Source organism: Isoptericola halotolerans, from assembly GCF_003003075.1.
Taxonomy (GTDB): domain Bacteria; phylum Actinomycetota; class Actinomycetes; order Actinomycetales; family Cellulomonadaceae; genus Isoptericola; species Isoptericola halotolerans_A.
In genome coordinates this window covers 1-54,970 of record NZ_PVTX01000016.1, presented here as the reverse complement: position 1 = coordinate 54,970, position 54,970 = coordinate 1, and the positions used below count along the sequence as shown (strand labels likewise).

The 54,970-nt window shown below is 74.3% G+C and carries 53 protein-coding genes and 1 riboswitch; of the genes, 21 read left to right on the top strand and 32 right to left on the bottom strand.

What is annotated here, in order from left to right:
• The 3 genes from BCL65_RS17430 to BCL65_RS17420 form a co-directional block, all read right to left on the bottom strand.
• A partial coding sequence (locus BCL65_RS17430; RefSeq protein WP_258176975.1) for a helix-turn-helix domain-containing protein occupies window positions 1–267 on the bottom strand: 267 nt, incomplete at its 3' end.
• A gap of 177 nt (window positions 268–444) precedes the next feature.
• Window positions 445–1,548, bottom strand: a complete 1,104-nt coding sequence (locus tag BCL65_RS17425; RefSeq protein ID WP_207767765.1) for a pectinesterase family protein — start codon at window positions 1,546–1,548, stop codon at window positions 445–447.
• 126 nt (window positions 1,549–1,674) lie between these two features.
• The gene (locus BCL65_RS17420; protein ID WP_106269789.1) at window positions 1,675–2,076 is read right to left on the bottom strand and encodes a four-helix bundle copper-binding protein; all 402 of its coding nucleotides are present in this window, start codon (window positions 2,074–2,076) and stop codon (window positions 1,675–1,677) included.
• Window positions 2,077–2,179: 103 nt separating this feature from the next.
• Between BCL65_RS17420 and BCL65_RS17415 the strand changes: the two genes are divergently transcribed.
• Window positions 2,180–3,559, top strand: coding sequence for a copper resistance CopC/CopD family protein (locus tag BCL65_RS17415; RefSeq protein WP_106269788.1), 1,380 nt, complete (start codon window positions 2,180–2,182; stop codon window positions 3,557–3,559).
• Between the two features lie 9 nt (window positions 3,560–3,568).
• On the opposite strand, the gene surE is transcribed toward BCL65_RS17415, so the two are convergent.
• The gene (surE, locus tag BCL65_RS17410; RefSeq protein ID WP_106269787.1) at window positions 3,569–4,339 is read right to left on the bottom strand and encodes a 5'/3'-nucleotidase SurE; all 771 of its coding nucleotides are present in this window, start codon (window positions 4,337–4,339) and stop codon (window positions 3,569–3,571) included.
• The gene (locus BCL65_RS17405; RefSeq protein WP_106269786.1) at window positions 4,339–5,280 is read right to left on the bottom strand and encodes a PfkB family carbohydrate kinase; all 942 of its coding nucleotides are present in this window, start codon (window positions 5,278–5,280) and stop codon (window positions 4,339–4,341) included. The genes surE and BCL65_RS17405 overlap by 1 nt, the downstream gene beginning before the upstream one ends.
• Window positions 5,281–5,445: 165 nt before the next feature.
• On the opposite strand from BCL65_RS17405, the gene BCL65_RS17400 reads away from it, so the two are divergent.
• Both BCL65_RS17400 and BCL65_RS18065 read left to right on the top strand, forming a co-directional pair.
• Window positions 5,446–5,706, top strand: a complete 261-nt coding sequence (locus tag BCL65_RS17400) for an acyl carrier protein (RefSeq protein ID WP_106269785.1) — start codon at window positions 5,446–5,448, stop codon at window positions 5,704–5,706.
• Between the two features lie 55 nt (window positions 5,707–5,761).
• A complete protein-coding gene (locus BCL65_RS18065) occupies window positions 5,762–6,004 on the top strand; it encodes an alpha/beta fold hydrolase (protein WP_165800074.1) in 243 nt (80 codons plus the stop codon).
• 402 nt (window positions 6,005–6,406) lie between these two features.
• On the opposite strand, the gene BCL65_RS17390 is transcribed toward BCL65_RS18065, so the two are convergent.
• The gene (locus BCL65_RS17390; protein WP_106269783.1) at window positions 6,407–7,735 is read right to left on the bottom strand and encodes an APC family permease; all 1,329 of its coding nucleotides are present in this window, start codon (window positions 7,733–7,735) and stop codon (window positions 6,407–6,409) included.
• A gap of 96 nt (window positions 7,736–7,831) precedes the next feature.
• Entirely contained in the window at window positions 7,832–8,263 is a 432-nt protein-coding gene (locus BCL65_RS17385) for a hypothetical protein (RefSeq protein WP_106269782.1), read from the bottom strand.
• A 112-nt stretch (window positions 8,264–8,375) separates the two neighbouring features.
• Between BCL65_RS17385 and BCL65_RS17380 the strand changes: the two genes are divergently transcribed.
• Window positions 8,376–8,981, top strand: a complete 606-nt coding sequence (locus tag BCL65_RS17380) for a DUF998 domain-containing protein (protein ID WP_106269781.1) — start codon at window positions 8,376–8,378, stop codon at window positions 8,979–8,981.
• Window positions 8,982–9,011: 30 nt separating this feature from the next.
• Here BCL65_RS17380 and BCL65_RS17375 read toward each other — a convergent pair whose 3' ends face one another.
• A complete protein-coding gene (locus BCL65_RS17375) occupies window positions 9,012–9,962 on the bottom strand; it encodes an NAD(P)-dependent oxidoreductase (protein ID WP_106269780.1) in 951 nt (316 codons plus the stop codon).
• Between the two features lie 163 nt (window positions 9,963–10,125).
• On the opposite strand from BCL65_RS17375, the gene BCL65_RS17370 reads away from it, so the two are divergent.
• The 3 genes from BCL65_RS17370 (at window position 10,126) to BCL65_RS17360 (ending at window position 12,869) form a co-directional block, all read left to right on the top strand.
• Window positions 10,126–11,172, top strand: a complete 1,047-nt coding sequence (locus BCL65_RS17370) for a glucose 1-dehydrogenase (RefSeq protein ID WP_106269779.1) — start codon at window positions 10,126–10,128, stop codon at window positions 11,170–11,172.
• 84 nt (window positions 11,173–11,256) lie between these two features.
• Entirely contained in the window at window positions 11,257–11,859 is a 603-nt protein-coding gene (locus BCL65_RS17365; protein WP_106269778.1) for a flavodoxin family protein, read from the top strand.
• 128 nt (window positions 11,860–11,987) lie between these two features.
• Window positions 11,988–12,869: a manganese catalase family protein gene (locus BCL65_RS17360; RefSeq protein ID WP_106269791.1), complete on the top strand. Its 882-nt coding sequence runs from the start codon at window positions 11,988–11,990 to the stop codon at window positions 12,867–12,869.
• A gap of 89 nt (window positions 12,870–12,958) precedes the next feature.
• On the opposite strand, the gene BCL65_RS17355 is transcribed toward BCL65_RS17360, so the two are convergent.
• Complete coding sequence (locus BCL65_RS17355; RefSeq protein WP_106269777.1) at window positions 12,959–13,225, bottom strand: hypothetical protein; 267 nt, start codon at window positions 13,223–13,225, stop codon at window positions 12,959–12,961.
• 194 nt (window positions 13,226–13,419) lie between these two features.
• On the opposite strand from BCL65_RS17355, the gene BCL65_RS17350 reads away from it, so the two are divergent.
• A complete protein-coding gene (locus BCL65_RS17350) occupies window positions 13,420–13,701 on the top strand; it encodes a hypothetical protein (RefSeq protein WP_106269776.1) in 282 nt (93 codons plus the stop codon).
• A complete protein-coding gene (locus tag BCL65_RS18490) occupies window positions 13,698–16,079 on the top strand; it encodes a nucleotide sugar dehydrogenase (protein WP_106269775.1) in 2,382 nt (793 codons plus the stop codon). The genes BCL65_RS17350 and BCL65_RS18490 overlap by 4 nt, the downstream gene beginning before the upstream one ends.
• On the opposite strand, the gene BCL65_RS17340 is transcribed toward BCL65_RS18490, so the two are convergent.
• The 11 genes from BCL65_RS17340 to BCL65_RS17290 form a co-directional block, all read right to left on the bottom strand.
• Window positions 16,013–16,435 (bottom strand): YybH family protein, encoded by a 423-nt coding sequence (locus tag BCL65_RS17340; RefSeq protein WP_106269774.1) that lies wholly within the window; start codon window positions 16,433–16,435, stop codon window positions 16,013–16,015. The two genes, BCL65_RS18490 and BCL65_RS17340, sit on opposite strands and share 67 nt — an antisense overlap.
• Window positions 16,432–17,430, bottom strand: coding sequence for a glycosyltransferase family 9 protein (locus tag BCL65_RS17335; protein WP_106269773.1), 999 nt, complete (start codon window positions 17,428–17,430; stop codon window positions 16,432–16,434). Before BCL65_RS17335 ends, BCL65_RS17340 begins: the two co-directional genes overlap by 4 nt.
• Entirely contained in the window at window positions 17,421–18,146 is a 726-nt protein-coding gene (locus BCL65_RS17330; protein ID WP_106269772.1) for an SDR family oxidoreductase, read from the bottom strand. The genes BCL65_RS17335 and BCL65_RS17330 overlap by 10 nt, the downstream gene beginning before the upstream one ends.
• Window positions 18,143–20,287 (bottom strand): PfkB family carbohydrate kinase, encoded by a 2,145-nt coding sequence (locus BCL65_RS17325; protein WP_106269771.1) that lies wholly within the window; start codon window positions 20,285–20,287, stop codon window positions 18,143–18,145. The genes BCL65_RS17330 and BCL65_RS17325 overlap by 4 nt, the downstream gene beginning before the upstream one ends.
• On the bottom strand, window positions 20,284–21,564 hold the full coding sequence (locus BCL65_RS17320) for a glycosyltransferase (protein ID WP_106269770.1): 1,281 nt from the start codon (window positions 21,562–21,564) through the stop codon (window positions 20,284–20,286). The genes BCL65_RS17325 and BCL65_RS17320 overlap by 4 nt, the downstream gene beginning before the upstream one ends.
• The gene (locus BCL65_RS17315; RefSeq protein WP_106269769.1) at window positions 21,561–22,559 is read right to left on the bottom strand and encodes a glycosyltransferase; all 999 of its coding nucleotides are present in this window, start codon (window positions 22,557–22,559) and stop codon (window positions 21,561–21,563) included. The genes BCL65_RS17320 and BCL65_RS17315 overlap by 4 nt, the downstream gene beginning before the upstream one ends.
• Complete coding sequence (locus BCL65_RS17310; protein ID WP_106269768.1) at window positions 22,556–23,587, bottom strand: glycosyltransferase family 9 protein; 1,032 nt, start codon at window positions 23,585–23,587, stop codon at window positions 22,556–22,558. Before BCL65_RS17310 ends, BCL65_RS17315 begins: the two co-directional genes overlap by 4 nt.
• Window positions 23,584–25,224: an HAD-IIIA family hydrolase gene (locus BCL65_RS18485; protein WP_106269767.1), complete on the bottom strand. Its 1,641-nt coding sequence runs from the start codon at window positions 25,222–25,224 to the stop codon at window positions 23,584–23,586. The genes BCL65_RS17310 and BCL65_RS18485 overlap by 4 nt, the downstream gene beginning before the upstream one ends.
• Entirely contained in the window at window positions 25,221–26,891 is a 1,671-nt protein-coding gene (locus BCL65_RS17300; RefSeq protein ID WP_106269766.1) for a carbamoyltransferase family protein, read from the bottom strand. The genes BCL65_RS18485 and BCL65_RS17300 overlap by 4 nt, the downstream gene beginning before the upstream one ends.
• Window positions 26,892–27,037: 146 nt before the next feature.
• Window positions 27,038–27,580 (bottom strand): DUF2231 domain-containing protein, encoded by a 543-nt coding sequence (locus BCL65_RS17295; RefSeq protein WP_106269765.1) that lies wholly within the window; start codon window positions 27,578–27,580, stop codon window positions 27,038–27,040.
• Window positions 27,577–28,242, bottom strand: coding sequence for a PAS and ANTAR domain-containing protein (locus BCL65_RS17290; protein WP_165800073.1), 666 nt, complete (start codon window positions 28,240–28,242; stop codon window positions 27,577–27,579). The genes BCL65_RS17295 and BCL65_RS17290 overlap by 4 nt, the downstream gene beginning before the upstream one ends.
• Before the next feature lie 184 nt (window positions 28,243–28,426).
• On the opposite strand from BCL65_RS17290, the gene BCL65_RS17285 reads away from it, so the two are divergent.
• The gene (locus BCL65_RS17285) at window positions 28,427–29,197 is read left to right on the top strand and encodes a PAS and ANTAR domain-containing protein (protein ID WP_106269763.1); all 771 of its coding nucleotides are present in this window, start codon (window positions 28,427–28,429) and stop codon (window positions 29,195–29,197) included.
• A 44-nt stretch (window positions 29,198–29,241) separates the two neighbouring features.
• Window positions 29,242–30,105 (top strand): SDR family oxidoreductase, encoded by an 864-nt coding sequence (locus BCL65_RS17280; protein ID WP_106269762.1) that lies wholly within the window; start codon window positions 29,242–29,244, stop codon window positions 30,103–30,105.
• A 114-nt stretch (window positions 30,106–30,219) separates the two neighbouring features.
• On the opposite strand, the gene BCL65_RS17275 is transcribed toward BCL65_RS17280, so the two are convergent.
• From BCL65_RS17275 to BCL65_RS17255, 5 genes are all read right to left on the bottom strand, one after another.
• Window positions 30,220–31,413, bottom strand: coding sequence for an alcohol dehydrogenase catalytic domain-containing protein (locus tag BCL65_RS17275; protein ID WP_106269761.1), 1,194 nt, complete (start codon window positions 31,411–31,413; stop codon window positions 30,220–30,222).
• Window positions 31,414–31,521: 108 nt separating this feature from the next.
• A complete protein-coding gene (locus BCL65_RS18060) occupies window positions 31,522–32,229 on the bottom strand; it encodes a PAS and ANTAR domain-containing protein (RefSeq protein WP_181340748.1) in 708 nt (235 codons plus the stop codon).
• 98 nt (window positions 32,230–32,327) lie between these two features.
• The gene (locus BCL65_RS17265; RefSeq protein ID WP_106269760.1) at window positions 32,328–33,029 is read right to left on the bottom strand and encodes a GAF and ANTAR domain-containing protein; all 702 of its coding nucleotides are present in this window, start codon (window positions 33,027–33,029) and stop codon (window positions 32,328–32,330) included.
• Window positions 33,026–33,778 carry a GAF and ANTAR domain-containing protein gene (locus BCL65_RS17260; protein WP_125206582.1) on the bottom strand — a complete coding sequence of 251 codons (753 nt, stop codon included), beginning with the start codon at window positions 33,776–33,778 and terminating at the stop codon, window positions 33,026–33,028. The genes BCL65_RS17265 and BCL65_RS17260 overlap by 4 nt, the downstream gene beginning before the upstream one ends.
• A gap of 106 nt (window positions 33,779–33,884) precedes the next feature.
• Complete coding sequence (locus BCL65_RS17255; RefSeq protein WP_106269758.1) at window positions 33,885–34,562, bottom strand: ANTAR domain-containing protein; 678 nt, start codon at window positions 34,560–34,562, stop codon at window positions 33,885–33,887.
• 121 nt (window positions 34,563–34,683) lie between these two features.
• Here BCL65_RS17255 and BCL65_RS17250 point away from each other — a divergent pair, with 121 nt between their 5' ends.
• Entirely contained in the window at window positions 34,684–36,471 is a 1,788-nt protein-coding gene (locus BCL65_RS17250) for an ABC transporter ATP-binding protein (protein WP_106269757.1), read from the top strand.
• Window positions 36,472–36,486: 15 nt separating this feature from the next.
• Here BCL65_RS17250 and BCL65_RS17245 read toward each other — a convergent pair whose 3' ends face one another.
• Window positions 36,487–36,756 carry an acylphosphatase gene (locus BCL65_RS17245; RefSeq protein ID WP_106269756.1) on the bottom strand — a complete coding sequence of 90 codons (270 nt, stop codon included), beginning with the start codon at window positions 36,754–36,756 and terminating at the stop codon, window positions 36,487–36,489.
• A gap of 117 nt (window positions 36,757–36,873) precedes the next feature.
• Here BCL65_RS17245 and BCL65_RS17240 point away from each other — a divergent pair, with 117 nt between their 5' ends.
• The 5 genes from BCL65_RS17240 to BCL65_RS17220 all read left to right on the top strand — a co-directional run bounded on the left by BCL65_RS17240 (window position 36,874) and on the right by BCL65_RS17220 (window position 42,848).
• On the top strand, window positions 36,874–37,329 hold the full coding sequence (locus BCL65_RS17240) for a MarR family winged helix-turn-helix transcriptional regulator (protein WP_106269755.1): 456 nt from the start codon (window positions 36,874–36,876) through the stop codon (window positions 37,327–37,329).
• A gap of 34 nt (window positions 37,330–37,363) precedes the next feature.
• Entirely contained in the window at window positions 37,364–37,792 is a 429-nt protein-coding gene (locus tag BCL65_RS17235; protein WP_106269754.1) for an organic hydroperoxide resistance protein, read from the top strand.
• 67 nt (window positions 37,793–37,859) lie between these two features.
• The gene (locus BCL65_RS17230) at window positions 37,860–40,295 is read left to right on the top strand and encodes a beta-glucosidase (protein WP_243401159.1); all 2,436 of its coding nucleotides are present in this window, start codon (window positions 37,860–37,862) and stop codon (window positions 40,293–40,295) included.
• Between the two features lie 127 nt (window positions 40,296–40,422).
• Complete coding sequence (locus BCL65_RS17225) at window positions 40,423–41,832, top strand: hemolysin family protein (RefSeq protein ID WP_243401160.1); 1,410 nt, start codon at window positions 40,423–40,425, stop codon at window positions 41,830–41,832.
• A complete protein-coding gene (locus BCL65_RS17220) occupies window positions 41,829–42,848 on the top strand; it encodes a hemolysin family protein (RefSeq protein WP_106269751.1) in 1,020 nt (339 codons plus the stop codon). The genes BCL65_RS17225 and BCL65_RS17220 overlap by 4 nt, the downstream gene beginning before the upstream one ends.
• Here the strand turns inward: BCL65_RS17220 and BCL65_RS17215 are convergent.
• The 3 genes from BCL65_RS17215 to BCL65_RS17205 all read right to left on the bottom strand — a co-directional run bounded on the left by BCL65_RS17215 (window position 42,845) and on the right by BCL65_RS17205 (window position 46,266).
• A complete protein-coding gene (locus BCL65_RS17215; RefSeq protein ID WP_106269750.1) occupies window positions 42,845–43,654 on the bottom strand; it encodes a PucR family transcriptional regulator in 810 nt (269 codons plus the stop codon). The two genes, BCL65_RS17220 and BCL65_RS17215, sit on opposite strands and share 4 nt — an antisense overlap.
• Before the next feature lie 70 nt (window positions 43,655–43,724).
• A complete protein-coding gene (locus tag BCL65_RS17210; protein WP_106269749.1) occupies window positions 43,725–45,191 on the bottom strand; it encodes a helix-turn-helix domain-containing protein in 1,467 nt (488 codons plus the stop codon).
• 178 nt (window positions 45,192–45,369) lie between these two features.
• A complete protein-coding gene (locus BCL65_RS17205) occupies window positions 45,370–46,266 on the bottom strand; it encodes an alpha/beta hydrolase family protein (protein ID WP_106269748.1) in 897 nt (298 codons plus the stop codon).
• Between the two features lie 160 nt (window positions 46,267–46,426).
• A riboswitch (TPP riboswitch) is annotated at window positions 46,427–46,521 on the top strand.
• Between BCL65_RS17205 and thiD the strand changes: the two genes are divergently transcribed.
• Window positions 46,513–47,385 carry a bifunctional hydroxymethylpyrimidine kinase/phosphomethylpyrimidine kinase gene (gene thiD / locus BCL65_RS17200; RefSeq protein ID WP_106269747.1) on the top strand — a complete coding sequence of 291 codons (873 nt, stop codon included), beginning with the start codon at window positions 46,513–46,515 and terminating at the stop codon, window positions 47,383–47,385. It overlaps the preceding riboswitch by 9 nt.
• A 24-nt stretch (window positions 47,386–47,409) precedes the next feature.
• Here the strand turns inward: thiD and BCL65_RS17195 are convergent, their stop codons facing one another.
• Window positions 47,410–48,804, bottom strand: coding sequence for a hypothetical protein (locus tag BCL65_RS17195; RefSeq protein ID WP_125206580.1), 1,395 nt, complete (start codon window positions 48,802–48,804; stop codon window positions 47,410–47,412).
• Window positions 48,805–48,889: 85 nt separating this feature from the next.
• Window positions 48,890–49,504 carry a class I SAM-dependent methyltransferase gene (locus tag BCL65_RS17190; protein ID WP_165800070.1) on the bottom strand — a complete coding sequence of 205 codons (615 nt, stop codon included), beginning with the start codon at window positions 49,502–49,504 and terminating at the stop codon, window positions 48,890–48,892.
• A 45-nt stretch (window positions 49,505–49,549) separates the two neighbouring features.
• On the opposite strand from BCL65_RS17190, the gene BCL65_RS17185 reads away from it, so the two are divergent.
• From BCL65_RS17185 to BCL65_RS17175, 3 genes are all read left to right on the top strand, one after another.
• Entirely contained in the window at window positions 49,550–51,403 is a 1,854-nt protein-coding gene (locus tag BCL65_RS17185) for an ABC transporter ATP-binding protein (RefSeq protein ID WP_106269744.1), read from the top strand.
• A complete protein-coding gene (locus tag BCL65_RS17180; RefSeq protein WP_106269743.1) occupies window positions 51,400–53,238 on the top strand; it encodes an ABC transporter ATP-binding protein in 1,839 nt (612 codons plus the stop codon). The genes BCL65_RS17185 and BCL65_RS17180 overlap by 4 nt, the downstream gene beginning before the upstream one ends.
• 173 nt (window positions 53,239–53,411) lie before the next feature.
• Window positions 53,412–53,906: a QsdR family transcriptional regulator gene (locus tag BCL65_RS17175; RefSeq protein WP_125206579.1), complete on the top strand. Its 495-nt coding sequence runs from the start codon at window positions 53,412–53,414 to the stop codon at window positions 53,904–53,906.
• On the opposite strand, the gene BCL65_RS17170 is transcribed toward BCL65_RS17175, so the two are convergent.
• Window positions 53,903–54,877 carry an IS481 family transposase gene (locus BCL65_RS17170; RefSeq protein ID WP_106269288.1) on the bottom strand — a complete coding sequence of 325 codons (975 nt, stop codon included), beginning with the start codon at window positions 54,875–54,877 and terminating at the stop codon, window positions 53,903–53,905. The genes BCL65_RS17175 and BCL65_RS17170 overlap by 4 nt on opposite strands.
• Between the last annotated feature and the right edge of the window lie 93 nt (window positions 54,878–54,970).

Below are 54,970 nucleotides of genomic sequence, written 5' to 3'. Positions count from 1 at the left end.
CCAGGCGATGGTGTCGGCGCCGCAGTCGTGGCCTTGTTCGGCGAGGTCCTTGCGCAAGGCCAGGATCTGTTGCACGACGGGCTCGGGTGTCGCGGCCGGGTAGGTGTGTGGTCGCCGTGAGCGTGGCTCGAACGCTGCTTGACCCTCGGTGCGGTAGCGGGCCATGAGTCGTGAGACCCATCCCTGAGAGACGTCGTAGCGGCGGGCGACCTCGCTCTGCGAGGCGCCGGCCAGGACCGCTGTGATCACGAGTCTGCGTTTCGACACGATCGAGCATCGTCCCGACGGGTCATGCCGATGACCCGAGACACGCTATGCCGATGACGTGAGACACCCCATTCCGATGTCCTGAGACCAGACACTGTCAGCCCGACGTCGTGCAGACGTCAGAAGTGCAGGACGGAAGGCCGGTTCTCGGAGACGAGAACCGGCCTTCTGCGTGTGTCAGTCCGCCCGCGGATCCCAGCCGTCGTCGCCGGCGAGGTACGAAGCCGGCGTGTGGTCGGCTGCCTCGTCGGGGGTCAGCTGCGGCCGGAACTCGTTCAGCACCGCACCGGGGCCGCGGTTGGCGTGCTCGGCGTTGCTGCCGGCGAGCCAGTCGTAGCCTGACATCGTCGTCCACGGGTCGGCCTTGAGGAAGTTGCCGATCCACGTGTCGCGCACCACGATGCGGGGGTCGTTGTCGGGGTTGCTGCTCGGGTGCCAGGGGCGACCGAGGTAGTAGCTGTCCGGCCCGGCGTTGGAGATGATCCGCGAGTCGGTGACGAGGAACCCGCGGGAGAACTCGTGGGAGGTGCTGGGGGCGAAGACGTACCCGCTCGGGTCGGAGTCGCGGCGCAGGGCCTTGATGGTGGTGTCCTCGATGACGGCGGTCCCGCGGCCGAAGATGAAGTCCACGTCGCCCTCGATCCAGCTGTCGGTGATGTAGACGCGGGCCGGCGTCCGGTTGTCGGGGCTGTCGAGGTAGAGGGTGTCCTGGTTGCTCAGGAAGCGGACCTTGTCGTAGACGACGCGGTCGGCCCGTGACTTGACCGCCACGGACTGCCTGCTGCTGATCTCCGGGTGCGCGGCCTCGTCGAAGGCGTTCTCGAACGTCACGGCGTGGGCTTGGAAACCGGCACCGGAGATGGTGACGGTGCTGCTTCCCGTGGTGCCCCAGGTGCCCCCGTCGGGGTGCGGTGTGCCGGCGGCACGGTCGTCGGTGATGACCACGTCGGCCGGGTCGCCGGTCGCTCCCACGAACGACAGGTTGGTGTGCGAGGAGGGCACGACGACCCGTCCGTGGTACGTGCCGGGCTCGATGAGGATCTCCACGCGGTCCTCGGAGTGCGCCGGAGCCAGGTCGACGGCCCCCTGGACCGTGGTGACGTCGCCGGAGCCGTCAGCCGCGACGACGATCTGGGTTTCGTCGTCGCCCTGGATCCCTCCGTCACCCGCCGCCGCCGGGGCGGCCAGCAGGCCCGCTGCCAGCGCGAGCGCCATGGCGCTGCCGGCCGGGCCGCTGAGGCTGCGGCGAGTAGCGGATCGCGGAGCTGGGGTGGTGGGCATCTTCGCCTCCGGGAGCTGGTGTCGTCGTCGACATCGGGCTTGATCAGCGAGAAACCGGTTTCCCGCTCGCCTCATGGTGACATGGACGATGGCGCTGGGCAACTCCCGGAAGGACTGGTCGGCCGGTCAGTTCATCGCGGCCAGGAGGTCGGCGCAGGCACGCTCGCAGGCGCGGCACGCCTCGGCGCAGACCCGGCAGTGCTCGTGCATCGCGGCGTGGCTCTCGCACTGCTCGCCGCAGGAACGGCAGGCCTGGACGCAGGCCTCGAGCTGTGCGCGGGAGATGTTCGCGTCGTAGCCGGTGTGCCGCGACAGCACGCGCGCCGTCGTGTCGCAGATGTCGGCGCAGTCGAGGTTCGAGCGGATGCACTTGCGCAGGTCGGCGACCATCTCCTCGCTCAGGCAGGCGTCCGCGCACGCGGTGCAGGCCTGGGCGCACTCGACCAGTGCCTCCACGGCACCTGCCAGGAGCCGGCGGTCGAGATTGATCTCGGCCGGGTACGTCGCCATCATCTCGGTCGTCTTCATCGCGTTCTCCTTCGCGCCGGAGGGATCGTGCGGACTCCTCGACGCTAGGAGCCGTCGCCGGTGCCCGCATCCGGGTGCCCGGGCACCCGTAGGATCGGCTGTCATGCTCAAGAAGGTCGCTGTGGTGCTGTTCACCGTCGCGCTGGTGCTCGTCGGCGCTCCGTCGGCCTCCGCCCACACGGATCTGGACACCGCGGAGCCCGCGGACGGGACGACGACGTCCGGCCCCGTGGGCGAGGTGCTCCTGACCTTCACGCGGCCGGTGACACCGCTGGGCGACACCGTGGTGGTCGAGGGCCCTGACGGCACGGTGGACGTCGACGTGACGCAGGAGCGTGCGGGAGCGGTGGTGGTGGCGACCCCGGAGGGCGGGCTGGCGGACGGCGGATACGAGGTGGCCTGGTCGGTCGCGGCGCAGGACGGGCACCCGCTCGAGGGCACGTTCTCGTTCACCGTCCAGGGGACGCAGACCGCACCGTCCGAGGCGCCGGAGCCCACCGTCACGCAGGAAGCCTCGTCGCCGGCCGAGCCGAGCGGCGCGCCGCTCCCGCCTCCGGACCTGGAGAGGACGACGGACCCGGGCGCCGAGGACTTCGCGCAGGTGGTGGCGAGGCTCGGCAATGCCGCTGCCCTCTGGGGGCTGCTCGTCGGGGCCGGCGGACTGCTGTTCGCCGCACTGGTGATGCGAGGTCCGGACCGGCGCGACATCCCGGTGGTGCTGCGCGCGGTGCGCTGGACCGGGCTCCTCGTGCTCGTCGGGCTCGCCGTCCGTGTCACGGCGCGCGCGGTGGTGGTGGCCGGGGGCGACGTGGCGGCGGCGGGCTCGGCCGCCGCCCTCGGCGACGCCCTCGCCGGTCCCACGGCGTGGGTGTTCGGCCTGCAGGCGGTCGGGGCCGCCCTCGTCCTCGTCGGTGCGTGGCGGTCGCTCCCCGGCTCCTGGGCGGCGGTGGTGGGGGTCCTGGCGATGACCGCCGGCCAGGTCCTCGGCGGCCACAGCAACACCGGGTCGCCGTGGTGGCTCGTCGTCGGCGTCGACGTGGCGCACCTGGCGGCGGCGGCCACGTGGACAGGCGGAGTCGTGATGATCGGTGTCGTGCTGCGCCGTCGCCGCAAGGACGGCCGAGCGCTCGACGCGGGCCACCTCGGCAGCCGCTTCTCGTCGGTGGCCGCCCTGTCGGTGGTGGTCGTGGGGATCGCCGGCATCTTGCTCGCCGTCGAGATCCTCGACCGGCCGTCGCAGCTCTGGGAGAGCAGCTGGGGGTTGTTCCTGCTGGCGAAGGTCGCCGTCGTCGCCGTCGTCGCGGCGATCGGTGCACACCAGCACTTCCGGGTGGTCCCGTCGCTGCAGGCCCCGGGGCACGGCGCACGGCGTGCGCACGCGGCAGGCAGCCTGCTCCAGCGCGGGGCGGGGCACGAGACGGCCCTGCTCGTGGTCGTGGTGCTGATCACGGCATGGCTCGTGGCGGCCTCCGTGCACGCGTGACCGCGGTCCTCAGCCGTCCGCGTCCCCGAGGCCCGGCACCTGCACGGACTCGTCCGCGTACGGGGCGAGCAGCAGCGACGCCGTCGCCCACCCCTGGGCGAGCAGCCCGGCGTCCGACTCCGGCTCGGTCGATCGCTCCGTGCCCTCGTAGCGCACCACCAGCGCCGCGTCGTCGGCCTCGTGCTGCGCCACCCGGGCGTGGACCGCGCCGAACGAGGCGAGCGGCGCCTGCCGCAGGCCCCGCAGCTCGGCACGGGGCAGGTCCGGCACGTTGATGTTCAGCGTGCGACGGGACCGGGGCCCGGCGAGCAACCAGTCGAGGGCGTGCGTGGTCACGGCCTCCGCCGTCTCCCAGTGCCGGGGGTCGGCGGCGTCGAGCGACACGGCCAGCGACCGCATGCCGAGCGTCGCCCCGGACAGGGCCGCACCCACCGTGCCGGAGTGCAGGACGGCGTTGCCGACGTTGGGCCCCCGGTTGACGCCCGACAGCAGCACGTCGGGGACGGCGCCGAACGCGCCGTAGGCCGAGACGAAGGCGATGAGGGCCGGGTCGGCGGCGACGGCGAGCGAGCGCACGTCGTCCGGCACGCCCGGTGCGCGGTTGTCCTCGACCAGCAGTCGCCCGTCCTCCTCGGCGCCGTGCAGCGCGGCGGAGGCGCCGGACGACTCGACCCGGGGCGCGGCGACCAGCACGTCCAGCCCGGCGGCCGCCGCGCACCGCGCCAGGACCCCCAGGCCGGGGGAGCCGATCCCGTCGTCGTTGGTGACCAGTGCCAGCATCAGCGTCCCCCGATCTCCTCGACCGACACCCGGGCGGCGAAGGCCTCGATCTCGCCCCGACGTCCGGTGCCCAACCCGTGCCGTGCGACGTTGAGCGCCCCGGCGGCGGCACCGAGCCGCACCGCCTCCGTCAGCGGCAGGCCCCGGGCGAGCCCGACCGCGATCCCGGCCGTCATGGAGTCGCCCGCACCCCGGTGGTCGACGGTCGACACCTCGGGCGTGGTGAGCGTCCAGGCGTCCTCCGTGGTGACGAGGAGCGTCGGATCGCCGGCCCGGGAGACGACGACGGCCCCGGGGCCGTCGGCCACCCACGCCTCGCCCGCGCGACGCAGCGCGGCCACGGAGTCGTCGTCGGCGACGCCCGTGGCGACCATCTCCTGGTCGCTCATCTTCAGCACGGCGATCGCCTCCCGACCGACGGCGGTGGCCAGGTCGCCGCTCAGGTCGGCGACGACCGGCGTGCCCGACGACGCGACGTCGTGAGCCAGGCGGGCCAGATGGTCCGGCGGTATCCCGACGTCGTGCTGGTTGCCCGTCAGCACGCACACGTCCGACTCCAGCGCTCCGACGAGGGAGATGCTGTAGAAGTCGTCGATGCCGTGCCGGTCGAGGGGCTGCGGCGGCACGGTCACCAGCTCGGGCTCGCCGCCGCCGCGGCGGTCACGCAGCAGCGTGCCGCCACCGCCCTGCGCCGGGGTGCGCACCACGAGGCCGCGGGACCGTGCCAGGTGGGCGGTGATCTCCCCGGTCTCGCCGCCGAACGGTCCGCAGACGACCACCTCCGCGTCGAGCGAGCGGGCCATGGTCGCCACCCAGAGCCCCTGCCCGCCCGGGTGCAGGTGGATCTCGGGAGCCTCGCGGGAGCGGTCCGTCTCGATCTCGATCGTCAGCTGCGGCTCGGGCGCCACGACGCAGACGGTGGGGGCGGTGTCGGCAGCCATGTCAGGGACCCTAGGCAGGATCCGCCATGCACGCCCGGCGCGGTGCACGGTGCCGGGGTTGCGAGCCGACGCGACCCTGGCACGGTGACTGTGACGGTCCAGCAGCGGGCCACCGGCCGGGACGCCCGCGACCGCCGCGGTGTCCCCCGTGGGAGAGGACCCATCATGGCAACAGGAGAGACCGGCTTCGACGACGTCACCTACGACCTCGTCTCGGTGCAGTACCACGCGCTCAAGGCCGGCCACGACTACGGCCAGTACGTGCGTGACGCCCGCAACGCGGGCAAGGACGAGATCGCCGCCTTCTTCGAGCAGGTGATGTCCGAGGACTCCGCACGTGCCCAGCAGTGCCACCGGTTCATCGCCGAGCTCACCCAGCACCAGGGGACGTCGGCGACCGCGCCGCAGGGCGGCACCGACGGCTGAGCCGCCGGTCGACCGGCTCGCCGTCTTCGAAGCGGGCGACCCGACCGCCGATGCCGTGGTCCTGGTGCACGGCATCGGCGTGTCGGAGCGGTCCTTCCGGCCGCTCGCCGCCGAGCTGGCCACCGACCGGCAGGTGAGCGCTCCGGACCTGCCGGGGTTCGGCCGCAGTCCTCGCGCCCATGCAGTGCCGAGCGTGGAGGAGCTGGCGAGCCTGGTGCTGCGGGTGCTCGACCGCCGAGAGCTCACCTCCGCGGTGCCGGTCGGGAACTCGATGGGGCCCAGGTCGTCGTCGCGATAGCCCTGGCCGACCAGGGCCTCGAGGACGTGGTGGCGGTGGCGCACAGCAAGGGCGGGCTGATCGGCAAGAGCCTCATGGGCCGCGCCGACGTGGGCCCGCGCCTCCTGGGGATGGTGGCGGTCAACACGCCGTTCTCCGGGTCGCCCTACGCCAGATGGGTGCCGCTGCGCAGCGTCCGGGCCTTCCTTCCCGACGACGAGGTGATCGCCGCGCTGGACCCCCACGTCCCCACCGGGAGGGGGCTGCCCGGCGCGCACAACGTCCGGCTCGCCACGCCGGGGCACTTCCGGTCGCTGGCGGACCCGGAGCTGGTGCCGCTCCTGCTGCGCGAGCTCGACCGGTTCGCCGCACGACGGCGTCGCACGGCACAGCCGGACGCCTGGGGCCGTGCCGCGAGGTCGGTCACGCCGCCGACGCCGACGTCGAGCTGGACCGCGCCAGGCGCCGCATCACGAGGTGCAGGCCCACCCCGACCGCGAGCAGCACCCCTGCCAGAGCCCAGTGCCGCAGCTCCTGCTGCGTGAGCAGGAGCAGACAGGACAGGACGGCGAGGACGGGCATCACCGACGGAGCGCGGAAGTGGTCGTGCGCGACGGTGTCGCGACGCAGCACCAGGACCGCGACGTTGGTGGAGAGGAACACGAAGAGCAGGAGCAGGACGACGGTCGAGGCCAGGTCGATGAGCTCGTTGGTGGCGGCGAGCACGACGGCGAGGGCGGTGGTGACGAGGATCGCGACCCCCGGCGTGCGGCGGCGCGGCAGGACGCGGCCGAGCGGAGCGGGCAGCAGGCCCTGGCGGGCCATGCCGTAGGCCAGCCGGCTCGCCATGATCATGGTCAGGAGAGCTCCGTTGGCGATCGCGACGAGCGCGATCACGGCGAAGAGCTCCGGCGGCACCGCGCCGGCGACCCGGACGACCTCGAGCAGGGGCCCGGAGGACGCGGCGAGCTCGGCCGGTGCGACGACGGCCGGCGCGACGAACCCCAGCACGACGTAGACGGCGCCCGCCGTCGCCAGCGAGCCGAACAGGGCGCGCGGGTAGACCCGCGAGACGTCACGGATCTCCTCGGCCAGGTTCGCCGACGTCTCGAACCCCACGAACGAGTAGAAGGCCACCAGTGCGCTGCCCAGGACGGCGAGCCAGACGGACGAACCCTCCGGCGGGGTGAAGGCACCGCCGAGGTCCGCGTCCCCGCGCCCGATGACCCAGGCGCCCAGGACCGTGACGAGCACCAGGCCTGCGGCCTCGACGACCGTCATGACGACGTTGGCCCGCAGCGACTCCTTGATGCCCCACGCGTTGACGAGCGCCACCACGAGCAGGAACACGATCGCCGCGGGCACCTGCGGCACGGGGAGGAACGCGGTGAGGTACTCGCCGGTGAAGGCCAGGGACAGCCCGGCGGCGCTCACCACCCCGGCAGCGAGCATGCAGTAGCCGACGAGGAACGCGACCAGCGGGCTGCGGTACGCCTTCTCGGCGTAGACGGCCGAGCCGCCGGCTCGCGGGTACTTGGTGACGAGCTCGGCGTAGGAGAAGGCGGTCAGCAGGGCGAGACCCAGTGCGACCCCGAACGACAACCACACGAGACCGCCCGCGTCGCCGGCCATCTCGCCGATGAGGGCGTAGACGCCGGCGCCGAGGACGTCGCCGAGGATGAACAGGAAGAGCAGCGGACCGGTCACCGCGCGGCGGAGACCGGTCGGGCTGGAGGTTCCGGTGCCAGACATGTGGCGATTGTGCGGGGAAGGGCCGATGCCCGCATCGGCGACGCGGGCAGCCCGACGACTGCTGCCCGGCTCGCGCGGCCGGGCGGGAGCGGACGCCTACCCGCAGCTGTCGCAGACGCCCGTGGCCGGCAACGTCATGTAGCACGTCGGGCACACCGGAGCCGGCTTCTCCGGCTCCTGGGTCTTGGTGGACCTCGTGGCCCGTGCGGCGGTCCTGGCCGACCGGCGTGCCGTCGCCGGCGGCGCGCCGCCGCTGCCGTCGACCTCGAAGCCGTGCTTGCGCAGGAGCGCTCCGACCGCGACCTTGCCACCCTCCATCTCTTCCGGCAGGGCGGCCCGACCGGTCGCGTACCGGTGCGCGACGGCGAGGATCGCCATCGCGTCGTAGGTCGTGCCACCGAACTGCAGGGTGGTCCCCGGGGTCGGGCTGAACCCGTAGAGCTTGAGGAACGCCACGGGACCGCGGTCGTCGTGCTCGGCGATGGCCGAGAGGACGTGCGGACGCGTGACGGAGGAGAAGGTGGCCATACCTCGAGGGTAGGTCACCGACCGGCGCGGCCAGGACGGCCGTGCGTCGACCTGGTGACCGCCGCAGCGCTGCCGACGCGCCGGAGCGGCTTCGCAGTGGGATCGTTCAGTCGTGAACCGTCTCTCGGCGACCGTGGTCCTCGCACTGCTGGCGGCGAGCGCCGTGTGCGTCGCCCTGGCCCCCCTCGCCGTGCCCGAGACCTACGACGTGGTGCGCCACTCGGTGAGCGAGGCGGGCGGGCAGGAGGTGCCGGGGGCCTGGGTGGCACGCACCGGGTTCGTGCTGCTCGGGCTGGCGGTCCTGCTCGAGGCCGGGCTCGCCGGCGAGGCGTGGGGACCGTGGGGTCGCTCGGCGCACGGCGTGTACGGCACAGCGATCATCCTGGTCGGCACGTTCTCCCACCGAGCCTGGTACAGCGCGCCGTGGGACCGCGTGGAGGACACGATGCACAGCATCGCCGCGACGACGGTCGGGTTCGCCTTCGTGATCGGTGTGGTGGCCGTGAGCGTCCGGCGGGGGCGGCGTCCCGGGCCGATCCGGGTGCTCGACGCCGTCGCTGTCGTGGCCTCGGTCGTCCTGCCGCTGATCATGTGGACGGCACCGGACGTGCAGGGGGTGGCGCAGCGGTTGCTGTTCGCCGTCGGCTACACCTGGTTCGCCGTCGAGGCCGTCCGGCTGGCGAGCTCCGCCGCGCCCGGGAAGTACGTCGAGCTCTGACTCCGGTGGTACGGCGCGGGGACGACGGCGTCAGTATCCCGCGCGCACGTCGACGACGCCGGACAGCGGCTCTCCGGTGACGAAGGCCCGCAGGTTCGCGGTGACGCGTTCTCGCAGGAGCGGGTCCACCATCTCGGGGGTGTCCGCCGTGTGCGGGGTGATCAGGGCGTTCGGCAGGTCCCACAGCGGATGCCCGGCGGGGAGCGGCTCGGGGTCGGTCACGTCGAGGGCCGCTGCGCCGAGGTGTCCCGTGGAGAGCAGCTCCACCAGGGCGTCCGTGTCGACCAGCGCGCCCCGGGCGATGTTGACCAACGTGGCGCCGGGCTTCATCGCCGCCAGCTCGGGCGCGCCGAGCAGCGCGCGGGTGCGGTCCGTCAGCGCAGCGGCCAGCACGACGACGTCCGCCTGTCCGAGCTCCTCGGTCAGGTGCTCGGTGGTCACGACGCGATCCGCACCCGCCACCGGGTCTGCACGACGCCGCACGACGACTGTGCGCGTGCGGAAGGGTGCGAGCAGCTCGAGAAGCGCACGGGCGATGCCGCCCGCACCGACCAGGAGCACGTCCGCGTCGTAGAGCGAGAGCCCTGCCTCCGCGCCCCAGGAGCGTGCTCGTGCCCGCTCGGGCAGCCGGCGCAGGGCCGCGAGCGTGAGCGCGAGCGCGTGCTCGGCCACCGGTTCGGCGAAGGCGCCCTTGGCCGAGGTCCAGGTGATGCGGTCGTCGACCAGACCCGCCCGGAGGTAGGCGTCGACGCCGGCCGACGGCAGCTGGACCCAGCGGATGTGCGGCGCGGCGGAGAGGACCTCGCCGAGACCGGACGCCCCGAGGGGCCCGAACCAGAGCAGACCCTGCGTCTGCGGGCCGACGGGCACGAACCGTGCGCCGGCGTCGTGCACGGCAGCGGCCACCCATCCTGGAGCGTCCGGTGCTGCGCTGACGGCGGGTGCCGGCCGGGTAGGGACCTGGTCGTGAACGAGCTGCATGGACGGCCTTCCGGTGGTGTGCGGGCGGGAGAGCGCCGGGCACCGACAGGGTACGTGCCGCGCAGGTGGGCTCGGGCTGCTCGGTCTGGTCGGCCTGCGGCCATCCTGCCCACGCACCACGATGGAAGGACGGCCGCGCCCGCGGCCACGAGGAGGGAGCCCCGTGCAGGCACTGACCATCCGTCCCGGCCGGCCCGGGTCGCTCGCGGTGACCGACGTGCCGGAGCCGGGTCCTGAGCTCGGCGCGATCCTCGTCGAGGGCGTGGCGCTGGGCGTCTGCGGCACCGACCGGGAGATCGCGGCCGGCGAGCACGGCGAGGCCCCCGGCGGCCGTGACCGGTTGGTGCTGGGGCACGAGTCGCTCGGCCGTGTCCTCGAGGCACCCGAGGGGAGCGGCTGGACCGCGGGCGACCTGGTCGCCGGCGTCGTGCGCCGGCCGGATCCGGTGCCCTGCGGGGCGTGCGCCCGAGGTCGGTTCGACATGTGCCGCAACGGGCGGTTCACCGAACGCGGTATCCAGGGCGTCGACGGCTTCGGCAGCGAGCGCTGGCGCATCGAGCCGGACTACGCCGTGCCGGTCGATGCCTCTCTCGGCAGCCTCGGGTTCCTCGTCGAGCCCACCTCCGTCGTGGCCAAGGCGTGGGAGCAGGTGGAGCTCGTCGGGCAGCGGTCGTGGTTCGACCCGGACTCGGTGCTGGTCACCGGTGCCGGGCCGATCGGCCTCCTCGCAGCGCTGCTCGGTGTCCAGCGCGGGCTCGACGTGCACGTGCTGGACCAGGTCTCCGACGGGCCCAAGCCGGAGCTCGTCCGCGCTCTCGGCGCGACCTATCACGCTGAGCCGGTGGACGAGGTGATGGCGACCCTGCGCCCCGAGGTCGTGCTGGAGGCGACCGGCGCCAGCAGCGTCGTCGTGGACGTCCTGTCCGGCACGGCCCGCTACGGCGTCGTCTGCCTGCTCGGCGTCTCGCCGGCCGGACGCTCCGTCCGCATCGACGCCGGCGGTGTGAACCGGGAGTTCGTGCTCGAGAACGACGCGCTCATCGGTTCCGTGAACGCCAACCAGGAGCACTTCCGCGCGGCGGCGACGGCGCTCGCGGGCGCCGACCACGACTGGCTCGGCCGGCTGGTCACCCGCCGCGTGCCCTTCGACAGGGCGGCCGAGGCGCTCGAACCCCGGTCCGGTGACATCAAGACCGTGATCGAGCTCTGAGGAGACGGCGACGTGGGTCGCCCCGGAGCGTTACGGTGGTGAGAAGGTCGAGCCCAGGCCGTCGCACCCCGGCGAAGGTGACCCATGAGAGCCCTCTTTGTCAGCTGCACCCTGAAGAAGTCCCCGGAACGGTCCAACACCGAGACGCTCGGCGCCGTGGTCGCCGACGCCCTGGCGCAACAGGGCGTCGAGGTGGACCACGTGCGGCTCGCCGACCTGGACGTGCCCCCCGGCGTCGTGACCGACGTCGGCGACGGCGACGAGTGGCCCGGCGTCCACGAACGCCTGCTGGACGCCGAGATCCTCGTCGTGCTCACCCTCACCTGGCTGGGCCGACCCTCCTCGATCGCCCAGCGCATGCTGGAGCGGATGGACGCCATGATGACCGAGACGGCCGACGACGGGACGCCGGTCGCCTACAACCGGGTCACCGGCGTGGTCGTCACCGGCAACGAGGACGGCGCCCACCACGTCATCTCCGAGGTCAGCGGTGCGCTCGCCGACCTCGGCTACACGGTGCCCGGCCAGGCATGGACCTACTGGAACCAGGGACCCGGACCGGGCGACGACTACGTCTCCACCGAGCACGGCCACGACTGGGCGCAGAGCACCGCTCGCCTCATGGCGCACAACCTCCACGCGGTGGCGGCGGCGCTCGCTGCCCGACCGGTCCCACCTCCCGGCTAGCCCCTCGGCGTCGGGATGCGACGACACGACGGCGGGCCGAACCTGGCCGGGAAGCGTCGAGAAGTGGCGTGGCACGGGCCGTGCCGCAGCCGCGGGTCGCCACGGCCTCCACCCGAACGGAGATGCCGATGTTCTTCCACCGCCAAGAGCTGCAGCACCGGGCGAAGCCCGACAAGCCCGACGCCGTCTACGCCCGCAAGCTGCAGGAGGTGCTCGGCGGGCAGTACGGCGAGATCACCGTCGCCATGCAGTACGGGTTCCAGTCCTGGAACGCTCACCTGCCCGGCAAGTACCGCGACCTCCTCTACGGCATCGGGGCCGAGGAGATGGGCCACGTCGAGATGCTGGCGACGATGATCTCCCAGCTCCTCGGCGACGCCCCCGTCGGTGCGGTCGAGGGCGCCGTCCAGGACGACCCGACCGTGGCGGCGATCATCGGGGGCACGGACCCGCAGCAGGCCATCGTGGCGGGGGCCGGTGCACGCCCCGTGGACTCCAACGGCAACCCGTGGACCGCGGGCTACGTCACGGCCAGCGGCAACATGCTGGCCGACTTCACGGCGAACGCGAACGCCGAGATGCAGGGGCGGCTCCAGGTGGCTCGGCTCTACCACATGACCGACGACGCCGGGGTGCGCGACCTGCTCGCGTTCCTCCTCGCGCGCGACACCATGCACCAGAACCAGTGGATCGCCGCCGCCCAGGAGCTGCGCGACGAGGGCGTGGAGGACCTGCCCGTGCCGAGCACGTTCCCGCAGGGCAAGGAGCACACCGAGTCCTCCTACCAGTACATCAACTTCAGCGACGGTCAGCACGCGTCCGAGGGCAGGTGGGCCAGCGGCCCGACCCCGGACGGCAAGAGCGAGTTCGAGTACGTCGACACCCCTCCGCCCGGAGAACCCATGCCCGCGCCCACGACCCCGGACCCCCGCTTCCACGGCACCACCGGCAAGCCCGGAGCGTTCGAGAAGGCGGCCGGTGCGGTGAAGGACGCCCTGCACCGCGAGTAGCCCGTCGAGCACCCGGCGCACGAGGCCACCCGGCGCACGAGGCGCCCCCGCCCGGCAACCCGGACGGGGGCGGCTCGTGCGCTGCGTGCTCAGCCCTGCGAGCCCGGGGAGCGCGGCCCCGGGCCGGTGCCCGGGCCGGGCTCCTCCTGCGGGTGCGGCCCGGGCACCCGTTGTCCGGGCCCGGTGCCCGGTGTGCGCTCGGCGTCCCGGTCGTCCCGGTCGTCCCGCTCGTCCCGCTCGTCCTGGTCGTCGTCCTCGGGACGCGGCGGGTGGGCGGAAGGCCCGGTCCGTGGGTTGAGCTGCTCCAGGTCCGCGTCGGGATCCTCGAACGGCTCGTCGGCAGTGTGCTCGCTCATGCTCGCCTCCTGACCACGTGGCGTGACGCGGCCGCTCTCCTGGACCGACGCCGCCCCGTCCTCGAAGCCTGGCAGGTCGTCCTGCGCAGGCAACCCGTGCCGGCGGCATGCCGTGCGAGCCCGGGAGGACGGTGGCAGCGTGAGCGGTGCCGGGTCCAGCAGCGAGGCCGTGGGTGACTTCCCAGGAGGGGACCATGTCGGACTCACAGACCAGGACGACCACCGACCACGACGAGATCCGGAGCTGGGTCGAGGAGAACGGCGGGGCACCGGCGAGCGTGCGCGGCACGGAGCACGGTGACGAGGCCGGCGTGCTGCGGATCGACTTCCCCGGCGGCACGGGCGAGGACCAGCTGGAGCACGTCGACTGGGACACGTGGTTCGAGAAGTTCGAGGACGCCGGCCTGGCGTTCCTCTACCAGCCGCAGCGCGCCGACGGCGGTGGCAGCACGTTCGCGAAGCTCGTGCGGCGATGAGCGAGCGTCCCGCCCCCACCTTCCACCGTGCGGTCGTCACGGGCGGTGCCGGCTTCGTCGGCAGCCATGTGTGCGAGGCCCTGCTGCGTGCCGGCACCGCCGTCGTCTGCGTGGACGACCTGTCGAGCGGAGCCGCCGCGAACGTCGCCCACCTCGTCGGCGACCCGGGGTTCGGCCTGGTGCGCGCCGACATCACCCAGGGCCCCGTCCCGCTGGGTGAGAGGGCGCCCCGCGACGTGGACCTGGTGCTGCACCTCGCGTCGCCGGCCTCCCCGGTCGACTACCTCGAGCGGCCGATCGAGACCCTCGACGTGGGCTCCGTCGGCACCCGGCACGCCCTCGAGCTGGCGCAGTCCTGCGGGGCACGGTTCGTGCTGGCCTCCACCTCCGAGGTGTACGGCGACCCCGAGACCCATCCGCAGCGCGAGGACTACTGGGGCCACGTGAACCCCGTCGGCCCCCGCAGCGTCTACGACGAGGCCAAACGGTTCTCCGAGGCGCTCACGACGGCGTTCCGCGGCGACCGCGGCGTCGACACCGGCATCGTCCGGATCTTCAACACCTACGGTCCGCGGATGCGCGGGAACGACGGCCGGATGGTGCCGACCTTCGTGCGGCAGGCGCTCGCGGGAGAACCGCTCACGGTGGCGGGTGACGGGTCCCAGACACGGTCCGTCTGCTACGTCGACGACCTCGTGGAGGGCATCCTCGCCTTCGCCGCGAGCGGCCACACCGGGCCGATGAACCTCGGCAACCCCGAGGAGCTGTCGGTCGCGGAGGTGGCGCGGGACGTCCTCGCCGCGACCGGCTCCACGGCCGGGACGCGCCACGTCGACCTCCCGCAGGACGACCCGGTCCGCCGCCGGCCGGACGTCTCGCTCGCCCGGGAGGTGCTCGGGTGGCGCGCCCGGACCCCCTGGCGCGAGGGCCTCGCCCGCACGGTCGAGTGGTTCCGTGAGCACGACGACACCGACGCGGCCGCACCGGCCGGTCCCCACGGGCGGCGCGTGTCGGTCATCGGCTGCGGGTACCTCGGTGCCGTGCACGCCGCGTCGCTCGCCCGGCTGGGGCACGACGTGGTCGGCATCGACGTCGACGAGGCGCGCGTCGCGACGCTGTCCGCCGGGCGCGCGCCCTTCTACGAACCCGAGCTGGTGGAGCTGCTCGACGAGGGACGCCGGGCCGGACGGCTCCGGTTCTCGTCCGACACGGCGGACGTGCAGGGGTGCGACGTGCACTTCGTGTGCGTGGGCACCCCCCAGCGTGCCGGCTCCGGGGAGGCGGACCTGCGCCACCTGGACGAGGCCGTCGAGTGCCTCCTGCCGCACCTGCGCGCCGGCGACCTGGTGGTCGGCAAGTCGACCGTCCCGGTGGGCACGGCGCCGCGCGTCGCCGACCGGGTGCGCGCACACGGGGCGGACCTGGTGTGGAACCCCGAGTTCCTGCGCGAAGGCCATGCCGTCGCCGACACGCTGCGCCCCGACAGGTTGGTGTACGGCGTGGGCACGGGCGATGCCGGCCGCGCGGCGGCGGCACGCCTGGACGCGGTGTACGCGCCGCTCGTCGGGTCCGGCGTACCTCGGGTGGTGACCGACCTGGCCACGGCCGAGCTGGCGAAGGTGGCCGCCAACGCGTTCCTCGCGACCAAGATCTCGTTCGTCAACGCCATGGCCGAGGTCTGCGAGACCTCCGGCGGTGACGCCGTCGCGCTGGCCGGGACCATGGCGTACGACCCGCGCATCGGGGGGCAGTACCTGGGCGTGGGGCTGGGCTTCGGCGGCGGGTGCCTGCCGAAGGACATCCGGGCGTTCCTCGCCCGGGCACGGGAGCTGGGGATCGGTCCAGCGGTCGAGTTCCTCGAGCACGTGGACGCCATCAACGACCGTGCCTGCACCCGTGCCGTGGCGCTCGTGCGCCGGGCGTGCGGCGGCACGCTCGCCGGCGCCCGGGTCACGGTGCTCGGAGCGGCCTTCAAGCCGGAGTCCGACGACGTCCGGTCGTCACCCGCTCTGGAGCTCGCCGAGCGCCTGGCCGAGGGTGGCGCCCGGGTCGTCGTGACCGACCCGCAGGCCGTGGCGCACGCGCAGGAGCACCACCCGGCCCTCGGGTTCCAGGTGGACGTGGACGAGGCGCTGCGTGCGGCGGACGTGGTCGTGCTGGCCACCGCGTGGGAGGAGTACGTCCGGCTCGACCCGCACCGCGCGGGCGAGCTGGTCCGGCACCGCCGGCTGGTGGACACGCGCAACGCCGTGGACCCCGGCCCCTGGCGGGCGGCCGGCTGGTCCGTGGACGCTCTCGGCCGCCCGACGGGTCAGATCTCCGGCGTCGGCCCGGGCTCGACCGGAGCCTCGTCGCTCGCCCCGCCGCCGGCGCTGTAGGGACGCCCCGGCCAGAACGGCCACTCCTCGAAGTCGGCCACCCGGCCGTCGTCGGCGAAGCGCAGGACCCAGAGGTTCTTGTACTCCTGGGACTCCGGTGCGGTGTAGTGCACCCCCACGCGCACCACCGCGGTGACGCCGTCGACGGCCACGGGCTCGGCCGTCATCGTGAACGTCGCGCCGGCGTCGGTCGTCCAGAAGTCCTGGATGCTGGCCTGGCCCAGCAGCGCCCGCTCGTACGGCGAGCGGGCGTAGGAGGCTTCAGGGGTGAACAGGTCCGCCACGGCCCCGGCGTCGTTCTCGCGCCATGCGCGCTCGTAGCGGTCCACCCACTGCACGACCTGGTCATGTCTCATCTCTGCTCCTCCTCGTCGGTGGGCACCCCGACCGGTGCCCTCTGGAGGAGGTGGTCGACGGCGTCGACCACCTCCTCGGTGCGGATGCTCGCGAGGGCGGGGTCCACCGCGCTCCCGTGGGGGTCGCCGACGTACCCGGCCTCCCCGTGCCACAGGACGACGTGGCGGTCCTGGTCGACCGACGGGCCCCAGCGGTGCGGTGGTGTGGGCCCGAACAGGTGGACCGACGCCGTGCCGAACGCGGTGGCGAGATGGCCGACCCCCGTGTCCCCGCACACCACGAGCCGCGCCGCGGCGACGGTTCGTGCGAGCGCGGGGACGTCGAGGTGCCCGGCGAGGCTGGTGGCGGTGCCCGGGCCGGAGGCCGCGGCGGCCACACGGGAGCACGTCCCGGACTCCGCGGGACCCCCGGTGACCAGGACGTCGGCACCTCGTCCGGTCAGGTGCCGCACCACGGCGGCGTACCGGTGCTCCGGCCAGCGCCGCGCGGGGGACGCGGCCCCGGGGTGCACGACGACGTGGTGGCCCGGCGGACCCGTGCCCTCGAGCCGCAGGTCGGGCCGCCCGCACGCGCCGCCGGCGTCGCGCACCAGCCGGCACCACCGGTCCACCTCGTGCTCGTCGTCGTCCCACGCGGGGCCCGGAGTGCCGGTGACGGCGTCGGCGAAGGCGACCAGCCGTGCCGGCCGCACCGAGCGCAGCAGCCGGTGGCTCTGCGGGCCGGAGCCGTGCAGGTTCACCGCCACCAGGCCGTGGCGCCCGGCGTCCAGCACGCCGTGCGGCCACTCGGGCGAGTCCAGGCCCGACGTCGGCAGCACCTCGTCGACCAGGCCCAGGCCGCGCAGCCACTCGCCGGTGGCGGACGGCCCCGCCAGCAGGATCCGCCGACGGGGCCAGGCCCGGCGCACGCCCCGCAGGGCGGGCACGCCGGTCACGGCGTCACCGAGCCCCAGCGCGCGCAGGACCAGGACGCTGCCCTGCGGGCTCAGGGCCACGACGACTCGCCCGAGGCGGCCACCAGCATCTCGCGGATCTCGACGCCGACGGGCTGGCGCAGGGCCGTGACGGCGGCTGCCGCGGTGGCCCGGGGATCGGCGAGGTCGGCGTCCGGGCCGGGCTTGTACTGCTCCGGGCGTCCGTCGAAGAACGCGGTGCGCATCCCGCCCGGCACGAGGCAGGTGACGCCGACCCGCCCGGCGAGCTCGGCGGCCAACGCCTGCGAGAACCCCCGCACCCCGAACTTCGAGGCGCAGTAGGCGGTGGCGTCGGAGACACCCTTGAGACCCAGCGTCGAGGCGACGGTCACGACGGTGCCCCGCCGCTGCTCGAGAAAGGGCAGTGCGGCCCGCACGACGGCGACCGTGCCCAGGAGGTTGACCCGGACGACACGCTCCCAGTGCTCGACGGAGATCTCGGCGAGCGGGCCGCAGGCGTCCGTCCCGGCGGCGGTCACCACGGCGTCGGGCGGCCCGACCTCCACGGCGAGCCGCTCGACGGCGTCGGCCGCGGCGGCGCTGTCGGCCAGGTCGACCACGGCGTGGGGCACCTCCGCCGACGGCGGGACGCGGTCGAGGACGACGGGCTTGCCGCCGGCGGCGGTGACGGCCTCGACCAGCGCGGCACCGAGGCCGCTGGAGCCGCCGGTCACGTAGACGGTGCCCAGCTCCCGAGGAACCGGGGTCTCGGTGGGCGGTGCGGTGGCGTCGGTCATGCTCGTGCCTCCCTCGTGGTGGTGGCCGGCGCCCGGTCGGGCGCCGCGGGTCGTGCGGACCGGGGTGCCCGGTCCAGGATCGAGGTGGTCGACCTGCCCTCGACGAACGGCAGCAGGACCACCCGGCCGCCGTGCCGGCGGACCGTCTCGGCCTCCGGCAGCGGTCGGCGGGTGTAGTCGCCGCCCTTGGCCCACACGTCGGGGCGGAGCCGGTCGAGGACGGTCGTGGGGTCGTCCTCGTCGAAGACGACGACGTCGGCCACGCAGTCCAGCGCCGAGAGCACCCGGGCGCGGTCGGCGGCCCCCACGACGGGCCTGCCCTCACCCTTGAGCCGCCGGACCGAGTCGTCGCCGTTGAGCAGCACCACGAGGTGGTCACCCAGCCGTGCGGCGGCCTCGAGCGTGGCGACGTGCCCGGCGTGCAGGATGTCGAAGCAGCCCCCGGTCGCGACGACGGTCCCGCCGTCGGACCGCAGCCTTGCGGCGACGCTCTCCGGGGTGCGCTCGGTGGTGCCCGACCCCGACCGGGCGCCGGAGCCGCCGTCGGTGCCCACGTCGGACTCGTGCGTGGACCCGGGCGTGGACCCGTGCGCGGCCCCGCCCGGCCCGGCGAGAGCCGCCCGGCGGCGGTACCCCTCGGCGCCGCCCTCGGCGACCCAGGCCGTGGCGGCGTGCACCGCCCGGTTCACCACGTCGACCACGGACGTGCCGCGCGCGAGCTCGACGGCTGCCGTGGCCGCGAACCGGTCGCCCGCGCCGCAGGGATCGCCGGCGACGGCCTCGGCGGGCACGTAGGCGCTCTCGCCGGTCGCGCGCGCCAGGTAGGCGCCCCGGTCACCGAGGGTGAGGCAGACCGCCTCGGCCTCCCAGGCGCGGGCGAGCGACTGGGCCAGTCCGCCGGGGTCGTCGGCCACCACGGTCAGGCCGAGGTCCTCGGCGGCGCCGAGCGCCTCGGCATGGTTGGGCGTCACGAGCGTCACGCCCGGCACCGGCGCGCCGCCCCGGGGGTGCGGGTCCCAGACCACGGGCCGGTCGGCCGCCGCCGCGGCGACGGCGTCGCGCAGCGGGCCGGGGAGCGTGGTGCCCGCGCCGTAGTCGGAGACCAGCACGGCGTCGGCGTCCGAGAGCGCCTCCCGGACCCGCTCCACCGGGACGTCGCGCGGGACGGCGGGTCCGCCGTCGTCGACCCGGACCATCGTCTGGCCCCCCGAGCGCACCCGGGTCTTGCGGCGCGTGCCGCCCTCCTGGGGCACCTCGACGATCTCGACCGTCGGGCGCAGGAGGTTGCGCAGCTCGCGCCCCCCGGGGTCGGGGGCGAACGGTGCGAGCACCCGGACCTTCGCGGCGTCGGCCGCGAGGACGGCCGCCAGTCCCGCGCCACCGGGGCTGCTCCGCACGCCGAGCGTGTCGACGACGGGCACGGGGCCGTCGGGCGAGAACCTGGTGACCTGGCCGTCGACGTCCCGGTCGAGCAGGACGTCGCCGACGACGACCACGCGGGGCCGCCCGTCGTGCGGCGCGTGCGTCCCGTCCTGCGCGCCGGGCTCGGCCGTGACGTCGTGCCGCAGGTGGGCGTCGACGGCGGCGCACAGGGCGTGCGCCACGGACAGGTGCAGCTCCTGGACGGTCGAGGTGGAGCGACCGGGCAGCGCCATGGTGTCGTCGCACTCCTGAGCGAGGGGGCTCGGCGCCGGCCCGGTCAGCGCCCACGTGGTGATGCCGCGCTCGCGCGCGGCCCGGGCCGCCGCCACCACGTTCGCGCTCCGGCCCGACGTCGACAGCAGGACGAGGACGTCGCCCGACCGTCCGTGGGCGGCGACCTGCCGGGCGAACATCTCGTCGGGCCCGTAGTCGTTGACCAGGGCGGTCAGCGACGAGGTCTCCGCGTGCAGGGCGATCGCCGACAACGGCACCCGCTCCCGCTCGAACCGGCCCACCAGCTCGGCCGTGAGGTGCTGCGCCTCGGCGGCGCTGCCCCCGTTGCCGGCCACGAGCAGGCGCCCGCCGGCCAGCGTGCGCTCGGCCAGGTGCGCGCCCCAGGAGTCGATGCGGTCGGCCTCGGCGAGCAGTGCGTCCAGGCCGGTGTGCAGGTCCGCGAGGTGCGTGCGCAGCCAGTGCGACGCCTCGTCCCGTGCGCTCATCGGTCGTTCACCGCCCGGGACGCCCCGAGCTGCTCGGAGCCGCTCTCCGCACCGTCCGACCGGCGGTCGGCGACGACCGTCCCGTAGGCCTCGACGGTCCGTGCGGCGACGGTGGACCAGTCGTACAGGCGCTCGGCGCGGGCCCGGGCCGTGGCGCCCATCCGCTCACCGGCGGCGGGGTCGCTCTCCAGCTCCCGGAGGGCGTCGGCGAGGGCCTCCGGTTCCCGCGGCGGGACCAGGAGCCCGGTGCGGCCGTCCACCACCGAGTCGAGGAGGCCGCCCACGGCCGAGCCGACGACGGGGCGTCCGCAGGCCGCCGCCTCGAGCGGCACGATGCCGAAGGGTTCGTACCACGGCGTGCACACGACAACGTCGGAGGTGTGCATGAGGTCCTGCACGGCGTCCTGCGTCACGCTGCCGACGAACCGGACGCGGCCCTCGACGCCCAGCCGGCGGGCGACGTCCCGCAGCCGGCAGGCCTCCGCGTCGTCGACCAGGTCGTCGGCCGAGGGGCCGCCCGCGACGACGAGTTGCGCGGACGGCAGGAGTGGCAGGGCCGCGATGACGGTGTCGACCCCTTTGCGCTCGACGAGCCGGCCGACGGACAGCAGCCGCAGGGGAGCGCCGGGGCGCCGACGTCGACGCGCGGCGGGCGGCTGGAACGCGTCGACGTCGACGCCGCAGGGCACCACCTCCACGCGTTCCGGCGGGGCGCCGAGCGCCACGAGCTCGGACACCTCGTCCTGGCAGGTGGCGACGATGCCGTCGACGGCCCGGCAGAGCAATCGTTCGCGGGCCACCCGCTCGGGCGGACTGGTGTCGTGGACGCCCTGGTGCCGGCGTTTGACCGAGCCCAGCGCGTGAAAGGTCTGGACGAGCGGGATGCCGAGCGGGGGCGCGCACTGGAGGCCCGCGACCCCGGACATCCAGAAGTGCGCGTGGACGACGTCGGGCACGGGATCGCGCCCGGAGCCCAGCACGGACCGGTCCCATCGACGGCGCAGGTCGGTGCCCAGCTCGTCCATGTACGGCAGGAGGTCGTCCTTGGGCAGCGGCTCCGGCGGACCCGCGTCGACGTGCACGACCTCGACGCCCGGGGCGAAGGGGACGCGCTCCGGCAGCGCGGGGTCGTCGCGCCGGGTGTACACCTGCACGGAGTGGCCCTGGGCTCCCAGGCGGGTGGCGAGCGAGGCCACGTGAACGTTCTGCCCGCCGGCGTCCGGCCCGCCGAGCACGGCGAGAGGGCTGGCGTGCTCGGAGATCATCGCGATCTTCATGAGGTCACCTCCGTCAGGATGGCGTCCCAGCGGTGCAGGAACGCGTCGAGCGAGTAGTGCTGCAGGACGTGCGCGCGGGCTGCTGCGCCGTGCTCGCGCGCCTCGTCGGGCTCGGCCAGCCAACGGCGGGCGGTCGCGACGAGGGTCTCGGGCCGGGAGCTGAGCACCCCGGCGGTGGGGGGCACGGCGACCGGGGCCTCCGTGGTGGGCAGGGCGAGGACCGGCAGGCCGAGAGCCATCGCCTCCAGCAGCGCGAGGCCGAGACTGGTCCACCGGAAGGGGTGCAGGTAGGCGCGCGACCGGGCGAGGGCGTCGTGCATCGCGGCCTGCGGGACGTCGTCGTACAGCCTCAGAGGAGGAGCCCCGGGCACCGGCGGACGGTGGTTCCCGAGTCCCGTGACGCCCATGCCGTAGACGTCCACCGGGACGTGCCGAGCGACCTCGAGCAGCACGTCGGTGCCGGCCACCCGCCATCGGCGGACGGGTTCGTTCACGACGGCGGCGATCGTGTCCAGCTCGCCGGTACTCCGGTGGCCGGGGTCCGGGATGCCGTGGTCCACCACCAGCGTCCGTGCGTCGCCGGTGTCCCACATCAGGGCGTTGTACGCCGTGACGTGAACGACGGGCACCGTGCCGTCGGCGACGACGTCGAGGTCCGCCAGCGGGTGGCGGGTGGCCGCCGCCGGTCCCGTCGGGGCGTTGTGCTCGAGGTAGACGGCCGGCACGTCGCGGCCGGCGACGAGCCCGGTCCACCGGTGCAGCAGCTCCGGTTCCTCGGGCCGCTGGAGGACCACGACGTCGATCCCGCCGTCCGCGGCGAGCCTCGCCAGCTCGGCGGGGTCGGCCTCGCCGACCGAGCCCGGCCAGTCCCAGGTGCGTGCCCGGCCACGGCCGTCCGGCCCGCGCTCCGGGACCACGGGGACGACGTACTCGTGGGGGCCCGCGACGAACGAGGTGGTCCACGAGCCGTGCACGTGCCAGACGAGGACCCTCATGCGACCACCTCCGCGGGCACGGGAGCGAGCCGCTCGACGGCGTCGGCCACCAGGGCCGGAGCCACGGACGACAGGCACGGGTGCCCGGGCACCGGGCACTCGCGGGCGCGTGTGCCGCCGCACGCCGCGTGCTGGTCGCCCAGCAGCAGGGACGGGACGCCCCACGGGGCCCACCGCTCGGCGGGAACCACCGGGGAGAACAGGGAGACCACCGGGGTGCCGACGGCGGCGGCGAGGTGCGCGGGTCCGGTGTTGCCCGCCACGACGCATCCCGCACCCGCCAGGACCGTTGCCAGAGCGCCCAGGTCGGTGCTCCCGGCGAGCACCTGCGCGCGGCCGGCCGCGACGTGGACCGCCAGCTCTGCCTCGGCGGGCGAGCCGGTGACCACGACCCTGCGGCCGCGACGGACCAGCTCGGCCACGATCTCGCGGGCGTGGTCCGGCGCCGGGGCGCGCGCAGGCACCGAGGCCCCGGGGTGGACGACGACGTAGGCGTCGGGGCGGCGGGTCTCGGCCGACGGGACGTCGACCCGCAGGCGGCCGTCGTCGTCCGGCGGGGGCGGGAAGCCGGCCGCGCGGGCGAGGTCCGACGCCGCCTCGACCTCGTGCAGCCCGTCGGGGCGGTGGTGCCGCAAGTCGAGCAGCGAGCCCGGGTAGTCGACGCTCGTCGCGCTCACCCGGGGGATGCCGGCCCACCGGGCGAGCAACGCCATCAGCAGCGGGCTCTGGTGGAAGGAGGTGAACACGACCGCTTCGGCGTACCGCCGCTCGGCCAGCGTCGTGACGAGCGCCTGCAGCGTCTGCGCGTCGGCGTCGGGAGGGTCGAACCCGGACCACGGCGCGTCGAACGCCAGCACGGACCGGACGCCCGGCAGGAGCTCGCCGGCCGCGCGGGAGGCGGGGGAGGTGAGCAGGTCGACGGCGCCGCCGCGGTCCGCCGCCCCGTGAGCCAGCGCCCGGACCGCCGGACCGGTCAGCAGCACGTCGCCCAGGTTGTCGAGGCGGACCGCCAGCACGTCGGCGCTCATCGGGCACCCTCCTGGCCGGCAGACGTCCGGCGGCTGGTCCCCGACGTCGACAACCGGGGTTCGAGATAGCGCACCGCGGCGGCCAGGTCCGGTGCCACGACGGGTGCGTCGTCCACCTCGTCGCGTCGGGTCACGGCGGTGGGGACCAGGACCGTCTCGGCACCCGCGGCGATGCCGGCGGCGACGTCCGAGCCGATGTCGCCCACCACGGCGCAGCGCCAGGGCTCGACGCCGAGGGCGGTGGCCGCGGCCTGCACGAGGCCGGGGGCGGGCTTGCGGCACCAGCAACCGTCCTGGGGGGCGTGCACGCACACCTGCCAGGTGTCGAACGGTCCCAGCAGCTTCTCCACGTGGTCGTTCACCGCCTGCACCTGGGCACGGGTGAGCACACCGCGCGCCACCCCCGACTGGTTGCTGACGACGCCGAGGCGGACACCGCGAGCCCGGAGGACGTCGAGCTGGTCGAGGACGTCCTCGAGCGGCTCCACCCGTGTGGGGTCCCCGTTGTAGGGCACGTCGTGCACGAGCGTGCCGTCCCGGTCCAGCAGCACGGCGCTGATCGGGGGCGGCCACGGTTCGACGCCGCCGCGTCGCGCGAGGGAGCCGGCAGCCCGGTGGCCCACCGCGGCGAACGGGATCGCGACGCTGGTCCACGCCATGCGCCACACCTCCGTGCCGAAGCCGCGGTCGCCCGGGCGGGGCCCCGGGACGAGACGCCGGGCCAGGAAGTCCGCCGTCAGCCCCGCCCACACGCCCGCCCCGACGGCTGCCGTGCGGCGCCGGCCGGCCGCTGCGGCGGTGACGGCCAGCGCGGCGGTCCCGACCGTCGCCACGTGCCACGGGAGACGACCGGAGCCGGTGGCCGCCCGCTCGCGCCAGCGGCGGCCGTGCAGCGCCCGCATGAGGGCGTCGTCGCGGGCACCGACCTGAGCCCGCAGGCTGGCGGCACCGTCCGAGGGCCGTGGGGGGTGCGTGGTACGGCGCACCCCGCGCACCAGCCGCCACCCGGCGTCACGCACGCGCAGTGCCAGGTCGGCGTCCTCCCGGTAGGCCCGCGGGAAGCGCTCGTCGAAGCCGCCGACGTCCTCCAGCGCGCGTCGGCGGTAGGCCATGTCCGCCGTCGCCCACGCCGCCCCCTCGAGGGCAGCGGTGTTGCGCTCGGCGTCGGTCGGGCGACGGCTCTCAGGGAGCGGGACGTCGAGGTTGCCCTGCACGCCGCCGACGCCGGGCCCGGCCGCCGCGAGGTCCGAGGCGAGCCCGGCGGCCCAGTGGCGGGGTACCTCCACGTCGTCGTCGAGGAACACGACCCACGTGGCTCGCGTCGAACGCCAGCCGGCGTTGCGGGCCGCCGCCGGGCCGCGGCCGCCCGTGCGGACGACCTCGGTGTGGAGCCGCGCGCCGGCCTGGCCGAGGTCGAGCGGTGGGGGGACCTCCGCCGGCTGCGGCGAGGCCGGGACGGGCCGGTCGTCGACCACCACGACCTCGGGCAGCGGGGAGGGCTCGGAGCCGGATCCGAGGGGCAGGGTCGCGACGAGCGAGTCCAGGAGCAGGCGGAGCGAGGGTCGCCCGACCGTGGGGACGACGACGGCCCAGGTGTCGAGGGTCGGGTGCGACGTCTCCGGGGTGGTCGCCGTCACGAGCGTCCTCCGTCCGTCAGGTCTCCACGGCGCACGAGGTGCGGCCCCATGACGAGAGCGTCGACCGGTGCCGAGCCGAACAGCTCGAGCGCGTCGCGTGGGTCGTCGACGATCGGGCGACCGGCCGTGTTGAGGCTGGTGTTGACCACGACGGGCAGCCCGGTGCGGTCCTTGAAGGCGCGGATCATGGCCTGCAGCCGGGGCATCCCGTCGTCGACCGTCTGGATCCGTGCCGTGCCGTCGACGTGGACCACGGCAGGGATGCGCTCGCGCCACGCCGGGGCGACGTCGTGGACGAACAGCATGTAGGGGCTGGGGATCGGGCCGCCGGCGAAGATCTCGGGGGCGTCCTCGAGGAGGACCATCGGTGCCACGGGCCGGAACTGCTCGCGGCCCTTGACGTCGTTGAGTCGTTCCACGTTGTCGGCCCTGCCCGGGTGCGCGAGCAACGACCGCTGGCCGAGGGCACGCGGGCCCATCTCCGCCCGGCCGTCGAACCATCCGACGACACCGTCGGCCGCGAGCACGTCGGCGACCTCGCCGGGCAGGTCGGCCGGGGTGGAGAAGGGGATGCGGGCCGCCCGCAACCAGGCCGCCAGCTCGTCGTCGTCCCAGGACCGGCCGAGCGCGGCCGACGTCAGGGGCTCGACGGTCTCGCCCGCCTCGGCCGTGAGCTGCAGGGCCGCGCCGATCGCTGTGCCGGAGTCGCCGGCGGCCGGCTGCACCCACACCTCGTCGAAGGGGCTGTCGCGCCACACGCGGGAGTTGGCGACGCAGTTGAGCGCGGTCCCGCCCGCCATCGTCAGGACCCGGTCACCGGTCTGCCCGTGCAGCCACGTGGCGAGCTCGACGAGGACCTCTTCCAGGCGGGCCTGCACCGAGGCCGCGAGGTCCGCCTGGTCGCGGGTCATCCCACCGTGCCGGGCGTCACCGGCGCCGGCCTCGGCGGCCGGCGGGGCCCAACGGCTCCAGTCCGGCGGCTCGGCGACGAAGCCGCCGTCACCGGTGGGACGCACCACCTCGCGGATCTCCGCCAGGAACCGGGGCCGGCCGTAGGAGGCGAGCGCCATGACCTTGTACTCGTCGCTGGAGCGCAGGAACCCGAGGTGCTCGGTCAGCGACTCGTACACCAGCCCGAGCGAGTGGGGGAGCTCCTGGCTGGCGAGGACCTCCAGGCGGCCGTGATCGTAGCGCCCGGCGAGGTGGGAGGACCGCTCGCCGCGGCCGTCGAGGGAGAGCACGCTGGAGACGGGGAACGGCGCCGCGAGTGCCGCGGAGGCCGCGTGGGCGACCTCGTGCGGGACGAAGCGCACCGCCGCGGGGGAGAGGCCCGGCAGCGCCGCGGCGAGGAACTCGGGTGCCCGTTCCGCGTAGCGCACGCGCAGCCAGTCCCACGGGTCGTCCAGACCCATCTCCTCCGCCGGCTTGGCGAGCGCCGGGTCGAACGAGTACGCCACCGCGTCGAGGTCGGCCGGCCGGAGGCCGCCCACCTCGAGGCACCAGGCCGCGGCCCGCTCCGGCAGCTCCCACGCCGCGAAGGGCACCGGGCGCTTGCCGTGCTTGCGCCGCGAGAAGCGTTCCTCCTCCGCGGCGGCGACGACGGTGCCGTCCACCACGAGGGCGGCGGCGGGGTCGTGGAAGAGGGCATTGACGCCGAGGACGCGCATGACCGACGCACCTTCCGACAGGGTCGGACAGGCTCACCGAAGCCGTCCGACGGTCGACGGGTCGTCGCTGCTGCAACCCGTCCACACCGTCACCCCGAGAAGCGCTTCTTCGCAAGACGAACCGCTCCTGCGTCCGGCGACGTCCGTCAGGGCAGCTCGGCGGGCTCCTTCATGCCCAGCGCGACGTGGCCGCCGAGCAGGGCTCCGAGCCCGGCGGCCGCGAGGCCGGCGGTCGAGAGCAGGACACCCGTGCGCTGGCGCCCGGAGCGGCGTGCGACCCAGGACGAGACCATCAGGGCGTTGCCCACGCCGTTCGTCGTGGCGTGGACGGCCGCGACGCGTCGTGCGGACCGGGTCAGCGCGCGGTAGTCGGTCAGCCCCGTGACCACCGTGGGAACGGTGCTCAGCACGCCCAGCCCGACGAGCCGCCGTGCGGCTGTCGCGTGGCCCGGCGGGCGCGTGAGGTCCAGGAGCGCCGCGCCGACCCACAGGCCGACGGGGAGGTCGGTCAGGGCAGCGTGCAGCGGATGGCCCAGCGACCGTCCGCGCAGCTCGTCGTAGAGCGGCCCGGCGGTCGGTGTCACCTGGCGCGCGGCCCGCAGCACGACGCCGGACAGCCCGTCGGCCGACTCGCTGCGCTCCAGCCGCTCGAGCACGCCGGTCAGCGGTCCGCGCCGTCCGCCGGTCATCGCGACTCCACGGCGCCGTGTTCCTCCAGGCCCCGAAGGAAGGCCAGGACCGCGTCGCGCGACGGCGTCTCGGCCTCGCGCGCGCTGGTCATCAACCAGCCGGCCAGCACCCTGAGCGGGGTGTTGGTGTCGTTGGAGAGCCGGCGCAGGATCTGGAACGCGCCGTCGTCGTCGACCCCGAGGACCATCATGAGGACGCCCTTGGCCTGCTCGATGTCGCGTCGGCTGCGGGCCGCGGCCTGGATGGAGGCGTTGGCCTCCTCCGAGGCCAGGTGGCGCACGCTCGTCGTCAGGTCCAGCAGGTAGCCGGTGACCTCCGTCACCGTGCCGTCGTCGTCGCACCGCCCCCTGCCGACCGTGGCGACGACGTGGCCCTCGCCCTGGGCGTCCACGATGCGGTGGATCATCGCGAACGGCTCCTCGCTGCACCGTGCCTCGTCGAGAACCGCCTGCGCGTGCTGGCGGTCGTCGGGGTGGCTGTGCGCCAGGACGAGGTCGCTCGTCGGCACCACCTCTCCCGGCGCGAACCCGTGCATCTCGTAGACCACGTCGGACCACCACCACTCGTCGGTGGCGACCGTGACGCGGAACTCTCCGACCGAGGCCTGGTCTCCTCGGGACAGCACCTTCGCCAGTGTCTCGTCGTCCGGGACCGTCGTCATCTTCACTCCAGGAGGCAGGGTGGTGGCCGCTTCATGACCGCACTTCGACGCTACGCCCCGCAGCCCGGCGCGACAACATCGGACGCGGCGCGAGGTCGTCGGTTGGCGCGGTCGCCGGGCCGGGGCTAGCGTGGCGAGCGAGGTCAAGGAGCGGCTTCGGACTTCGTCCGGACGGAGACTGACCATGGCACAGACCACGGAACCGCTGACGACCACCGCGACCGATCCCTTCGTCGCCCCGCACCCGGACCAGGCGGGGCCGGTGACCGCCGAGGAGCTGGCGAGCACGCTCGCGGTGGGCACGGGGGTGCTCGTCGGGCGCTACAGCGTCGACCTGGAGACGGGTCGGTGGTGGTGGTCCGAAGAGGTCACCACGATCCACGGGTACGAGGCCGACGAGGTCTCGCCCGACCCCGACGTGCTGCGTCGCCACCAGCACTCCGACGAGCGGGAGCGGCTGGTGAAGGAGTCGCTGGCGGCCCTGCGCTCAGGACGCGCGTTCGCCTGCTCGCACCGCATCGTCGACGCGCACGGCCGCACCCGGGACCTCGTGGTCACCGGCCAGGCGCGGCGCTCGCGCGAGACCGGCGGCGAGCAGGTCGTCGGGTACATCGTCGACATCACCCCGGTGCGCAAGCAGGCCGTCGAGCAGCAGGTGAAGCGGGCCATCGACGCGGCCTACGTGTCCGCTGCCGCCATCGAGCGCACCAAGGGGGTGCTCATGGCGGTGCACGGCCTCGACGAGGACGCGGCCGAGGCCATGCTGGTGCAGCAGGCCGGCGCCACCGGCGCCGGGCTGCGGCAGACGGCCGCCCAGGTCATGACGCAGCTCGCCTCCGGACCCGGCCTCGGGCAGGACGCCTGCAAGACGGTCGACCAGACCTTCGACGCGGTCGTCCCCGACCGGCGCCCGCACATGCGCGAGGCCCAGCTGGCCCGGCGGCGCGCGAGCTGACAAGTAGCCCAGCGACGGCGCACACGAGACCGAGGAGGTAGGAGATGACGGACGAGCAGCGGGCCTTCCCCGCGCAGCAGCAGGACCCGCCGGGGTGGACGGGGCAGATGAGCCCGCGGCCCGACCACGGTGAGGAGAGCTACCGCGGGTCGGGCCGCCTGGTCGGACGGCGGGCGCTCGTCACCGGCGGCGACTCGGGCATCGGGCGGGCGGTCGTGATCGCCTTCGCCCGGGAGGGCGCGGACGTGGCGATCAGCTACCTGCCGGAGGAGCAGCAGGACGCCGAGGAGGCGGCGCGCTGGGTCCGGGAGGCCGGCCGGACGGTCGCGCTCCTGCCGGGGGACATCACCGACGAGGCCACCGCGCGGGCGCTGCCGGAGCGGGCGGCCGAGGCGCTGGGCGGCCTCGACGTGGTGGTGAACAACGCCGGCTTCCAGATGGCGCGCCGCGAGTCGATCGAGGACGTCACCACGGCGGAGATCGACCGCGTGCTCAAGACGAACCTCTACGCGCTGCTGTGGGTGACGCAGTCGGCACTGCCCTTCCTGAAGGAAGGATCGGCGGTGATCAACAACTCGTCGATCCAGGCCTACCAGCCGTCGACGTCGTTGGTGGACTACGCCTCGACGAAGGCGGCGATCAACAACCTGACGGTCAACTTGGCGGCCGAGCTAGGCCCCCGAGGGATCCGGGTCAACGCCGTGGCGCCCGGACCCATCTGGACACCGCTGCAGCCCGCGACCCAGCCGGAGGAGAAGCTGGCGTCGTTCGGCCAGGACACCCCCCTGGGGCGCGCCGGCCAGCCGGCCGAGGTGGCGCCCGCCTTCGTGTTCCTGGCGTCCTCCTCGGAGGCGAGCTACGTGTCCGGCACGGTGCTGGGCGTGACCGGGGGCAAGCCGGTCTTCTGAGGAGCCTGTCGCGCGATCACGCCGAGAGGGCGGCCCCGGCCAACAGCGTGCCGGGGCCGCCCTCTGCGCGTCGCCGAGCCTCTCCGCGTGCTCGGACCGTCCGGACGACGGCCCTCAGGCCCAGGGGTCGAGCACGACCTTGATGCAGCCGTCCTCCTTGCGCTGGAAGGTGGCGTACGCCTCCGGGGCGCTTTCGAGCGGCACCCGGTGCGTGCGCAGGTCGAGCACGCCGAGCGGGTCGGCCGCGTCCTGGGCCAGCGGCAGGAGGTCGTCGACCCACCGGCGCACGTTCGCCTGCCCCATGCGCAGCGTCACCTGCTTGTCGAACAGCTGCAGCATCGGCAGGGGATCGAGGGCACCGCCGTAGACCCCGGAGATCGACACCGTCCCGCCCCGGCGGACGAGGTCGAACGCTGTGCGCAGCGCGGCCAGGCGGTCGGTGGCGGCGCGCTCGGTGAGCGGCGCGGCGACGGCGTCGGGCAGGAACCCGACGGCCTTCTGGACCGTCTCCGCCGCGGGGGAGCCGTGCGCCTCCATCCCGACCGCGTCGATGACGGAGTCGGGTCCCCGCCCGGACGTGAGGTCCCGGACGGCCGGCACCAGCGCCCCGGCGGCCTGCGGGTCGAGCGTGGTGACCCCGTGCCGCTCGGCCATGGCGCGGCGTTCGGCGACCGGTTCGATGCCGATGACGGTCCCGGCCCCGCGGTGGAGCGCCACCCTGGCCGCCATCTGGCCGACCGGTCCGAGCCCGACGACCACCACGCTGCCGCCCTCGGGGACGTCGGCGTACTCCACGGCCTGCCAGGCCGTCGGCAGCACGTCCGAGAGGTAGAGGTAGCGCTCGTCCGGGGCACCGTCGTCGGGCACCTTGACGGGCCCGTAGTGCGCCTGCGGCACGCGCAGGTACTGCGCCTGGCCGCCGGGCACCTGTCCGTACAGGCGGGTGTAGCCGAAGAGCGCCGCACCCTTGTCCTGCGAGCGGACCTGGGTCGTCTCGCACTGGCTCTGCAGACCGCGGGTGCACATCCAGCACCTGCCGCACGAGATGGTGAAGGGGACCACCACCCGGTCGCCGACCTGGAGGTCACCGGCGGCGGGGCCGACCTCCTCGACGACGCCCATGGCCTCGTGCCCGAGGACGTCACCCGCGTCGAGGAACATCCCGAGCACGCCGTACAGGTGCAGGTCGGACCCGCAGACGGCGGTCGACGTGACGCGGACGATCGCGTCGGTGGGTTGTTCGATCCGGGGGTCGGGGACGTCCTCGACCGAGACCGTCTCGCGTCCTTGCCAGGTGAGCGCACGCATTCGTCTCCTCGTTCCGCAGGGGGAGCCGTGTGCCGCGCTTCTCGAGCACACGTCCACCTTGCGGCGGGACGCCGGTCGTTGCCACTCGGGCCCGGGTCGGTCAGGGCGTCACGAGGCCGTGACCGACCGCGCGCCTGCGCCCCGGGGTGACCTGCCGTCCTGCGCGGGGACGCCGGCGAGGAGGTCGTCCAGCCGCGCACGGCGCCCTGACGTGCTGCTCGTGGCGGCGTCCAACGCGGCCTCCGCGATCTCGCGCAAGGGGGTGTTCTGGTCGTTCGATGCGACCCGCATGACCTCGAACGCCGATTCCGGAGAGATCCGGTAGACGGCGGCGAGCGCTCCCTTGGCCTGCTCGATGACGCCGCGGCTGCGTGCGGACGCCCGGATCTGCTGGTTGGCGACGGCGCCGGCCCGCTCCTCGACCGTGGTGCTCACGTCCGTGGCGTACCCGTGCAGGACCAGCTCGCCGCCGTCGCTGACCGGCTCGACCATCCCGCCGACGACGACGGACCGCTCCGTGCCGTCCGCCCCGATCAACCGGTACATCGCGCCGAAGGGCTTGTCCGTCCGTCGTGCCGCGGCCAGGAACCGGGCCGTGCGGGGCCGGTCGTCCGGGTGGTGGTGGGCCAGGACGAGGTCGGTGGTCGGGACCACCTCGCCCGGGGCGAACCCGTGCAGGGCGTAGATGTCGTCGGACCACCACCAGGTCCGCGTCGCCAGGTCGAGCCGGTAACGACCGGTCGGGCCCGCACCTCGTCGGCCACGTCGGGCGTCAGGTTCGTCGAAAGACACGCCGTGCTCCAGTCTGCGTCTCACCGTGGAGCCGCTTCCTGACTCACCAGGGAAAAAAGTACAGACCGAAACGGCCGAACGCACGTTTGACTGCTGCGCCCTGACCGTCCGCCGGGCGAGGCTCAGCCCTCCTGCGCCTCCTGGAGCACGGAGCGTGCCGTCTCCGTGACCGTGGTGCCGGTGCGCAGCGACCGCTCGACGAGCGCGTCGTAGGCCCGGGCCATGTCGAGGTCGAGACGTTCGGCCAGGGCGCCCTTGGCCTGCTCGATGACCACGCGTCCCGCCAGCGCGTGGTCGATGCGGCGGGCGATCTCGTCCTCGCCGAGGGCGTCGGGCTGGGTCACCACCAGGGTGAGCATGTCCGCCACGGCCTGGGCGGCCCGCGCGGTCTCGGGCGTCGCCTCCAGGTCGTGCCGCGCGAAGATGTTCAGGCCGCCGACGACGGCGCCGCGCCACGCCAGGGGGAACGCGTGCGCGCTGCGCAGCCCGGCGTCGACGATCTCCCGGCCGACGGCGGGCCAGCGCTCCAGGAGCTCCTCGCGGCCGACCGCGGCGACCGGCGCCCCGGTCACGACGACGTCGACGCACGGGCCCTCGACCCGCTGGGCCTGGTACACCTCGAGATGGCTCGCGACGTGGTCGGTGGCGGCGAGGACCTCCAGACGGCCGGCGCGGTCCGCCCTGACCAGGAGACCCCCGACGTCCCCGCCGAACGTGCGGGTGGCCTGCTGGGTGAGTCGCAGGAGCAGGTCCGTGACGTCGTGGCCGTGGACCAGCGCGGAGGCGGCTCCGGCCAGCGTGTCGGTGGGTTCTTGCGGGGTCATGGCTCCTCGGTTCGGTCGTTGTCGTCCGACGGCTGGTCCTGCTCCTGGTCCTGGTCCTGCTCGTGATGCTGCTCGCGCTCCTTGCCCCGGTCGTGCGAGAAGGCCATCCGCCGCGCCAGCACGTCCTCGGCCACGGTCTGCAGGTCGGTGGAGCGGGCGAACGCATGGGCCCGCAGGACCGCCAGCGCGTCGTCGGGGTGGATTCGCAGCTGCGCCGTCACCATGCCGGTGGCCTGGTGGACGTGCGACTTCTGCGACCAGTCCAGGGCGTCGAGGTCGTTCATCAGGGAGGTGCCGACCGCGTCGGCGAGGAACTGGATGTCCGCGCTGCCGCGCGACAGCTGCCCGCTGGTGAGGTACAGGCTGAGGACCCCGACGGTCCGTACCCCCGCGTGCATCGGCACGGCGTAGACGGTCAGGGGCCCGCCGACGGCCTTGGCGGCCTCCTGGGCGAACGTCGGGAAGCGGTTCGGCGAGTCCTCGACGCGTGCCACGACGAGGCGGTCGTCGTGGATCGCCTGCGGCACGGGACCCTCGCCGAGCAGCTCCTGCAGGGCGTCGATCTGCGCGTACGTGGTGGAGGTGCTCACGACCATGCGGTCGCCGGGCACCGACGCCACGGCGAGCGTGCCGCCGTGGCCGTCGACGATCTTGACGACGGCCCGGCACAGCCGGACGGCGAGCGGCTCCTCGGCGTCGGCAGAGGCCAGCGTCTGGGCGAGCAGACCCAACAGCTCCGTAGGGCTCAAACCAGCCGTCACCTCGTCTCGTCGTCAGCTTCAGTGTTCCATCATCGGCCCGTGCCGACGCATCGGCACACGCCGGCGCGGGCGGAGGGCGGGTTCCCGGCGGCACTCACGGGCCGGGGAGGCGGTCGTCGACGATGTTCCCCGTGCCGTAGGCCACCAGCGAGCGCAGCACGGTGGTCGCGATCTCGCGTTCGGGGACGCCGCGCCGCCGGGCCGCGGACCGGATGAGCTCCTGCGCAGCCTGCTCGGAGCACCCGTTGGTCTCCATCACGGCGCCGACCGCCTGCTCGAGGATCGCGGTGTGCGAGGCACCGCGGAACAGGGCGCCGGCCGCGTCGTCCAGGTTGGCGAACTCGAGCTGGAGGCGCACCGCCCCGGCGATGAGCCGGGAGTACTCCTCGGCGGCGCCGACCAGTCGCTCGCCCCACGGACCGGGCGACCGCGAGTACAGGTTGAGCGCCACCGCGATGCCGGGTGCCACCTGCGACGGGACGGCCAGCGCCTTGACGAAGCCCGCCTCGAGGCTCTGCCGGCGCCACTGCAGCCATCGGTCCTCGTCCGCCACGGCGGCGACGTCCACCAGGAGGCCGCTCACCATGGCGTCGATGCAGGGCCCGTCGTCCGCCATCGCCTCCGCCCGGTCGCACCGGGCTGCGTCGTCGCTGCTGCTCCCGGCGTGCACGGTGAGCCCGTGCTGGCGCAGGGTCACGCTCGCGTCCAGATCGTCGCCCAGCACCCCGGCGGACCGGGCGGCACACTCCTGCAGGTACCCCGAGAGGGTCATGGTTGCCTTCCCGTGGCGGGTCGCGCCACGCGAGCAGGCGTCCGTGACCGGTCGCCTGTCTCCACGGTACGCCCGCGGACAGGTCGTGCGGCCCGCCGGTGTGAATCGATACGATCGGCGCATGCGCAGGAAAGCCCTTCCCCCCCCCGCCGACGCCGATCGGGTCGACGGCGCCCGCCCGGTCCGCTCGATCCTGCGCCTGCTCGGGACGCAGCGGAGGCGGCTGGCGGTCGCCCTGTACGCCTTCACGGTCAAGGAGATCCCGCTGTGGTTCCTGCCGGTCATCACCGGTGCCGTCATCGACATCGTCGCCGACGGGGGCGCTGTGACCACGGTGCTGCTCTGGTTCGCGCTCGCCGCGGTGCTGCTCGCCCAGAACTACCCCCACCACATCGTCTACACCCGCAACTTCATGACGGTGGTGCGCGGGACGGGGGCGCGGCTGCGCAACGCGCTCGTCGAGCACCTGCAGGGCCTGTCGATCGGCTACTACGCCCGCTCCAGCGCCGCGCTGGTGCAGTCCAAGGTGGTGCGGGACGTGGAGAACGTCGAGCTGATGCTCCAGCAGGTCACCCACCCGCTGCTCTCCGCGGTCATGGTGCTCGCCGGCGCGGTCACGATGACGGCGATCAAGGTGCCGGAGTTCCTCCCGGTCTACGCGCTCGCCATCCCGACGGCCCTGGTGATCCGCCGCACGATGGCGAAGCGGTCGCGGTCGCGCAACGAGCTGTTCCGCCGGGAGATGGAGACGTTCGCGACGCAGGTCGGGGAGATGGCCTCGCTCATCCCGGTCACCCGCGCCCACGGGCTCGAGCGCACCGCGACGACGCGGGTGGCTTCCGGCGCCGACGACGTGCGACGCGCGGCGTTCGACCTCGACATGCTCAACGGGCGGGTCGCGTCGGTGTCCTGGGTGGCGATGCAGTTCCTGGGGGTCTGCTGCCTGGTGCTCGCCGCCGTCGTCTCCCTGACGGGGTTCATCGTCATCAGCCCGGGTGAGGTGGTCCTGCTGTCCACGTACTTCGGGCTGCTCACGCAGGGCCTGACCCAGGTCCTCAACCTCGTACCGGTCACCGCCCGCGGCGTGGAGTCCATGCGCTCGATCGCCGAGGTCCTGGCCGAGCCCGACCTGGAGGCGAACGAGGGCAAGCGCGTCGTCGACCACGTCGAGGGCCACCTGCGCATCGAGCACGTCTCGCACCGCTACCCCGAGTCCGAGGGTGACGCGCTGCACGCGGTCGATCTCGAGGTGCGTCCCGGCGAGACGGTGGCGTTCGTCGGGTCCTCGGGCTCGGGCAAGTCCACCCTGCTCAACCTCGTCCTGGGGTTCGTGCGGCCGACCTCCGGTCGGATCCTGCTCGACGGCCAGGACATGGCGGGTCTGGACCTGCGCACCGTGCGGCGCTCGGTGTCCGTCGTGCCGCAGGAGTCCGTCCTGTTCGAGGGCACGATCCGCGACAACGTCGGCTACGGGCTCGAGGACCCGTCGGACGAGCGGATCGCCGCCGCACTGCGGGACGCGAACGCCTGGGAGTTCGTCAGCGCCCTGCCCGCGGGGTGGGACACGGTGGTCGGGCAGCGTGGAGCCCGGCTGTCCGGCGGTCAGCGGCAGCGGCTGGCGATCGCCCGAGCGCTCGTGCGCGACCCGCGCATGCTCTTCCTCGACGAGGCCACCAGCGCCCTGGACCCGGAGGCCGAGGCCACGGTGCGCGACGCGCTCGACCGCCTCATGCGGGGCCGGACGACCCTCGTCGTGGCGCACCGGCTGTCGACGATCCGGCGGGCCGACCGCATCGTGGTGCTGGACCGCGGCCGGGTGGTGGAGGTCGGCGCGCACGCCGAGCTGCTCGCCGCGGGTGGCCGGTACGCGACGCTGCACGCGGCGCAGGAGGGCGACCTCAGCGCGTAGGCCGTCGGACGGCGCTCACCGGACGGCGAACGAGCGTTCGTCGCGCAGCGGGACCTGCTCGACCTCCACGCCGGTCACGTGCGCACCGTCGGGTCCGGTGCGCAGGAGCTCGAGCACCCGGTCCACGTCGGCTCGCTCGCCCTCCAGCGCCGCCTCGAGCGTGCCGTCGGTGCGGTTGCGGACGAAGCCGGCGACGCCCGCGTCGCGGGCGGCGTGCTCGGCGGCCGCGCGGAAGCCGACCCCCTGGACGGCCCCGCGGACGAGGACATGGACCCGGATGCTCACCGCTCCACGGTAGGGCCGCCACCGGCGGCTCGCGCGCGGCGGGGGTGGCGGTGTCGCCGCTCGCCGGGCCCCGACGTTAAGTTGTGCGCAATGAGATTGCGTGCCATTGTTTTCCCCATGCCCGACGCCGGAGCCTCCGCGGCCCTGAACCCGATGCTCTGCTTCGCCGTGTACTCGCTGGAGCGCAGGATCGGGCGCATCTACCAGGAGCTGCTCGCCCCGTGGGGGCTCAGCTACACGCAGTACATCGTCCTGACGATGCTCTGGGCGAACCACGACGTCCCGCTCACCGTCGGAGAGCTCGGACGCCTGCTCGACCTGGACTCGGGCACGCTGTCGCCGCTGGTGAAGCGGCTCGAGGCGCGGGAGCTCGTCGAACGTCGGCGCACGGCGGACGACGAGCGCGTCGTGTCGGTCTCGCTGACCGAGACCGGCCGAGGGCTGCGGGCCGAGCTCGCCGACGTCCAGCGGTGCCTGGCCGAGCGAATGCCGGGTCGGCGTGACGAGGCCGAAGAGCTCCTCGCGCGCCTCCAGGAGGCGAACGACCGGCTGCCCCGCCGTATCGGGGCTTGACGCACCACCACCCACGGACGGAAGGAACTCCACCATGCCCACCTCCATCGCGTACACCGCCGAGGCGCTCTCCACCGGCGCCGGCCGTGACGGCCACGTCCGCTCCGACGACGGCCGGGTCGACCTCGACATGGCGATCCCCAAGCCCATGGGCGGCTCGGGGGACGGCTCGAACCCCGAGCAGCTCTTCGCCGCGGGGTATGCCGCCTGCTTCCACTCCGCGCTCCAGGCCGTGGCCCGCGCGCAGAAGGTGACCCTCGAGGACACCTCGGTCGGTGCCCGGGTGCACATCGGCCCGGACGACCGCGGCGGCTTCGAGCTGGCCGTGGAGCTCGAGGTCGTGGTCCCGCACCTGCCCGCCGACCAGGCCCAGGCGCTCGCGGACGCCGCCGAGCAGGTGTGCCCCTACTCGAACGCGACGCGCGGCAACATCGAGGTCAGCGTCACCGTCGTCGAGGGCTGAGTCGCGAGGTCGGACGGGCGGGCGGTCCAGGCGGTCGCCCCTCGTCCGGCCGCGTAGAGTACGGCGCGTGAATCAACGAGACGCAGGGATCGGCGCGGCCGCGCACAGCACCGACGAGCTCGCCCAGGGCCGGGTACGACTGCAGTCGCAGGACCGCTGGATCCCCGAGGGCATGGGGGAGACGTGCCGCCGTGCGGCGGCCGAGGGCGTCGTGCTGCTCAAGAACGACGACGCGCTCCTGCCTGTGGGTGGGAGCGCTACCATCGCCGTCTTCGGTCGTGTCCAGCGCGACTACTTCACGGTGGGCTACGGCTCCGGCGGGGACGTGCGCCCGCCGTACCTCTGGAACCTCCTCGACGCCCTGCGCGCCAGCGACGCCGTCGAGGTCGACGCCGAGCTCGCCGCGCGCTACGAGGCGTGGTGCGACGAGCACCCCGTGGAGGCCGATCCCGAGTGGGGCACCTGGCCCCGGTCGCACCCCGAGATGCCCCTGACGGCGGACGACGTCGCGGCGGTCGCCCGACGCACCCCGCTCGCGCTGGTGGTCGTGGGCCGGTCCGCCGGCGAGGCGCGCGAACAGGCGCTCGAGCCGGGCAGCTACCACCTCACGGACGACGAGCGCGACCTGCTGCACCACGTCTCGACCACGTTCGAGCACACGATCGTCGTCGTCGACACGGGCAACGTCATCGACCTCGCCTGGACGCGCGAGTACGACCTCGACGCCGTGCTGCTGGCGTGGCAGGGGGGCATGGAGTCCGGCCGGGCCGTCGTCGACGTGCTGACCGGCGTGGTGCCGGCCGGCGGCAAGCTCACCGCCACGATCGCGGACGCCTACGAGCACTACCCGAGCGCCGGGCACTTCGGCGGCGAGGACTTCAACGAGTACGTCGAGGACGTGTACGTCGGGTACCGGTACTTCGAGACCTTCGCGCCGGAGCACGTCCTGTACCCGTTCGGGTACGGGCTCGGCTACACCACGTTCGACGTCCGCAGCGCGGGCGTCACGCACGAGGGCGGGATCGTCGTCGTGCCCGTCGACGTCGTCAACACCGGTGCCCGCGAGGGGACGGAGGTCGCCCAGGTCTACGTCCGCGCGCCGCACGGTCTGCTGGGCCGGCCCGCCCGGCACCTGGCCGCCTTCGCCAAGACGCGGGTGCTGGCGCCCGGCGAGTCCCAGCGGCTCGAGCTGCGGTTCGACCTGGACGACGTCGCCGCCTACGACGACGCCGGGGTCACCGGTCACCGGTCGGCGTACGTCCTGGAGGCCGGGCGCTACGAGGTGCTGCTGGGCACGGACGTGCGGTCCGCGACGGTCTGCGGCGGGGTCGACGTCCCGGCACTGCGGGTCGTGCGCCGGCTCAGCGAGGTCGCGGCCGTCCAGCCGCAGCACACGTTCGAGCGGCTCGTGGCACGCACCGGGGACGACGGCGGCACGGTCGCCGGGTACGACGAGGTGCCGGCGTCCACGGTGTCCCGTCGCGACCGCGTGCTCGCGGACCTGCCCGTCCCGCTGGAGCGCACCGGGGACCGGGGCGTCACGCTCGACGACGTCGCCGGCGGCCACGCCAACCTGGACACCTTCCTCGCGCAGCTCGACGACGACGAGCTCGAGGCGCTGAGCCGCGGTGACTACGTCATGGACTCCGCGCTCGGCGCGCCGGGCAACGCCGGTGCGCTGGGCGGCACGGTCGCCTCGCTGCGGGGCAAGGGCGTGCGGGCGCTGACGACGACGGACGGCCCCGCCGGGATCCGGCTGGCCACCTACACCTCGCTGCTGCCCAGCGGGACGGCGCTGGCGTCCACCTGGAACCCCGCCCTGGTCGAGCGGCTCAACACGCTGCTGGCCCAGGAGATGGCGGTCAAGGGCTCGCACGTGCTGCTCGCCCCGGGCATGAACATCCAGCGCGACCCGTTGTGCGGGCGCAACTTCGAGTACTTCTCCGAGGACCCGTTGCTGACGGGGATCATGGGTGCGGCGACGGTCCGCGGGATCCAGCACGACGGGCTGGCCGCGTGCCCGAAGCACTTCGCGGCGAACAACCAGGAGACCAACCGCGAGCACAACGACTCGCGGGTCTCCGAGCGTGCGCTGCGGGAGATCTACCTGCGCGGCTTCGAGATCTGCGTCACGACCGCCGCGCCGCGGACGATCATGACCTCGTACAACAAGATCAACGGCACCTGGGGCCACTACCACCACGACCTGGTCACGACGGTGCTGCGCGGCGAGTGGGGCTTCGACGGCGCGGTGATGACCGACTGGTGGCTGCGCGAAGCCGTCGACCCGGACTTCCCGCAGCTGCGCAACGACGCCTACCGGGTGCGCGCGCAGGTCGACGTCAACATGCCGGGAGCCTGGGGGCGGGAGGTCCAGACCGGCGACGGGTCGCTGCTGGAGTCGCTCGGGACGCCGGACGGGATCACGCTCGGCGAGCTCCAGCGGACGGCGCGCAACGTCCTGCGCCTGGTGCTGTCGGTCCGGGCGCAGGAGCGCGGCTGAGCTAGGATCCTGCCCAGACGACACCGCTGGGAGGCGTAGAACGTACCGTGAGCAAGCCTGCGACATCCGCAGACAGCGACGATAGGCCGGGCACCGCCGGCGCCTGGACCGACGGCGGTGCCCGTTGCTGATCACCGTGGCCACGTTGCTCCTCGGCTTCGTGGTCATCGCCGTGGTGATCGCGGCGAACGGCTACTTCGTGGCCCAGGAGTTCGCCTACATGTCGGTGGACCGCTCACGGCTCGGCGCCCAGGCCGACGCCGGTGACGCCACCGCGGCGCGCGCCCTGGCCGTGACGCGCCGGACCTCGTTCATGCTCTCCGGGGCACAGCTCGGCATCACCGTCACCGGCCTGATGGTCGGGTACGTCGCCGAGCCGCTGGTCGGCGAGAGCCTCGCCGAGATCCTCGGCGTCGTGGGCGTCCCCGCGGGGGTGAGCATCGCGGCCGGGACGGTGCTGGCGCTCGCCGCCTCGACCGTGCTGCAGATGATCTTCGGCGAGCTGTTCCCGAAGAACCTGGCGATCGCGGACCCCGAGCCCCTGGCGCGTCGGCTCGCCCGGTCGACGCAGATCTACCTCGCGGCCTTCGGGTGGCTGATCACGGTGTTCGACCACGCCGCCAACGCGCTGCTGCGGCTGATCCGGATCGAGCCGGTGCACGACGTGGACTCCAGCGCGACGGCGCGCGACCTCGAGCACATCGTGGCGGACTCGCGCCAGAGCGGCGACCTGCCCGAGGACCTGTCGATGATGCTCGACCGGATCCTCGACTTCCCGGGGCGCGACGTCGAGCACGCGATGGTGCCGCGCTCGCGGGTGGACTCCGTCGACGAAGATGCCACGGTCGGTGAGGTCCGGGCCCTCATGGCGGCGGCGCACACGCGGTACCCGGTGACCTCGGCCGAGGACCAGCCGGTCGGCGTCGTGCATCTCCTGGACGTGCTGGCGGCGCCCGACGAGGACCTGCCGGTCTCACGGATCATGCGGCCGGCCATCGTCGTACCGACGCTGATGAGCCTGCCGGACGCCCTGGCGGAGCTCTCCGCGGAGCACGACGAGCTGGCGTGCGTCATCGACGAGTACGGAGGCTTCGCGGGGATCCTGACGCTCGAGGACCTCGGCGAGGAGATCGTCGGCGAGCTCACCGACGAGCACGACGTCGACGCCGACGAGGTCGTCGAGCCCGACGGCCCGCACGCATGGCGGATGGACGGTGACGTCCACCTCGACGAGGTCGAGCGTGCCATCGGTCACGACCTGCCGCGCGGCGACTACGAGACGCTCGCCGGTCTGCTGATCGCCTCGTCCGGGGGTCTGCCCGAGGTCGGGGAGTCGATCGACGTCCAGCTGCCGGTCGACCCCGCGGACCTGGCCCTGGAGGAGCCGGTCCGGCGCCTGCTGCACGCCGAGGTGCTCGAGGTCGACCGACGGGTGCCGGCCGTGGTCCGCGTGTCGCTGGACGCTCCCGGCGACGGTGAGGGTGACGGTGAGCGCGACCCTGACGGTGACCGTGACGGACGGGAAGGTGCCCGATGAGTGACGCGTGGATCGTCGTCCTGGCCACGACGGGGCTCATCGCGCTCAGCGCGTTCTTCGTCGTCATCGAGTTCGCGCTCCTGGGCGCTCGGCGGCATCGCCTGGAGGAGGTCGCGGCGTCGAGCCGTGGCGCTCGATCAGCCCTGCGGGCCTCCCACGAGCTGACCGTGATGCTCGCGGGCGCTCAGCTCGGCATCACGGCGTGCACCTTCGCGCTCGGTGCCGTGACGAAGCCGGCGGTCGACTACTGGCTCGCGCCGATCCTCGCGTCCTGGGGGCTGCCCGGCTGGTTGGCGGACTCCGCCTCGTTCGCCTTCTCGCTCCTGCTGGTGACGTTCCTGCACCTGGTGGTGGGGGAGATGGCACCCAAGTCGTGGGCGATCGCCCACCCGGAGCGAGCGGCGATCCTCGTCTCCCCGCCGGCGCGTGCGTTCGTGTGGGTGTTCCGCCCGCTGCTGCTGTGGATCAACCAGGTCGCCAACCGGCTGGTGTCGGCAACCGGTGTGCGGCCGGTGGACCGGGCAGCCGTCGGCGGGCAGGACGCGGCGACGATCCGCCATCTCGTGGAGCACTCGGCCGAGGTCGGGACGATTGACGCCTCGATCCGCAGCCCGCTGTCCGGGGCGCTGGACCTCACGGCCCGGCCGGTCTCGTCGTTCCTGACGCCCGGTGCGCCCGTGACGGCCGTCCCGCCGACGGCGACGGTGGCCGACATCCAGGAGATATCGCGGGCATCCGGGCACCTGCGGGTCCTGGTCCGGGCCGACGGCGGCGGTGCGCCGGACGTCGTGCACGTTCGGGACACGCTCCTCGAGCCGCTCGACCGCCGGGCACGTGAGCTGGCGCGGCCCGCCCACGTCGTGCGACCTGACCTGCCGGTGCACGAGGCGCTGACCGGGATGCGACGCGCCGGCGAGCAGCTCGCCGTGGTGATGGACGGGCCGCTTCCGCTCGGCGTGGTCACCCTCGAGGACGCGTTGCGCCACGTGATCCCGGGCTCCAGCTCCGGCTCCTAGCTGCAGCCGTCGCGCCCCGCGGGGTCGGACGCCGCGGGACCAGGCCCGGCGTGCAGGGCGTGCAGGGCGAGCGTGAGATCGACGAGGTCCCGCGGGCGGTCCACGCGGCGTCCGGTGAGGTGTTCGATCCGGCGCAGGCGGTTGGTCACGGTGTTGCGGTGGCAGCCGAGCCGTCGCGCCGCCTCCTGAGCCGAGCCGTCGGTGGCCAACCAGACCGCGAACGTGTCCAGCAGGGTCTCCCGGTCGTGGCCGGCGCGGCCGAGCGGGCCCAGCACCTGGTCACGGACCTGGCGGGCGAGGGTCGGGTCGACGCTCAGCAGCGCCGCCGGCAGGTGGTCGGCCAGGCGGACCGCTCCGCCGCACGGCGGGCACAGCCCCAGGGCCGTCTCGGCCTGCCGGCGGCTGTCGGCGAGGGCGGTCAGCCCGTCCACGGGCATCCCGACGCCGAGGCGCACCCCGGCGGGCAGCGGGCCGAGCTCGGCCGGCCCCGCGGCGTCGGAGCCGGCGTCGAGCAGGACGATCCCGAGCTCGACGGGCTGCGAGCTGTGCCAGTGCACCCGGGCGGCGCGGCGGGCGACCGTCGCGCGGCCGGCCGCGCGAGCTGCCGGACCTCGTCCCTCGAGCGCGACCACCTGGTAGCGGCCCGCGACCGGCATGGCGAGCGCGGCCGCGGTCGGCCGCAGCTCGGCCAGCAGGCAGGAACCGTCCAGCAGGGCGGAGACGGCGCGGTGCCGTGACCAGAGGCTGTCGCGCGGGGCACCGGCGCGCGGGGCAGGCGGCGCGGTCAGGGCGGTGACGTCGGACATGGATCCTCCTCGCGGACGACCCCGGCGTCGTCCCACCAGGCGACAGCATGACATACCGCCTGGTCGGTCTCTAGGGCGAGGCCGGCCCCGTGGCCGGGGGTACCTGCCGCGCGAGCTCCACGCGCGAGCGGACACCGAGGGCGACGAAGATGTTGCGCAGGTGGCAGTCGACCGTCCGGACGCTCACCGACAGGCGTTCGGCGATCTCGCGGTTCGTGTCCCCGGCGGCGACGCGGCGGGCGATCCGCAGCTGGTGCGGCGTGAGGCCGGTCAGGTCCCCGGGAGCCGGGCGGTGCTGCGCACCCCCGGCGGCCCGCAGCTCGGTGCGCGTGCGGTCCGCCCACGGGTCGGCGCCGGCGCGCTCGAAGAGCCGCAGGGCGTCGCGCAGGCGGTCCCGGGCATCGCTCGGACGACGACGGCGACGCAGCCGGCTCCCGTGCAGCAGCAGCGTCCGCGCGGCCTCGAAGGTGCCGCCGGACGCGAGGTGCGCCACGTGCGCCTCGTGGAACCGTGCGTCCGCCTCGGCGTCGGAGGCGGCGAGCAGGGCGGCGCAGCGCAGCAGCAGGGCCGGCGACTGCGGGTCGGACGCGGACCGTCCCCACGCGGTGAGCTCGGGCAGCGCGGCCCGAGCCGTGGCGCGGTCACCCGCGCCGACGGCTGCCTCGACGAGCGTCGGCAGCACCAGGCCGCGCAGGGCGAAGTGGGCCCCGCCGTCGGACGGGGCCAGGAGCGTCACGAGCCGGCCGGCCGCGTCGGCGGGCCGGCCCTCGACGAGCTCGGCCCGGGCGAGCGCCCACTCGGCCAGGGTGACGGGCTGGGCGAGCCCGTGGCGGCGTGCCGTCGCCAGGGCGGTCGTGGCGTGCCGCGTCACGTCGCTCAGCGGTCCCTGGACCGACGCCGTCAGGGCCAGCACGGCGTGGTGGTGGGCAGCGGTGTTGGCGCGCGACGACCGCTGCGCCGCACGCAGCCCGGCCAGGGCGTGCTCGCGCGCCTCGGCGTGTCGTCCGGCCCTCAGCTCGGCGTAGGCCAGGTGCTCCGCGGCCCGGGCGACCAGCGCGTCGTCGCCGGCCGCCCGGGCGGCGGCCAGCGCGCGCGAGCCCGCACGGCAGGCGTCCGGGACGTCACCGGTGAGCAGCGCCGCGGCCGCCGCGAGCAGCAGAGCCTCGGGCTCGTGCCCGGTGAGCGCCGTGCGCACCACGCGCCGCAAGGGTCCGGCGGCCTCCGCGGAGCGGCCGCGCAGCAGCGCCAGCAGACCGGCGACGTAGTCCTGCGCCGTGCCGTCGGGTGCCCCGAGCGGTGCCCCGTCATCGGGCAGCCCGGCCGCGGCGGTCAGCGCCTCGACGCACGCGGTGCGGTCCCCGGCGGTCCATGCGGCCGCGGCGGCGGCCTGGACGGCGGTCAGCGCCGGCCCGGGTTCTGCGACGAGCGCCGAGCGCGCCAGGCGGAGGCTGGCGTAGGCGTCGAGCGCGGGGCCGTCGGCCTGGAGGCGTAGCCCACGGGCGAGCTCGGTCCGCCCACGTGCCGCTGTGCTCTGCATGCCGTGAGGCTAGGACTGCCGGTCGCCGGCGCCACCGCTGCGTGTGCCGGCTCACCGGGGTCGTGCGGCAACGGTGTGCCGCGGCACAGGGCATATTGCACACACCGGCGGGCGGACGCACCGGTGCGTCCGCCCGCCGCCGGGCCCGGTCGCCCGTCCCGGCCCGGTCAGGGCCCGCTCAGAACGGGCACGAGCTCTCGTACTTCTCGACGTCCGAGAGCCACCCCGTCGACGGACCGGGGCAGAGGAACGGCGTGTACCGCGTGTCGTCGTCCACGAACCGCTTGAGCCAGGAGATCGAGTACTTCGCGATCGTGGTGTTGGAGGTGTTGGGTGCGAAGTGGCTGGCCCCGTCGAGCTCGAGGTACGCCTTGGGCAGGTCCTGCTCGAAGGACTCGTAGAACGGCTCGGCGTGCGTCTCGTGGCGGGCGACGGAGTCGTTCTCCGCCGCGAAGATCAGCGTCGGGGTGCTCACCGACGACCAGTCCTTCTGCGGGTGCCACGGGGTCATGGGGATGGCGGCCTTGATGTCGGGGTTGTCGTCCACGGCGCGCAGGGTGCCCCCGCCACCCATCGAGTGGCCCATCAGCGCGAGCCGGTCGGCATCGATGCGGTCCGCCACCGGGCTCGAGGCGGTGAGGTAGTCGAGAGCGGCCTGGAGCTGGCGGGCCCGGGAGTCGGGCTGGTCGTAGATCGAGTTCGTGGCCATCGTCAGGACCACGAAGCCCTGGGACGCGAGGCGGGGGCCGAGCCACGCGACGGTGCTCTCCGTGCCGGTGTACCCGGGCGAGATCACCACGGCTCCGAAGTCGCCGTCGCTGGTCGTGGTCGGGTAGTAGATCGTCCCGCCACCGAACCCGGAGACCCAGCGCGAGACGGAGCGCTCGGAGACCGCATAGCTGCCGCGGAGCGCCTCGATGCTGGACTCGGTCGGGTCCGGGCCCCGCTCGTGGGGGTTGTCCGCGCCGTGCGCGGCCGGGCCGGCCGCGATGCCGACCCCCACGGCGACGGCGAGCGAGGCCAGGACGGCGGTGACCCGCTGCCGGGTCTTCGAGGTGCTGATGGAGTGCTGCATCGTTCGTCCTCTCTGACGGGGCTCCTCGACGGAGCCGTGTTGCTGCCCGGCCAGCGTGCGGGGCGCACGGGCACGGCGGCATCGGCAGGATCGCCGGTCCGTCACCGTCGAGACCGGGCCGAGACACCGTCTCAGGCCGTGGCGGCGGCCGGTACCGTGTCCTCACGACACGGGGTGCGCCCACCGGGAGCTGAGATCACACCCGTCGAACCTGATGCAGTCCGCACTGACGAAGGGATGTCGCCCATGCCGTCGACCCTGCCCGCCGCCGCCCGCCCACCGTGGCGACCCCGTCCCGTCCCGCGCGTGCTGTCCGTCGCGGGCTCGGACCCGTCCGGCGGTGCCGGGGTCCAGGCGGACCTGAAGGCGGTGGCGGCGGCCGGCGGCTACGGGATGGCCGCGGTCACGGCGCTGACCGCGCAGAGCACCCGCGGGGTCAGCGCGGTGCACGTGCCACCGCCGTCGTTCCTCGCCCAGCAGCTCGACACGCTCCGTGCCGACGTCGCGATGGACGGGGTCAAGATCGGGATGCTCGCGTCGGCCGAGGTGGCGGAGGTGGTCGCCCGGTGGCTGGACGGCAGCGGACCGGCGGGTCGTCCGCCCGTGGTCGTCGACCCCGTCATGGTCGCCACCTCGGGCGACCGCCTGCTGGAGCCCGCCGCCGAGGACGCGGTGCGCGGGCTGCTCGACCGTGCGGACGTCGTCACGCCCAACGTGCCGGAGCTCGCCGTCCTCCTGGGCGACGCCGACGCGCCGTCGTGGGACGGTGTGCTCGACCAGGCGCTCCGGCTGGCCGACCGGCACGACGTGCTCGTGGTGGCCAAGGGGGGCCACCTCGCGGGCGACGAGGTCCCGGACGCACTCGTCGGGCCGCGCGGCGTCGTGGCCGAGCTCCCGGGGCAGCGCGTGCGGGTCTCGAGCACGCACGGCACGGGGTGCTCGCTGTCCAGCGGGCTGGTCACCCGGTACGCCCGGCACGGCAGCTGGGAGCGGGCGCTGCGAGAGACCAAGTCCTGGCTGGCGGGGGCCATCACCGCGGGTCCCGCCCTCGAGGTCGGCGGCGGTCGCGGACCGGTCGACCACTTCTGGGCCTTGCGCGAGGCGCTCGTCGAGGGGTGACGGCCGGCGGTGCCCGGTCGGCCGTCAGTCGAACAGGTCGCCGAGGTCGCCGATCTCGTCCAGGATGCCGCCGAGCACCATGCCGCCCAGGACGGCGCCGAACGCCCCCGAGCCCGCGCGTCCGGCCGGTGCGGACCGTCGGGCGTCCCACGGCTGGTGGCGGCCGGCGTGCGAGACGTCGCGGCGGGCGAGATCGGCGGCCTCCGCGGCCAAGGCTGCGGACCGGCGGGCCTGGTCGACCGCGGACTCGGCATGGGTGGCGTTCCGTGCCGCGGTGAGCTCACGCTCCGCCTCGGCGAGCCGGGTGCGCGCGTCGGGACCCACCGGCGCGCGGTAGTCGTCCACGAGGGCACGGGCCGCAGCCACCTGGCGGGCCGCGTCGTCGAGGGCGGGGCCGCGCTGCGCCGAGGCTCGCCGGGACCGCTCGTCCTGCTCGATCCGGTCTCGCACGGCGTCGTCCAGGGCGGTGTTGGCCTGCCGCAGCCGGGTCAGGGCGGCGACGGGGTCGGTGGGATCCCCGGGCCCCGGCAGCGTCCGCAGGGCCTCCTCGAGGGCGTCGGCCGCGAGGTCGACGGCCCCCCGACGCCGGGCCGCCGGCATGGCGCGCGCCTGGGCGAGCTCGGTGCGCGACTCGGCGACGAGCGCCCCGAGAGCGGCTTCGGCCTGCAGCGCCTCGGCCTCGAAGCCGTCGACGGCGGCGAGCAGACCCTCGGCGCGCAGCACGGACTCCTCGGCGGCCCGCGTTCCGGCCACGGCCTCTGCGACCTGTTGCGAGGCGAGCCGGCGGCGGGCGGCGGCCGCACTGCGGGCGGCGAAGTCCAGCAGCCGGCCCGCCTGCGCCGGGTTGTCCGCCACGGGCGCGAGCGCGTGGTCCGTGTAGTCGGTGCGCAGCCGCTCGACGTCGGCGCGGGCCGGCCCGATGGCCTCTCGCACGGCCGCGACGCGCGCCTCGACCCGGTCGATCGCCTCCGGCGTCGAGCGGGCGGCGCGACGCCGGTCCGCCAGCCCGGCGTCGAGGTCGTCGAGCGCCGCTCCGGCGGTGCGGCACAGCTCCACGATGCGACCCGACCACTCGCGGCGCTCCACGTCGGTGTCGGGTACGTGGTCGTGCAGGAGCTGGTTGAGGTGGAACGCCTCGCGCAGGTGCTCGCGCGCCCGCCGCAGCGCCGGGCCGGCCTCGGCGGTGGCCGGCTCGCCGAGCTCCGCCACGGCGAAGGACAGCTCGTCCTCGGCCAGCCGGGCGCGCTCGTCGGTCCCGACCAGCGCCGACCCGGCCGCCGTGGCGAGCCGGTCGAGCTCGGTCCGGTCCGCCTCGCGCCGCCGCTCCCGCCGGCGTCGCCCGCGGAGCACGAGCGCCAGCCCCGCCACGACCACCAGCACCACGCCCGTCACCACACCGACCAGCTGCACGCCATCCATGCCGGGCATCGTACGGGCTGGGGTGACGCCGGGCTCCGACGGTTCAGCGGGACAGCGGCACCGATGGTCCGACAGCGTCAAGAGCTCAGCGCAGCCTGCGCGCGACGACCTCGAAGGTGTGCCAGTGCTTCGTCCCACCGAACGCGGGGCCGTCGTGCTCCCGCTCGTCGACGACCAGCACGTCCAGGCCGTCGAGCAGCCGGTCGACCTCCGCCCAGGGGTGGAAGGTCAGCACGTCCGCCATGGCCGGGTCCGTCGCCCAGCCGTCGCGCTCGCCGAAGAGCGTGACCCCGAGCCAGCCGCCCGGTGCGAGCGCGGCGCGGACGCCGTCCCAGACGCGGGCGAACTGCGACGGCGGCACGAAGGGCAGGGCGTAGGAGGCGTGGACCAGGTGGGCGCCCGGGAGCGGGAACACGTCCTGGACGGCGGCGACCCGCACCTGCAGGCCCGCCCGGAGCGCCGGGGGGACCTGACGCGGCACCAGGTCCGCCGTCGCCGGCGCCGGGTCCACGGCGAGCACCCGCCATCCCGCGCGCACGAGCGCCGCGGCCTCCACCCCGCTGCCGGCGCCGAGGTCGACGGCCTGCCGGCCCGCACCCTCCCCGGCGCGCGCGAGCAGGTCGCGGCACAGCTGCCGCGGCGCGCGCCCCACCTGGTCGGCGTTGTACAGGTCCCAGTGCGCGAGGTCGAATCGGGTCACCCGCAGATCATGCCCCGGGCAAGCATGTCGGTGCTCGGTGGGAGAATGGCGGCGATGCCACCCGTCCCGCCAGAACGTCCCGCGCCCGCGGGTTCCCAGCTCGGCACGATCGCCTCGGTGCTGCGGCTGCTGCCCGCCGTCCGTCCGGCGCTGCCGCGCCTCGTCGCCGGGCTCCTCGCCTCCCTCGGCGCGAGCCTCGCCGCGCTCGCCATCCCGCGCGTGCTCCAGCGCCTCGTGGAGGGCCCGCTCGCGCAGGGCGTCGCCGCCCACGACTACGCGGCGCTCCTCTGGCCGACGCTGGCCGTCCTCGGCCTCGGCGTGACCGAGGCGGGGCTCATCCTGCTGCGCCGCAACCTCGTGATGTACCCCGGCACCCGGGTCGAGGCCGCGTTGCGCACGCAGCTGTTCCGCCACCTGCAACAGCTCCCCGCGGCGTTCCACGACCGGTGGTCCGGCGGCCAGCTGCTGAGCCGCTCGATGGGGGACCTGGGCCTGCTGCGACGGTGGCTCGTCTTCGGGCTGCTGCAGCTCGTGGTCAGCACGGTGACGATCGCCGTGGGTGTCGCGCTCCTCCTGGCCACCGCGGGCTGGCTGGGCCTGGTCTACCTCGCCGGCGCGATCCCGGTGACGATCATCGCCTTCCGCTTCTCGCGGCGCTACCGCGTGATCGCCCGGCTCTCGCAGGACCAGTCCGGCGACCTCGCCAACACCGTCGAGGAGTCGGTGCACGGCATCCGCGTGCTCAAGGCCTTCGGCCGCGGTGAGGACGCGCTCGAGTCGTTCTCGGGGCAGGCCGAGGAGCTGCGTCGCACGGAGATCCGCAAGGCCGGCAACCAGGCGACCGTCACCACCGCGCTGCAGCTCATCCCCGAGCTGACGCTCGCCGTGTGCCTGGTGCTCGGGGTGTGGCAGGCGGCCGAGGGGCAGCTCAGCGTGGGGGCGCTCGTCGCGTTCTTCCTCACCGCGGCCGTCGTCAACGGACCCGTCGTCGACCTCGGCATGACGCTGTCCATGACGCTCAACGCCCGCACCGCCGTGGACCGCTACTTCGAGGTCATGGACACCCCCAACCCGTTGACCGACCCCGTCGACCCCGTCGAGCTGGGCGAGGGCCGCGGACACGTCGTCCTGCGCGACGTGGGCTTCCGGTACGACGACGCCCAGGAACCCGTGCTCGCCGGCGTCGACCTCGAGCTGCCCGCCGGCACCACGACGGCGCTCGTCGGGCTGACCGGGTCCGGCAAGTCCACCCTCGCGATGCTGGTCCCGCGCCTCGCCGACGTCACCACGGGCGCCGTGGAGATCGACGGGCACGACGTGCGCCACCTGCGCCGCCACGACGTACGCCGGGCCGTCGCCGTCGCCTTCGAGGACCCCACCCTGTTCTCGGCGTCGGTACGGGACAACGTGCTCCTCGGCGTCGACGACGACCTGCCCCCCGAGGCGCGCGAGGAGCGGCTGCACGAGGCCGCCGAGGTCGCCCAGGCCGGGTTCGTCCACGACCTGCCGCACGGCGTCGACACGCGCATCGGCGAAGAGGGCCTCTCCTTGTCCGGCGGCCAGCGCCAGCGTCTCGCCCTCGCCCGGGCCGTCGCCGCGCGGCCCCGGGTGCTCGTCCTGGACGACCCGCTCTCCGCTCTGGACGTGACCACCGAGGAGGCCGTCACGGCCCGGCTGCGCCAGGTGCTCGAACGCACCACCAGCCTCATCGTCGCCCACCGGCCGTCCACGGTGGCGCTCGCGGACCGGGTGGCCGTCCTCGCCGAGGGGCGCATCCGGGCGGTGGGCACGCACCGAGAGCTCCTCGCCGCCGACGACCACTACCGCTACGTCATCGCCTCGCTCGAGGCGGACTGGCAGAGCAGCGAGCACGACCACGAGCCGGAGGCGACCCGATGACCGCGACGTCCAGCACGCCACCGGCCCGCCCGGACCCTCGCGACGTCCACGCCGACGACGCGGCGCTCCTCGACCGGACGACGTCGCGCGCGGTGCGACGCCGTTCGTTGCGGCTCCTCGGCGAGCTGCTGCGCCCGCGGTGGCGCCCGCTCGCCTGGGCCGGGTTGCTGATCGTGGTCGGGACGCTGGGCCAGGTGGCCGGGCCGCTCCTGGTCCAGGCGGCGATCGACACCGCGCTGCCGGCGCTCCGGGACGGCGACCCCGCTCGCCTCGCGGCGATCGGCGGCGCCTACGTCGCGGCCGCGGTGCTGGGTGGGATCTGCGCCGGTGCCTACGTCCGGGCCGCGGCCCGCGTCGCCCAGAGCGTGCTGCTCGAGCTGCGTCGTCGGGTGTTCCGGCACACCCAGCGCCTCTCGCTCGAGTTCCACGAGTCGTACACCTCGGGACGCGTCATCAGCCGCCAGACCTCGGACCTGGAGGCGCTCCGCGAGCTCTTCGACGGGGGGCTGACGGGCGTCGTGTCCTCCCTCATGCTCATGGTGTTCACCGGGGCGGCGCTCTTCGTCGTGGACTGGCGGTCGGGCCTGGTGCTGACGGCCGCCCTCGTCCCCGCCTGGTTGCTGACCCGCTGGTTCCAGCGACGTTCGCAGCGCCACTACCGCGAGCAGCGCAGCGCCTCGGCACGGCTCATCGTGAAGTTCGTCGAGACGATGACGGGGATGCGGGCGGTGCAGGCGTTCCGGCGTGAGCCCACCACCCAGGCCGAGTACGCCCGCCTCGGCGAGGAGTACCGCGACGCGAACCTGCGAATCTTCGGCGTCAACGGCCGCTACCAGCCGGGACTCGTGCTGATCGGCAACGTCACGGTGGCGGCGGCGCTCGCCTACGGCGGGTGGCGCGTCTTCGAGGGACAGCTCGAGCTCGGCGCGCTGGTCGCCGTGCTGCTGTACGTCAAGCGCTTCTTCCAGCCCATCCAGCAGCTCGGCATGTTCTACAACGCCCTCCAGTCCGCCGTGGCCGCGCTGGAGAAGGTGTCCGGGCTGCTCGCCGAGGAACCGACCGTCGCCGAGCCGCAGCGTCCGACGCCGCTGCGCAAGGCCCGCGGCGAGGTGCGGCTCGCGGACGTCACCTTCCGGTACGGCGCGGGGCCGGTGGTGCTGCCCGGGCTGGACCTGACGATCCCCGCCGGGCAGACCGTCGCGCTCGTGGGCTCCACGGGGGCGGGGAAGTCGACGCTGGCCAAGCTCGTCACGCGGTTCTACGACGCGAGCGACGGACGGGTGCTGCTGGACGGCGTGGACGTGCGAGACCTGTCCACGCCCGACCTGCGGCGGGCGGTGGTGATGGTGACGCAGGAGGCGTACCTCTTCAGCGGCACGGTGCGGGAGAACATCGCGCTGGGCCGCCCGGACGCCACCGACGAACAGGTCGAGGCGGCCGCCCGTGCGGTCGGTGTGCACGACGTGGTCACCAGCCTGCCCGACGGCTACGACACCGAGGTGAACAAGCGGGGCGGTCGCGTGTCCGCGGGGCAGCGCCAGCTCCTCAGCTTCGCCCGCGCCTTCCTCGCGGACCCCGCGGTGCTGGTGCTCGACGAGGCGACGAGCTCGCTCGACGTCCCGGGGGAGCGGTGGGTCCAGCGCGGTCTGCAGACGCTGCTCGCGGACCGGACGGCCATCATCATCGCCCACCGGCTCTCGACGGTCGCCATCGCGGACCGCGTGCTCGTCATGGAGGGCGGGCGCGTCGTCGAGGACGGGACACCGCAGGAGCTCGTGGCGCAGCGGGGCCGGTTCGCCGCCCTCGACGCGGCGTGGCAGGAGTCGCTCGTCTGACCTTCTCCGCGCCAGACCGACCGGACGGTATGCTGTGCGTCCGTCCAGAGAAGGGGTGCGACACCGTGGTCGACGTCCGAGAGAGACCGAGCGGCACCCGAGGCCGCGTCATCACGTACCCGGTCGCGCTGCGCGCTGCCAGACGGCGGTTCGCGGCGTCCGGGGGACTGGCGATGGATCAGCTCACCGAGGACCTGTGGGTCAGCAGGGCGACGCTGTACCGGGTCGTCGGCAGCCGGGACCGCCTCCTCGGTGACGTGCTGTGGCAGCTCGCGGCACGGACCCTGGACCGCGCACGCCAGGAGGCGGACGACGCGGCCAGGACGGGCGTCGGTCGTCTGCTGGCGATCGCCCAGCGGTTCGACGACGAGGTCAGGCTCGACGAGCCGCTGCAGAAGTACCTCGCCGTCGATCCCGTCGACGCCACCCGGGTCCTGTTCGGCGCCACGGCACGGGTGCACGTGCGCAACGTCGAGGCGTGGGCGGCGCTCATCCGCCGCGAGCAGGAGTCCGGCGCGCTGGGCCCCTTGCAGTTCTCGGTGGCCGAGACCGCCTTCGCCTTCGTCCGCATCGGCGAGTCGGTCCTGTTCGGCTCGATGCTCGCCGGGATCGAGCCCGACAGGCGCCTCGGCGAGCACCTGCGCCGGACGGTCCTGCCGATGGGCTAGGTGTACTGACTCGGGACGTTGTTGATTCGGTCGATGGGGCGTAGGCCGCCGATGCCGGTGTGGGGTCGTTCCAGGTTGTAGTGGTCGAGCCAGATCGGCAAGGCGCGGGCGCGCTCGGAGTTGGAGTCGTAGGCCCGGGCGTAGGCCCATTCGGTGGCCAGGGTCCGGTTGAGGCGTTCGGCCTTGCCGTTGGTCCAGGGGCAGTGCGGCTTGATGAACTTCAACCGGATGCCCAGGCCGGCTGCGGCGTCGCGGAACGCGTGTGACTGGCGGTAGTTCTTCGCGTTGTCGCTCAAGACCCGTTCGATGGTGATGCCGTGGGCGGCGTAGAACGCCGTGGCCCGGGCCAGGAACCCGGCGCAGGTCGTGCCCTTCTCATCGTCGTGGATCTCCGCGTAGGCCAGCCGGGAGTGGTCATCGATCGCGGTATGGACGTAGTCGAACCCGAGCCCTCGCTTGCGGTGCGGGCGCTGCCCGCGCCCATGAACCTTCCACCCGCCGCCATCGGGGATGCGGCCGAGCTTCTTGACGTCGATGTGCACCAGCGATCCCGGATGCGGGTGCTCGTAGCGGCGCGGCGTTCGCCGCGAGGCGCGGATCACTTGCCCGGTGAGCGGGTCGCACTCGTGCAACAACGGCGTGTGGTGGCGGGCCAGAACACGCCCCACGGTGGAGGCTGGCACCCCGACCCGGCGAGCCAGATCCACCGGACCACGGCGGGCCAGGTGCCGCCAGATCCGGATCCTGGCCTCAGTGCACGCGTGGGTGCGATGCGGGCACGAGCGCGGCCGTGAGGAGCGATCCACCAGACCCGCCCGACCCTGCTGCTCGTAGCGGCGCCACCACCGCCACGCCGTGGTGCGCGAGACACCCATCTCAGCCGCGACGTGCGCCACCGGGCGACCTGCCGCGATCCGCCGGACCATCGTGAATCTTCCAGCAGGCGTCAGCCGGGCGTTAGCGTGGGACACGAGAGACCTCCGTTGGTACGAGCCGGGTTCCTAGACAGCTCCCACTCGACCCGGAGGTCTCTCGCTATGTCAACAACCTGCCGGGTCAGTACA

Coding starts and splice junctions, on each gene's coding strand:
- BCL65_RS17300 (WP_106269766.1), bottom strand. CDS start 26,891: ATGCGCGTCCTCGGCGTCAATGCCCTCTTCCACGACCCCGCCGCCGCC.
- BCL65_RS17375 (WP_106269780.1), bottom strand. CDS start 9,962: ATGCAGCTCGTTCACGACCAGGTCCCTACCCGGCCGGCACCCGCCGTC.
- BCL65_RS17400 (WP_106269785.1), top strand. CDS start 5,446: ATGGCAACAGGAGAGACCGGCTTCGACGACGTCACCTACGACCTCGTC.
- BCL65_RS17360 (WP_106269791.1), top strand. CDS start 11,988: ATGTTCTTCCACCGCCAAGAGCTGCAGCACCGGGCGAAGCCCGACAAG.
- BCL65_RS17180 (WP_106269743.1), top strand. CDS start 51,400: ATGACCGCGACGTCCAGCACGCCACCGGCCCGCCCGGACCCTCGCGAC.
- BCL65_RS17365 (WP_106269778.1), top strand. CDS start 11,257: ATGAGAGCCCTCTTTGTCAGCTGCACCCTGAAGAAGTCCCCGGAACGG.
- BCL65_RS17350 (WP_106269776.1), top strand. CDS start 13,420: ATGTCGGACTCACAGACCAGGACGACCACCGACCACGACGAGATCCGG.
- BCL65_RS17285 (WP_106269763.1), top strand. CDS start 28,427: ATGGCACAGACCACGGAACCGCTGACGACCACCGCGACCGATCCCTTC.
- BCL65_RS17235 (WP_106269754.1), top strand. CDS start 37,364: ATGCCCACCTCCATCGCGTACACCGCCGAGGCGCTCTCCACCGGCGCC.
- BCL65_RS17265 (WP_106269760.1), bottom strand. CDS start 33,029: ATGACCCCGCAAGAACCCACCGACACGCTGGCCGGAGCCGCCTCCGCG.
- surE (WP_106269787.1), bottom strand. CDS start 4,339: ATGCTGGCACTGGTCACCAACGACGACGGGATCGGCTCCCCCGGCCTG.
- BCL65_RS17425 (WP_207767765.1), bottom strand. CDS start 1,548: ATGCCCACCACCCCAGCTCCGCGATCCGCTACTCGCCGCAGCCTCAGC.
- BCL65_RS17250 (WP_106269757.1), top strand. CDS start 34,684: ATGCGCAGGAAAGCCCTTCCCCCCCCCGCCGACGCCGATCGGGTCGAC.
- BCL65_RS17340 (WP_106269774.1), bottom strand. CDS start 16,435: ATGAGACATGACCAGGTCGTGCAGTGGGTGGACCGCTACGAGCGCGCA.
- BCL65_RS17210 (WP_106269749.1), bottom strand. CDS start 45,191: ATGCAGAGCACAGCGGCACGTGGGCGGACCGAGCTCGCCCGTGGGCTA.
- BCL65_RS17355 (WP_106269777.1), bottom strand. CDS start 13,225: ATGAGCGAGCACACTGCCGACGAGCCGTTCGAGGATCCCGACGCGGAC.
- BCL65_RS18490 (WP_106269775.1), top strand. CDS start 13,698: ATGAGCGAGCGTCCCGCCCCCACCTTCCACCGTGCGGTCGTCACGGGC.
- BCL65_RS17325 (WP_106269771.1), bottom strand. CDS start 20,287: ATGAGCGCACGGGACGAGGCGTCGCACTGGCTGCGCACGCACCTCGCG.
- BCL65_RS17275 (WP_106269761.1), bottom strand. CDS start 31,413: ATGCGTGCGCTCACCTGGCAAGGACGCGAGACGGTCTCGGTCGAGGAC.
- BCL65_RS17280 (WP_106269762.1), top strand. CDS start 29,242: ATGACGGACGAGCAGCGGGCCTTCCCCGCGCAGCAGCAGGACCCGCCG.
- BCL65_RS17185 (WP_106269744.1), top strand. CDS start 49,550: ATGGCGGCGATGCCACCCGTCCCGCCAGAACGTCCCGCGCCCGCGGGT.
- BCL65_RS17220 (WP_106269751.1), top strand. CDS start 41,829: ATGAGTGACGCGTGGATCGTCGTCCTGGCCACGACGGGGCTCATCGCG.
- thiD (WP_106269747.1), top strand. CDS start 46,513: ATGCCGTCGACCCTGCCCGCCGCCGCCCGCCCACCGTGGCGACCCCGT.
- BCL65_RS17320 (WP_106269770.1), bottom strand. CDS start 21,564: ATGAAGATCGCGATGATCTCCGAGCACGCCAGCCCTCTCGCCGTGCTC.
- BCL65_RS17195 (WP_125206580.1), bottom strand. CDS start 48,804: ATGGATGGCGTGCAGCTGGTCGGTGTGGTGACGGGCGTGGTGCTGGTG.
- BCL65_RS17415 (WP_106269788.1), top strand. CDS start 2,180: ATGCTCAAGAAGGTCGCTGTGGTGCTGTTCACCGTCGCGCTGGTGCTC.
- BCL65_RS17405 (WP_106269786.1), bottom strand. CDS start 5,280: ATGGCTGCCGACACCGCCCCCACCGTCTGCGTCGTGGCGCCCGAGCCG.
- BCL65_RS17295 (WP_106269765.1), bottom strand. CDS start 27,580: ATGACCGGCGGACGGCGCGGACCGCTGACCGGCGTGCTCGAGCGGCTG.
- BCL65_RS17255 (WP_106269758.1), bottom strand. CDS start 34,562: ATGACCCTCTCGGGGTACCTGCAGGAGTGTGCCGCCCGGTCCGCCGGG.
- BCL65_RS17175 (WP_125206579.1), top strand. CDS start 53,412: ATGGATCAGCTCACCGAGGACCTGTGGGTCAGCAGGGCGACGCTGTAC.
- BCL65_RS17420 (WP_106269789.1), bottom strand. CDS start 2,076: ATGAAGACGACCGAGATGATGGCGACGTACCCGGCCGAGATCAATCTC.
- BCL65_RS17315 (WP_106269769.1), bottom strand. CDS start 22,559: ATGAGGGTCCTCGTCTGGCACGTGCACGGCTCGTGGACCACCTCGTTC.
- BCL65_RS17205 (WP_106269748.1), bottom strand. CDS start 46,266: ATGCAGCACTCCATCAGCACCTCGAAGACCCGGCAGCGGGTCACCGCC.
- BCL65_RS17215 (WP_106269750.1), bottom strand. CDS start 43,654: ATGTCCGACGTCACCGCCCTGACCGCGCCGCCTGCCCCGCGCGCCGGT.
- BCL65_RS17240 (WP_106269755.1), top strand. CDS start 36,874: ATGCCCGACGCCGGAGCCTCCGCGGCCCTGAACCCGATGCTCTGCTTC.
- BCL65_RS17385 (WP_106269782.1), bottom strand. CDS start 8,263: ATGGCCACCTTCTCCTCCGTCACGCGTCCGCACGTCCTCTCGGCCATC.
- BCL65_RS17330 (WP_106269772.1), bottom strand. CDS start 18,146: ATGACCGACGCCACCGCACCGCCCACCGAGACCCCGGTTCCTCGGGAG.
- BCL65_RS17390 (WP_106269783.1), bottom strand. CDS start 7,735: ATGTCTGGCACCGGAACCTCCAGCCCGACCGGTCTCCGCCGCGCGGTG.
- BCL65_RS17290 (WP_165800073.1), bottom strand. CDS start 28,242: ATGACGACGGTCCCGGACGACGAGACACTGGCGAAGGTGCTGTCCCGA.
- BCL65_RS17310 (WP_106269768.1), bottom strand. CDS start 23,587: ATGAGCGCCGACGTGCTGGCGGTCCGCCTCGACAACCTGGGCGACGTG.